Annotated in this window: 57 protein-coding genes and 1 pseudogene (2 of these 58 cut by a window edge); 26 read left to right on the top strand and 32 right to left on the bottom strand. The window is 57.6% G+C overall.

Annotated elements, in window-relative coordinates; all coding sequences use genetic code 11:
* Together B9Z50_RS08960 and B9Z50_RS08955 are read right to left on the bottom strand one after the other, a co-directional pair.
* A protein-coding gene (locus B9Z50_RS08960; protein ID WP_108363377.1) for a 2-dehydro-3-deoxygalactonokinase crosses the window boundary here: on the bottom strand, positions 1-862 show its 5' portion. Its footprint begins 38 nt before the window's first position; the window shows 862 of its 900 coding nt (coding positions 1-862); its start codon is at positions 860-862; its stop codon lies off the left edge, out of view.
* Complete coding sequence (locus B9Z50_RS08955) at positions 859-1830, bottom strand: sugar kinase (RefSeq protein ID WP_108363375.1); 972 nt, start codon at positions 1828-1830, stop codon at positions 859-861. Before B9Z50_RS08955 ends, B9Z50_RS08960 begins: the two co-directional genes overlap by 4 nt.
* Positions 1831-1931: 101 nt before the next feature.
* Here B9Z50_RS08955 and B9Z50_RS08950 point away from each other — a divergent pair, with 101 nt between their 5' ends.
* Complete coding sequence (locus tag B9Z50_RS08950; RefSeq protein ID WP_108363373.1) at positions 1932-3227, top strand: amino acid deaminase; 1296 nt, start codon at positions 1932-1934, stop codon at positions 3225-3227.
* Between the two features lie 68 nt (positions 3228-3295).
* Here the strand turns inward: B9Z50_RS08950 and denD are convergent, their stop codons facing one another.
* A complete protein-coding gene (gene denD / locus B9Z50_RS08945; protein ID WP_108363371.1) occupies positions 3296-4300 on the bottom strand; it encodes a D-erythronate dehydrogenase in 1005 nt (334 codons plus the stop codon).
* Between the two features lie 161 nt (positions 4301-4461).
* Positions 4462-6210 carry an IlvD/Edd family dehydratase gene (locus tag B9Z50_RS08940; protein ID WP_108363369.1) on the bottom strand — a complete coding sequence of 583 codons (1749 nt, stop codon included), beginning with the start codon at positions 6208-6210 and terminating at the stop codon, positions 4462-4464.
* 196 nt (positions 6211-6406) lie between these two features.
* On the opposite strand from B9Z50_RS08940, the gene B9Z50_RS08935 reads away from it, so the two are divergent.
* The 5 genes from B9Z50_RS08935 (at position 6407) to B9Z50_RS08915 (ending at position 11396) form a co-directional block, all read left to right on the top strand.
* Positions 6407-7210: a FadR/GntR family transcriptional regulator gene (locus tag B9Z50_RS08935; RefSeq protein WP_108363367.1), complete on the top strand. Its 804-nt coding sequence runs from the start codon at positions 6407-6409 to the stop codon at positions 7208-7210.
* Positions 7207-7776 (top strand): TRAP transporter small permease, encoded by a 570-nt coding sequence (locus tag B9Z50_RS08930; RefSeq protein ID WP_233249814.1) that lies wholly within the window; start codon positions 7207-7209, stop codon positions 7774-7776. The genes B9Z50_RS08935 and B9Z50_RS08930 overlap by 4 nt, the downstream gene beginning before the upstream one ends.
* Positions 7773-9071 (top strand): TRAP transporter large permease subunit, encoded by a 1299-nt coding sequence (locus B9Z50_RS08925; protein WP_108363363.1) that lies wholly within the window; start codon positions 7773-7775, stop codon positions 9069-9071. The genes B9Z50_RS08930 and B9Z50_RS08925 overlap by 4 nt, the downstream gene beginning before the upstream one ends.
* Before the next feature lie 36 nt (positions 9072-9107).
* Entirely contained in the window at positions 9108-10115 is a 1008-nt protein-coding gene (locus B9Z50_RS08920; RefSeq protein WP_108363361.1) for a TRAP transporter substrate-binding protein, read from the top strand.
* An 87-nt stretch (positions 10116-10202) separates the two neighbouring features.
* Positions 10203-11396 (top strand): mandelate racemase/muconate lactonizing enzyme family protein, encoded by a 1194-nt coding sequence (locus tag B9Z50_RS08915; RefSeq protein WP_108363359.1) that lies wholly within the window; start codon positions 10203-10205, stop codon positions 11394-11396.
* A gap of 291 nt (positions 11397-11687) precedes the next feature.
* Here B9Z50_RS08915 and B9Z50_RS08910 read toward each other — a convergent pair whose 3' ends face one another.
* From B9Z50_RS08910 to B9Z50_RS08885, 6 genes are all read right to left on the bottom strand, one after another.
* Complete coding sequence (locus B9Z50_RS08910; RefSeq protein ID WP_108363357.1) at positions 11688-12437, bottom strand: SDR family oxidoreductase; 750 nt, start codon at positions 12435-12437, stop codon at positions 11688-11690.
* 40 nt (positions 12438-12477) lie between these two features.
* Positions 12478-13518 (bottom strand): L-idonate 5-dehydrogenase, encoded by a 1041-nt coding sequence (locus B9Z50_RS08905; protein WP_108363355.1) that lies wholly within the window; start codon positions 13516-13518, stop codon positions 12478-12480.
* Between the two features lie 21 nt (positions 13519-13539).
* Positions 13540-14307 carry a glucose 1-dehydrogenase gene (locus tag B9Z50_RS08900; protein ID WP_108363353.1) on the bottom strand — a complete coding sequence of 256 codons (768 nt, stop codon included), beginning with the start codon at positions 14305-14307 and terminating at the stop codon, positions 13540-13542.
* 78 nt (positions 14308-14385) lie between these two features.
* Positions 14386-14724 (bottom strand): hypothetical protein, encoded by a 339-nt coding sequence (locus B9Z50_RS08895; RefSeq protein ID WP_108363351.1) that lies wholly within the window; start codon positions 14722-14724, stop codon positions 14386-14388.
* A gap of 19 nt (positions 14725-14743) precedes the next feature.
* The gene (locus B9Z50_RS08890) at positions 14744-15268 is read right to left on the bottom strand and encodes a gluconokinase (RefSeq protein ID WP_108363349.1); all 525 of its coding nucleotides are present in this window, start codon (positions 15266-15268) and stop codon (positions 14744-14746) included.
* A gap of 16 nt (positions 15269-15284) precedes the next feature.
* Positions 15285-16244, bottom strand: a complete 960-nt coding sequence (locus tag B9Z50_RS08885) for a 2-hydroxyacid dehydrogenase (protein WP_199221698.1) — start codon at positions 16242-16244, stop codon at positions 15285-15287.
* 186 nt (positions 16245-16430) lie between these two features.
* Between B9Z50_RS08885 and B9Z50_RS08880 the strand changes: the two genes are divergently transcribed.
* Together B9Z50_RS08880 and B9Z50_RS08875 are read left to right on the top strand one after the other, a co-directional pair.
* Positions 16431-17471 (top strand): LacI family DNA-binding transcriptional regulator, encoded by a 1041-nt coding sequence (locus B9Z50_RS08880; RefSeq protein WP_108363345.1) that lies wholly within the window; start codon positions 16431-16433, stop codon positions 17469-17471.
* A gap of 136 nt (positions 17472-17607) precedes the next feature.
* Positions 17608-17991: a hypothetical protein gene (locus B9Z50_RS08875; protein WP_108363343.1), complete on the top strand. Its 384-nt coding sequence runs from the start codon at positions 17608-17610 to the stop codon at positions 17989-17991.
* A gap of 40 nt (positions 17992-18031) precedes the next feature.
* On the opposite strand, the gene pdxH is transcribed toward B9Z50_RS08875, so the two are convergent.
* Positions 18032-18664 carry a pyridoxamine 5'-phosphate oxidase gene (pdxH, locus tag B9Z50_RS08870; protein WP_108363341.1) on the bottom strand — a complete coding sequence of 211 codons (633 nt, stop codon included), beginning with the start codon at positions 18662-18664 and terminating at the stop codon, positions 18032-18034.
* 125 nt (positions 18665-18789) lie between these two features.
* Complete coding sequence (locus tag B9Z50_RS08865) at positions 18790-19404, bottom strand: gamma-glutamylcyclotransferase (RefSeq protein ID WP_108363339.1); 615 nt, start codon at positions 19402-19404, stop codon at positions 18790-18792.
* A gap of 52 nt (positions 19405-19456) precedes the next feature.
* Between B9Z50_RS08865 and B9Z50_RS08860 the strand changes: the two genes are divergently transcribed.
* A complete protein-coding gene (locus B9Z50_RS08860; RefSeq protein WP_108363337.1) occupies positions 19457-19693 on the top strand; it encodes a hypothetical protein in 237 nt (78 codons plus the stop codon).
* 1 nt (position 19694) lies between these two features.
* On the opposite strand, the gene B9Z50_RS18070 is transcribed toward B9Z50_RS08860, so the two are convergent.
* Positions 19695-19826, bottom strand: coding sequence for a hypothetical protein (locus B9Z50_RS18070; RefSeq protein WP_255418363.1), 132 nt, complete (start codon positions 19824-19826; stop codon positions 19695-19697).
* Between the two features lie 36 nt (positions 19827-19862).
* Here B9Z50_RS18070 and edd point away from each other — a divergent pair, with 36 nt between their 5' ends.
* Both edd and eda read left to right on the top strand, forming a co-directional pair.
* Positions 19863-21704 (top strand): phosphogluconate dehydratase, encoded by a 1842-nt coding sequence (gene edd / locus B9Z50_RS08855; RefSeq protein WP_108363335.1) that lies wholly within the window; start codon positions 19863-19865, stop codon positions 21702-21704.
* Entirely contained in the window at positions 21695-22330 is a 636-nt protein-coding gene (gene eda, locus B9Z50_RS08850; protein WP_108363333.1) for a bifunctional 4-hydroxy-2-oxoglutarate aldolase/2-dehydro-3-deoxy-phosphogluconate aldolase, read from the top strand. The genes edd and eda overlap by 10 nt, the downstream gene beginning before the upstream one ends.
* Positions 22331-22973: 643 nt before the next feature.
* On the opposite strand, the gene B9Z50_RS08845 is transcribed toward eda, so the two are convergent.
* Positions 22974-23261, bottom strand: a complete 288-nt coding sequence (locus B9Z50_RS08845) for a GIY-YIG nuclease family protein (RefSeq protein WP_108363331.1) — start codon at positions 23259-23261, stop codon at positions 22974-22976.
* A 188-nt stretch (positions 23262-23449) separates the two neighbouring features.
* Between B9Z50_RS08845 and B9Z50_RS08840 the strand changes: the two genes are divergently transcribed.
* Complete coding sequence (locus B9Z50_RS08840; protein WP_108363329.1) at positions 23450-23671, top strand: hypothetical protein; 222 nt, start codon at positions 23450-23452, stop codon at positions 23669-23671.
* Between the two features lie 60 nt (positions 23672-23731).
* On the opposite strand, the gene B9Z50_RS08835 is transcribed toward B9Z50_RS08840, so the two are convergent.
* The 15 genes from B9Z50_RS08835 to B9Z50_RS08760 form a co-directional block, all read right to left on the bottom strand.
* Complete coding sequence (locus B9Z50_RS08835) at positions 23732-24166, bottom strand: hypothetical protein (protein WP_146183186.1); 435 nt, start codon at positions 24164-24166, stop codon at positions 23732-23734.
* Positions 24167-24187: 21 nt separating this feature from the next.
* Positions 24188-25210 carry a hypothetical protein gene (locus tag B9Z50_RS08830; protein WP_108363325.1) on the bottom strand — a complete coding sequence of 341 codons (1023 nt, stop codon included), beginning with the start codon at positions 25208-25210 and terminating at the stop codon, positions 24188-24190.
* A gap of 163 nt (positions 25211-25373) precedes the next feature.
* On the bottom strand, positions 25374-25823 hold the full coding sequence (locus B9Z50_RS08825; RefSeq protein WP_108363323.1) for a flagellar export protein FliJ: 450 nt from the start codon (positions 25821-25823) through the stop codon (positions 25374-25376).
* A gap of 19 nt (positions 25824-25842) precedes the next feature.
* The gene (locus B9Z50_RS08820) at positions 25843-27162 is read right to left on the bottom strand and encodes a FliI/YscN family ATPase (RefSeq protein WP_108363321.1); all 1320 of its coding nucleotides are present in this window, start codon (positions 27160-27162) and stop codon (positions 25843-25845) included.
* Positions 27159-28097 carry a FliH/SctL family protein gene (locus tag B9Z50_RS08815; RefSeq protein WP_158270652.1) on the bottom strand — a complete coding sequence of 313 codons (939 nt, stop codon included), beginning with the start codon at positions 28095-28097 and terminating at the stop codon, positions 27159-27161. The genes B9Z50_RS08820 and B9Z50_RS08815 overlap by 4 nt, the downstream gene beginning before the upstream one ends.
* Positions 28090-29220: a flagellar motor switch protein FliG gene (fliG, locus tag B9Z50_RS08810; RefSeq protein WP_108363317.1), complete on the bottom strand. Its 1131-nt coding sequence runs from the start codon at positions 29218-29220 to the stop codon at positions 28090-28092. Before fliG ends, B9Z50_RS08815 begins: the two co-directional genes overlap by 8 nt.
* Positions 29221-29241: 21 nt before the next feature.
* Positions 29242-31101, bottom strand: coding sequence for a flagellar basal-body MS-ring/collar protein FliF (gene fliF, locus B9Z50_RS08805; RefSeq protein ID WP_108363315.1), 1860 nt, complete (start codon positions 31099-31101; stop codon positions 29242-29244).
* Between the two features lie 21 nt (positions 31102-31122).
* Positions 31123-31470 (bottom strand): flagellar hook-basal body complex protein FliE, encoded by a 348-nt coding sequence (fliE, locus tag B9Z50_RS08800; protein WP_108363313.1) that lies wholly within the window; start codon positions 31468-31470, stop codon positions 31123-31125.
* Between the two features lie 11 nt (positions 31471-31481).
* Positions 31482-32954 (bottom strand): sigma-54-dependent Fis family transcriptional regulator, encoded by a 1473-nt coding sequence (locus B9Z50_RS08795; RefSeq protein WP_108363311.1) that lies wholly within the window; start codon positions 32952-32954, stop codon positions 31482-31484.
* Positions 32955-33569: 615 nt separating this feature from the next.
* Positions 33570-34376 (bottom strand): tetratricopeptide repeat protein, encoded by an 807-nt coding sequence (locus tag B9Z50_RS08785; protein ID WP_108363307.1) that lies wholly within the window; start codon positions 34374-34376, stop codon positions 33570-33572.
* Between the two features lie 226 nt (positions 34377-34602).
* Entirely contained in the window at positions 34603-34836 is a 234-nt protein-coding gene (locus tag B9Z50_RS08775; protein ID WP_108363305.1) for a hypothetical protein, read from the bottom strand.
* A 103-nt stretch (positions 34837-34939) separates the two neighbouring features.
* The gene (locus B9Z50_RS17570) at positions 34940-35113 is read right to left on the bottom strand and encodes a hypothetical protein (RefSeq protein WP_158270651.1); all 174 of its coding nucleotides are present in this window, start codon (positions 35111-35113) and stop codon (positions 34940-34942) included.
* Positions 35114-35326: 213 nt separating this feature from the next.
* A complete protein-coding gene (locus tag B9Z50_RS08770) occupies positions 35327-36274 on the bottom strand; it encodes a flagellin (RefSeq protein WP_108363303.1) in 948 nt (315 codons plus the stop codon).
* Positions 36275-36331: 57 nt separating this feature from the next.
* Positions 36332-36808, bottom strand: a complete 477-nt coding sequence (locus tag B9Z50_RS08765) for a hypothetical protein (RefSeq protein WP_108363301.1) — start codon at positions 36806-36808, stop codon at positions 36332-36334.
* Positions 36809-36909: 101 nt separating this feature from the next.
* Positions 36910-37236, bottom strand: coding sequence for a hypothetical protein (locus B9Z50_RS08760; RefSeq protein ID WP_108363299.1), 327 nt, complete (start codon positions 37234-37236; stop codon positions 36910-36912).
* A 426-nt stretch (positions 37237-37662) separates the two neighbouring features.
* On the opposite strand from B9Z50_RS08760, the gene B9Z50_RS08755 reads away from it, so the two are divergent.
* Together B9Z50_RS08755 and B9Z50_RS08750 are read left to right on the top strand one after the other, a co-directional pair.
* A complete protein-coding gene (locus tag B9Z50_RS08755; protein ID WP_108363297.1) occupies positions 37663-37998 on the top strand; it encodes a helix-turn-helix domain-containing protein in 336 nt (111 codons plus the stop codon).
* Positions 37998-39302, top strand: coding sequence for a type II toxin-antitoxin system HipA family toxin (locus B9Z50_RS08750; RefSeq protein ID WP_108363295.1), 1305 nt, complete (start codon positions 37998-38000; stop codon positions 39300-39302). Before B9Z50_RS08755 ends, B9Z50_RS08750 begins: the two co-directional genes overlap by 1 nt.
* A 238-nt stretch (positions 39303-39540) precedes the next feature.
* Here B9Z50_RS08750 and B9Z50_RS08745 read toward each other — a convergent pair whose 3' ends face one another.
* The gene (locus tag B9Z50_RS08745; RefSeq protein WP_108363293.1) at positions 39541-39999 is read right to left on the bottom strand and encodes a hypothetical protein; all 459 of its coding nucleotides are present in this window, start codon (positions 39997-39999) and stop codon (positions 39541-39543) included.
* A gap of 88 nt (positions 40000-40087) precedes the next feature.
* Positions 40088-40915 (bottom strand): flagellin, encoded by an 828-nt coding sequence (locus B9Z50_RS08740; protein WP_108363291.1) that lies wholly within the window; start codon positions 40913-40915, stop codon positions 40088-40090.
* A gap of 194 nt (positions 40916-41109) precedes the next feature.
* Here B9Z50_RS08740 and pseB point away from each other — a divergent pair, with 194 nt between their 5' ends.
* From pseB to B9Z50_RS17950, 12 genes and pseudogenes are all read left to right on the top strand, one after another.
* Complete coding sequence (pseB, locus tag B9Z50_RS08735; protein ID WP_108363289.1) at positions 41110-42108, top strand: UDP-N-acetylglucosamine 4,6-dehydratase (inverting); 999 nt, start codon at positions 41110-41112, stop codon at positions 42106-42108.
* Between the two features lie 3 nt (positions 42109-42111).
* The gene (gene pseC / locus B9Z50_RS08730; protein ID WP_108363287.1) at positions 42112-43272 is read left to right on the top strand and encodes a UDP-4-amino-4,6-dideoxy-N-acetyl-beta-L-altrosamine transaminase; all 1161 of its coding nucleotides are present in this window, start codon (positions 42112-42114) and stop codon (positions 43270-43272) included.
* Positions 43269-43769: a cytidylyltransferase domain-containing protein gene (locus tag B9Z50_RS08725; protein WP_108363285.1), complete on the top strand. Its 501-nt coding sequence runs from the start codon at positions 43269-43271 to the stop codon at positions 43767-43769. Before pseC ends, B9Z50_RS08725 begins: the two co-directional genes overlap by 4 nt.
* Positions 43770-43813: 44 nt before the next feature.
* The gene (locus B9Z50_RS08720; RefSeq protein WP_108363283.1) at positions 43814-44680 is read left to right on the top strand and encodes an aldo/keto reductase; all 867 of its coding nucleotides are present in this window, start codon (positions 43814-43816) and stop codon (positions 44678-44680) included.
* Positions 44677-46704, top strand: a complete 2028-nt coding sequence (locus B9Z50_RS08715) for an aminotransferase class III-fold pyridoxal phosphate-dependent enzyme (protein WP_108363281.1) — start codon at positions 44677-44679, stop codon at positions 46702-46704. The genes B9Z50_RS08720 and B9Z50_RS08715 overlap by 4 nt, the downstream gene beginning before the upstream one ends.
* A 4-nt stretch (positions 46705-46708) precedes the next feature.
* The gene (locus tag B9Z50_RS08710) at positions 46709-47377 is read left to right on the top strand and encodes a class I SAM-dependent methyltransferase (RefSeq protein WP_108363279.1); all 669 of its coding nucleotides are present in this window, start codon (positions 46709-46711) and stop codon (positions 47375-47377) included.
* Positions 47378-47380: 3 nt separating this feature from the next.
* The gene (pseG, locus tag B9Z50_RS08705) at positions 47381-48472 is read left to right on the top strand and encodes a UDP-2,4-diacetamido-2,4,6-trideoxy-beta-L-altropyranose hydrolase (protein WP_108363277.1); all 1092 of its coding nucleotides are present in this window, start codon (positions 47381-47383) and stop codon (positions 48470-48472) included.
* On the top strand, positions 48465-49004 hold the full coding sequence (pseH, locus tag B9Z50_RS08700; protein ID WP_233249813.1) for a UDP-4-amino-4,6-dideoxy-N-acetyl-beta-L-altrosamine N-acetyltransferase: 540 nt from the start codon (positions 48465-48467) through the stop codon (positions 49002-49004). Before pseG ends, pseH begins: the two co-directional genes overlap by 8 nt.
* Positions 48991-50076: a pseudaminic acid synthase gene (pseI, locus tag B9Z50_RS08695; RefSeq protein ID WP_108363275.1), complete on the top strand. Its 1086-nt coding sequence runs from the start codon at positions 48991-48993 to the stop codon at positions 50074-50076. The genes pseH and pseI overlap by 14 nt, the downstream gene beginning before the upstream one ends.
* On the top strand, positions 50066-51847 hold the full coding sequence (locus B9Z50_RS08690) for a motility associated factor glycosyltransferase family protein (protein WP_108363273.1): 1782 nt from the start codon (positions 50066-50068) through the stop codon (positions 51845-51847). The genes pseI and B9Z50_RS08690 overlap by 11 nt, the downstream gene beginning before the upstream one ends.
* Positions 51848-51980: 133 nt before the next feature.
* A complete protein-coding gene (locus B9Z50_RS08685; RefSeq protein ID WP_199221697.1) occupies positions 51981-53726 on the top strand; it encodes a GSCFA domain-containing protein in 1746 nt (581 codons plus the stop codon).
* A gap of 345 nt (positions 53727-54071) precedes the next feature.
* A pseudogene (locus B9Z50_RS17950) lies at positions 54072-55544 on the top strand (IS5 family transposase).
* A gap of 114 nt (positions 55545-55658) precedes the next feature.
* Here the strand turns inward: B9Z50_RS17950 and B9Z50_RS08675 are convergent.
* A protein-coding gene (locus B9Z50_RS08675; RefSeq protein ID WP_108363269.1) for a flagellin crosses the window boundary here: on the bottom strand, positions 55659-55914 show its end. It continues 581 nt past the right edge of the window; the window shows 256 of its 837 coding nt (coding positions 582-837); its start codon lies beyond the right edge, outside the window — the gene reads right to left on this strand; the stop codon is at positions 55659-55661.

The following is a 55914-nucleotide window of genomic DNA, read 5'->3' as shown; positions in this document are numbered from 1 at the left end:
TGGCTTCGGCGCCATGGCTTTGACAGGCGATGCCCAGGTGCTGCAGGGCCAGGCTGTAGCGCTGGGTGAGGGTGTTGCTGCCGACCAGGATCACGGCGCCTGAATCGGTGTTGATGGTCTGGGTGCGCAACTCTTCGCCGATCAGCAGGCCCGACAAGTAACTGGGCAATTGGGTTGCGCTCAGGCGTTCAAACAAGCCCAGGGTGCGCACCGCAAACAAGTGGTGCAACACGCTGCCCGCTTGCTGGCTTTGGTTCACGCCTTGGAGGAACGCTGCTTCATCGAAGGCCCCGCTCAAGTCGAGGGTCTTGCCCAAAATCGACTGCTGGCTCATCAGGGCAAACACCTCACCGGTCATGAAGGTTTGAAAATCTGTGACACGGCCACCCTGCACCTGCACCCATTTGCTGTGGGTGCCGGGCAGCACCAGTGTGGCGTTGTCGCGGCCCGCCATCTGCAGGGCTCCAAAAATTTGCACCTCTTCGCCGCGCATCACATCGGGTGTGTTCAAGGCATCTGTACCCAGACAGCTCAGGCCCGGCACCAAGGCGATGCGCCCAGGCTGCAGCCACAGCAGGTGCTGGCCCAACTCGGTAAAGCCGGCAGGGCAGGGGCAGTAGGGCGCTTCTTGCCAGCCTTGGCGGCTGCCGGCCATGCCCGAGATCAGGCACAGGGCCCCCGACGCTTGCATCCAGTCGCCAAAAAGTTCGTGGAACACGGCTTCAAACTGGCCGGGCGGCACGGTCAGGATGCCGCGTGGAAATTCTCGGGATTCGAGCACCTGACCGCTGGCGCCGAGCCGTGCACCCCGCAGTGAAGAGGTGCCCCAGTCGATGGTGATCAAAGGTCTTGTGCTGCTCATGCTGCTGCGCCTTTCGCTGAAGCGTTCAACACCTTCAGCACGGCCTCGCGTGTGGGCAAAGGACCGACCGCGCCGAAGCCTTGCACCGACAGGCAGGCGGCTGCGTTGGCGTAAGAGGTGGCGGCCCACAAGTCGTCGCCCGCCGACAAACGCGCCAGCAGGTTGCCCGCAAAACAGTCACCCGCGCCCGTGGCGTCGACGGCCGTGACCGGATGGCCCGGCAGGCGTTGCTGGTTTTTGCCGTCGCTGGCCAGCGCCCCATCAGCCCCCAATTTGAGCACCACTTGCGCGGCACCTTGGGCATGGCTCCAGGCGATGATGTCGGCCGCTTGGGCGAGGCCGGTGAGCGCGGTCATGTCTTCCAGGCTGGGCAAGAACAGATCACACAGACTCACGGCGTGGCGAATGCAGGCCTGCGCCCGGGCCAGGGGCCACAGCGACAAACGCAAGTTGGAGTCGAGTGCCACCCGCGTGCCGACGTTGCGTGCATGCGCCATGGCTGCAAACGCCGTGTCGCAGGCCGAAGCGGAAATGGCCAAAGAGATGCCCGACAGGTGCAGCCACTGGCTGTGGGCGATTGAATCGGCCCAATGCGTCAGGTCGTGCGGCTGCATTCGGCTGGCGGCCGATCCGGCTCGGGCATAGCTGAAATGGTGGCCGTGTGCGTCGTGACTCACAAAGTACATGCCGGTGGGCGCTTGCGCGTCACGCAGCACGGTGGTGGTGCCCACGTTTTCGCGCTGCCACAGGTCCATCAGGCGATCCCCCCAGCGGTCGGAGCCCAGACGCGTCAGGTAGGCCACTCGCGCCCCAGCGCGGGCCGCGGCAATGGCGGCGTTGCTGGTGTCGCCGCCAAAGCCTTGTTGGTAGAGCGGCGCGTCGTAGGCCTCTTCATGGGGCCGCTGGTTGAACTCGACCATGGCTTCGCCAAGCGCCACGATGTCGAGGTTTGTATGGAGGTCATTCATGTCAAAAATGGGCGGCGCGGCACAAGAGAGTTGGGGGGCGGAGGTGGGAGAATCATCGCCAAAGATGAAACGCCATCGGCGACAGATTGGAGACAGCCCCCATGTTGAAAGAAAGCATCTTCAGTGATTTTGTACTGAACGCGAGCGCCAAGGGCTACCCCTTGGCGGCCGAGCCTTGCGCCGTGTCCGCTTTGGGGCAGCGCGGCTGGCATCTGCTCGATGACGCACTGGCTTACCCCGTGGCCGTGCTGCGCCGCCCAGCCCTTGCGCACAACCTGGCCTGGATGCAGGCCTTTGTGCAGCGCAAAGGGGTGGCCCTGGCCCCGCATGGCAAGACCACCATGTCGCCCGAGTTGTTTCGCATGCAACTGCAAGCCGGGGCTTGGGGCCTGACCTTTGCCAACGTGCACCAGCTGCGTGTGGGCCTGGCCGCGGGTGCGCAACGCGCCATCATCGCGAACCAGTTGGTGTCGGATGCCGACTTGGACGGGTTGGACCATTTGTTGAACCAGTACCCGCAAGCACGGGTGTGGTTTTTGGTCGATTCGCTGGCGCAGCTGCGAACCTTGGCCGACTGGGGCGCACGGCGCGGTCAGCCGCGTTGCTGGGATGTGCTTTTGGAGTTGGGCATCGCGGGTTACCGCACCGGCTGCCGCACGCACGAACAGGCCTTGGTTTTGGCTCAAGCCATGGCCGAGTCGGGCGTGGTGCGCCTGGGCGGCGTGGAGTGCTACGAAGGTGGGCTGGGCCAATGCGACAGTGACCACGACATCGAGGCCGTGAGCGCCCTGGTGCGCAGCGTGCAGGCACTTGTGCATCAAATCGATGATCAGCACCTGTGGGGCGGTGAGGAGGTTTTGCTTTCGGCAGGCGGCTCGGCGGTGTTCGATTTGGTGATCCCCATGCTCAAAACCCAGGTCAAGAGCCGGCCGGTGCAAGGCGTGTTGCGCTCGGGCTGTTATGTCACGCACGACCACTGGAACTACGCCCGTTATCTGAAGCTGGTGGAGTCGCGTGAGGGCTTGAGCGCATCGCTGCAGCCTGCGCTGGAGGTGTGGGCCCAGGTGCAGTCGGTGCCCGAGCCGGGGCTGGCGATTTTGAGTGCGGGCCGGCGTGATCTGTCGTTTGACCAGTGCATGCCCATGCCCGTGCGCTGGGCAGCGCGTGGGCAAAGTGGTGAGGGGGCCATGCAGGCCACGCCCGAGTCGTGGAAAGTCAAAGCGCTGAGTGACCAGCATGCGCACATGGTGTTTGACGCCCAAGGTGTCTGGCCTAAAGTGGGTGACCGCGTGGCCCTGGGGATTTCTCACCCCTGCACCACTTTCGACAAATGGCGCTGGATGGCGATCATCGAAGACGATGGGCGCATCAGCGGGGCGATCAGCACACATTTTTAAATCTTCAATCCTGGATCCAACGAAAAAAGGCCGCCACGCCGTATCCGCGTGGCGGCCTTCTTTAAAGCTCACTTCAAGCCGTTCAAAGCCTCGGCCGGATAACCCGGCCGTGTTTTGCAGTCCTCGATGTACTGCTCAATGATGGCTTCATAGCTGGCATCGGCTCGCAAACCCAAAGCATGCGCACGCTCGAAGGTGCAGCCCTTGGCCCAGTTGTCCACGATGGCGGCGATGCGTTCGTCTTTTTCAAAAGTCACGCGGGCACGCACGGCAGGGCCAGCCACTTTTTCCAACGCGGCCAGCATCTCGCTGACCTTGACGTTCAGGCCCGGCAGGTTCAGCGCCATACGGCCGCCAAACGCTTCGCGGCTGGCCTCGAACACGGTGATCAAACCGTGCACGGTGTTGCCCGGCGAAGAGATGGGGTGCGACACATGGGCATCCACCGGGCAGGTGGTGGCTGTGCCCGCCAAAGGCTCGCGGATGATGCCGCTGAAGAAAGAGGACGCTGCGCCATTGGGCTTGCCGGGGCGCACGGCCACCGTCATCAAGCGGGCAGCGCGGCCGTCGATGTAGCCCTTGCGAGTGTAGTCGGCCACCATGTACTCGATCATCAGTTTGTGTGTGCCATAAGACGTTTGTGGCGTGGGCAAGGTGGTGTCGGCCACCAGCGCAGGCATGGGGTTGGCCGCGTCGGGGCCGAATACGGCGACCGAGCTGGCAAAGACCAAGCGTGAGGCTTTGCCGGACGCGCGGATGCTGTCGAGCAGCAAGCGGCTGCTGTCCACGTTGGATCGCAAGCCCAGGTCAAAGTCCAGCTCGCACTCGCCCGAGACGGCCGAAGCCAAATGGAACACGCCATCAAAGCCGCTCTTGAACAAGTCGCCTTGCTCCAGCATGGGGCCAGCGTGACCCTTGACGCGTGGGTCGGCCAGCAGGTCAGCTGGGGCGGGGAACAGGTCGGCAATGACCAGTTCGTTGACGGTCTGGCCATTGAGTTGGCCACGTTTCAAAATTTCGCGGGCCAGCCGAGCGCCCAAAAAGCCGGCACCGCCGGTGATCAAAATACGCATGCTGAGTTCCTTGGTTTATTCAGATCAAAGTGTTTTGTCCAGGAGCCCACCAAGTGGGCGATCTGGATTTTTGTAGGAGCCCACCCCGTGGGCGATTGTGCGTGGACCACGAAGGCCGGCATCGCCCACAGGGTGGGCTCCTGCGAAAGAAATGCGGTCTATCAATGGTTGTCTTTGGGCACGGCCGAGCCGCGTTGGCCGACCAAAAAGTCCATGTCTGCACCTTCGTCTGCTTGCAGCACATGGTCGATGTAGAGTTTCCAGTAGCCTGAGTTCATGGCAGGTGCGGGCTTTTCCCACAGGGCCAAGCGGCGGGCCAATTCTTCGTCGCTGATGAGCAGTTGCAGTTTGCGCTCGGGCACATTGAGTTCAATCATGTCGCCGTTTTGCACCACGGCCAAGGGGCCGCCTGCTGCCGCTTCCGGGGCGGTGTGCAACACCACAGTGCCGTAGGCCGTGCCGCTCATGCGGGCGTCCGAGATGCGCACCATGTCGGTGATGCCCTTGCGCAGCACTTTGGGGGGCAGCGGCATGTTGCCCACTTCGGCCATGCCGGGGTAGCCCTTGGGGCCGCAGTTCTTGAGCACCAAGATGCAGTTCTCGTCCACATCCAAGCTCTCGTCATCGATGCGCTTGTGGAAGTCGTGGCTGTCTTCAAACACCACCGCACGGCCCGTGTGTACCATCAGTGCAGGCGTGGCGGCGCTGGGCTTGATGACCGCGCCACGCGGAGCCAGGTTGCCGCGCAAGATGGCGATGCCGGCTTTCTCTTTGAAGGGCGCATCGAAAGTCTTGATGACGCGGGGGTCGTAGTTGACGGCGCTGGCGATGTTCTCGCTCACGGTCTTGCCGCTCACGGTGACGATGTCTTTGTGCAGCAGGTGCTCAATTTCTTTCATCACCACCGGCAAGCCGCCGGCATAGCAGAAGTCTTCCATCAGGTGCTCACCAGACGGTTGCAGATTCAAGAGGCAAGGCAGCTCGCTGCCCAGGCGCTCGAAATCGTCTACCGTGAGCTTCAGGCCCAGACGACCTGCAATCGCGATCAGGTGGATCACTGCGTTGGTCGAGCCGCCGATGGCCGCCAGGGTGCGGATGGCATTCTCAAAGGCTTCGCGGGTCAGCACCTTGCTGATGGTTTGGTCGGTGTGGACCATCTCGACAATTCGCCGTCCGGCGTCGCGCGCCAGCACATTGCGGCGGCCGTCCACAGCCGGATAAGCCGCGTTACCGGGCAGGCCAATGCCCAGTGCCTCGACCATGCTGGCCATGGTGCTGGCGGTGCCCATGGTCATGCAGTGGCCATGGCTGCGGTGCATGCAGCTCTCCGCTTCAAAAAAGTCGGTCAATTTGAGCGTGCCAGCACGCACTTGCTCGCTCATGCTCCACACGCCGGTGCCTGAGCCCAGCTCTTGTCCGCGCCATTTGCCGTTCAGCATGGGGCCGCCCGACACGCCAATGGTGGGCAGGCCGACGCTGGACGCGCCCATCAGCAAGCTGGGGGTGGTTTTGTCGCAACCCATCAGCAGCACCACGCCGTCGATCGGGTTGCCACGGATGGACTCTTCCACGTCCATGGATGCCAGATTGCGGTACAGCATGGCAGTGGGGCGAAGCAGGGTTTCACCCAGTGACATCACCGGAAACTCCAGCGGAAAGCCGCCCGCCTCGTACACGCCGATCTTGACCTGCTCGGCCAGGGTGCGAAAGTGGGAGTTGCAGGGGGTGAGTTCGCTGAAAGTGTTGCAAATACCAATGACGGGGCGGCCGTCAAACTGGTCGTGCGGCACGCCCTTGCCCTTGACCCAGCTGCGGTAGGCAAAGCCATCGCGGTCTTGGCGGCCAAACCATTGCTGGCTGCGCAGGTCTTCGGGTTTTTTGCGAGGTGGGCTGCCGTTGTTGTCGCTCATGTTGCGTGTCCAATTAAAGGGTTGAGGGTGAGTTTTGAAAATCCTATCGTATGACGATAGAAAAACAAGCCAACTTTGTAAACCCAGCGACATTCGGGCAAACCCTAGACGCCAAGACGACTGAGCCTAGGGTTTACCAGAATCCGCCTCAGGTATTCAATCATCATATGATAGGTCGATCGAAAGCTGTATTTTCATGACGAACAATTTCCACAAAAATTCTCTTGATTTATTGGGCCAGGCCATTTTGTCTGGTCGGTATGGGGTGGGCGCAAGCCTGCCGCCTGAGCCTGTTTTGTGCGAAGAGCTGGGTGTGAGCCGCACGGTGGTGCGCGAAGCCATCAAGTCTTTGGTAGCCAAGGGGCTGCTGTCCACTGGCCCCAAGGTAGGCACCCGCGTTATGCCCGATGCGCACTGGAACTGGTTTGACCCCGATGTGGTGGCCTGGCAAGCCCGCTGCGGCCTGACACCCGAATTTTTGAAAGACTTGCAAGAGCTGCGCCGTGTGGTGGAGCCTGCCGCTGTGCGCTTGGCCGCCGAGCGGTCCACGCCCGAAGACATTGCCCATATAGAAGCTGCTTATGCCGGCATGAAACAGGCGGTGGAGGAGGGCGGCGACTATGTCACACATGATTTGCGTTTTCATGAAGGTTTGCTGCAGGCCTCGCACAACCGCATGTTGGTGCAAATGAGCAAAGCTCTCAATGCCTTGCTGCGTACCAGTTTTGAGATTTCCACCCGCAACCAGGACAGCAGCAAGACGTCCTTGCCTTTGCACCGTGCTGTGCTCAATGCGGTCATTGCCCGTAACCCGGGCAAGGCCGAGCGGGCGGTCATGGTCTTGATCGAGGGGGCTCGGCAAGACATCGAGCAAGTGCTCGCTTCTCGCCGCAAATTGCCGGTGGTCTCGGGCGTGGCCACGCCCCTCAAAACAAAAAAGCGGCCAGTCCAACAAGCCACCAAGAGAGTCACCAAGAAGGCCACTAAGGAAGTGGCTTGAGCCGTAAATCACCCATGCAAACCGCCATCAACGCTTTTTTCAAACTGCTGGAGTTCCTGGTCGTGGCCTGCCTGGTGGCCATGGTCATCATGGTCTTTGGCAACGTGGTGCTGCGCTACGGCTTCAACTCGGGTATTTCCATCTCGGACGAGATGTCGCGCTACTGCTTCATCTGGCTGACCTACATCGGTGCCATGGTGGCCATGCGCGAAAAAGGCCACTTGGGCGTGGACACCCTGGTGCGCCGCTTGTCACTGGGCGGCAAGAAGTTGTGCTTTTTCTTGAGTGAAATTTTGATGCTGGGCTGCAATGTGCTGTTCTTTTGGGGCACCTGGAAAATGCACGACTTGCAGGTGACCAACATCTCGGTGGTGGTGGGCATCTCCATGATCTGGATTTACGGCATTGGCTATGTCACGGCCGCCGTCATGGGCATCATGAACCTGCACAAACTGGTCCTTTTGCTCACCGGTCGGCTTTCCGAGTCGGACCTGGTGATGGTGGTCGAGTCGGAGGACAAAGTGGCGCTGGCCGAGATCGAACCTGAAGTGCGAGGCCGCGCATGACCATCGCCGTCTTTGTTTTCAGCTTGCTTGCGGCCATGGCTTTGGGCATGCCCATCGCCTATGCCTTGCTGGTGTGCGGCCTCAGCCTGATGGCTTACATGGCCAGCAACGGCATGATCCACGCCTTTGACAGCCAGATCTTGGCGCAGCGTTTTGTCGATGGCGCGGACAACTTTCCCTTGCTCGCGGTGCCGTTTTTCTTGTTGGCGGGTGAGTTCATGAATGCGGGTGGCCTCAGCCGCCGCATCGTCAACCTGGCCATGGCCTGGGTTGGGCATTTCAGGGGCGGTCTGGGTTATGTGGCGGTGATGGCGGCCGTCATCATGGCCTCACTGTCCGGGTCGGCTGTGGCAGACACCGCTGCGCTGGCGGCCTTGTTGATTCCGATGATGAAGCGGGCCGGTTACAACGTGGGCCGCTCGGCCGGTTTGATCGCCTCGGGCGGCATCATCGCGCCGGTTATTCCCCCATCGATTGGTTTCATCATCTTTGGCGTCGCGGCCAACGTGTCCATCACCAAGTTGTTTTTGGCCGGCATTGTGCCGGGCATTTTGATGGGGGCGGCCGTGGGCTTGACATGGTGGTGGCTGGCCAAGCGCGAGAACGTGCAGCCCGCGCCGCGCATGCCGATGTCTGAAAAACTCAAAGCCACACGCGAAGGCGTTCTGGCGCTGGGCCTGCCGGTCTTCATCATTGGCGGCATGAAGTTTGGTGTGTTCACGCCCACCGAGGCTGCCGTGGTGGCAGCGGTCTACAGCTTTGTCGTGGGCGCATTCATTTACCGTGAGTTGCAGTGGTCCAAGTTGTACAGCCTGACCTTGGCAGCGGGCAAGACCACCTCGGTCATCATGTTTTTGGTGGCAGCCGCCATGGTCAGCGCCTGGCTCATCACCGTAGCCAACATCCCTGCCGAAGTGGCCCGCCTGATGGAGCCGCTCATGGGCAACAAGACCTTGCTGATGCTGGTGTTGATGCTGCTGGTCATTGTGGTGGGCACGGCACTCGACTTCACACCCACCGTGTTGATCCTGACGCCGGTGTTGATGCCCTTGGTCATCAAGGCTGGCATTGATCCGGTTTACTTTGGTGTCATGTTCATCATCAATAACGCCATCGGATTGATCACGCCACCCGTGGGCACCGTGCTCAACGTGGTTTGTGGTGTGGCCAAGATCAACATGGACACAGCCTTCAAAGGTGTCATGCCTTTCTTGCTGGCGCAGTTGGGCGTGCTGGGCCTGTTGATCGTTTTCCCTTCCATCGTCATCGTGCCGATGAAGTGGATGCTGAGTTGATTTCGTAACCCTGTGTTTTTTATAAAGGAGACATGCATGTTGAAACGCAGAAATTTGGTGACCCTGATCGCGGGCACATTCCTGGTGGCATCGAGCGCCATGGCGCAGTTTGCCGACCGCAACATCAAGTTCACCAACGGTGTGAACGAAGACCACCCGGTGGGCGTGGGCGTCAAGAAGATGCAAGAAGTGCTGGCGGCCAAAACCGGCGGCAAGATGAAGATCACCGCTTTCTGGGGCGGCGCTGCGGGCGGTGACTTGCCAGCCACGCAAGCTCTGCGTGCTGGCACGCAAGAGATGGTGTGCACCTCCAGCTCGCCGCTGGTGGGCATTGTGAAAGAGTTGGGCGTGTTCGACCTGCCTTTCCTGTTTGCCAATGAGAAAGAGGCCGATGCCGTGCTCGACGGCGCAGCGGGCAAGTACTTCAATGCCAAGCTTGAAGCTGCTGGTCTGGTGAACCTGGCCTATTGGGAAAATGGTTTTCGCAACCTCACCAACAGCAAGCGCCCTGTGACCAAGCTGGAAGACTTCAGTGGCGTCAAAGTGCGCGTGATGCAAAACAACATCTTCCTGGACACCTTCAAGACCTTGGGCACCAACGCCGTGCCCATGGCTTTTGGCGAGGTGTTCACCGCCTTGGAAACCAAAACCATTGACGGTCAGGAAAACCCCTTTGTGACCATTGAAACCTCCAAGTTCAATGAAGTGCAAAAGTACCTGAGCGTGACACGCCACGCCTACACACCGTTCCTGATTTTGTACAGCAAGAAACTGTGGGACCAGCTCAACCCGCAAGAGCAGGCCGTGCTGCGTGAAGCGGCCATGGAAGGCCAGAAAGTCCAACGCGCCGCCAACCGCACTTTGAACGAGAAATCCCTGTCCAGCCTGAAGACCAAGGGCATGCAGGTCAACGAAGTGAGCGCGGCCGAGCAAAACCGCATCCGCGCCAAAGTCGCTTCGGTGTATGACAAGCACAAGGACTCGATCGGTGCGGACGCCATCAAGGTGGTGCAAGACGAGTTGAAGAAATCTCGCGGCGGTTGATTCACCGCACTCAGCCTTTTTGCTGAACCCACAAGCTCCACAGCCCACCGCTGTGGGGCTTTTTTAACGACTGAAATCGGTGCGGCCATGAAAATCACGCAACTTGAAACCATCCGCCTAGGCGAATTTCCCAACATCATCTGGGTGCGCCTGCACACCGACGAGGGCCTGGTGGGCTTGGGCGAAACCTTCATGGGCGCGCAAGCGGTCGAAGCGTATTTTCATGAGTGGGTCGCTCCTAAATTGGTGGGCCAAGACCCGCTGGCCATCGAATCGCGCCAACGTGACATCACCGGCTATTTGGGCTGGCGTGGGTCCGGTGTGGAAACGCGTGGCAACTCGGCGGTGGACATTGCGCTGTGGGACATTTTTGGCAAAGCCGCGGGCATGCCGGTCTACACCGCGCTGGGCGGTAAAAGCCGTGATGAGATTCGCGTGTACAACACCTGCGCGGGGTATCAGTACATCCGCAGCAATGTGAACCAGACCAGCAGCAACTGGGGCCTGGGCAACAACGCAGGGCCCTACGAAGACTTGCAAGGCTTTTTGCACCGTGCGGACGAGGTGGCCGAGTCGCTGTTGAGTGAAGGCATCACCGGCATGAAAATTTGGCCCTTTGATGTGGCGGCAGAAAAGTCGCACGGCCAGTACATCAGCCCGCAAGATCTGAACACGGCGCTGGAACCTTTCCGCAAAATCCGAAATGCGGTGGGCGACAAGATGGACATCATGGTGGAGTTCCACAGCCTGTGGCGTTTGCCGATGGCGCAAAAGATTTCACGCGCCCTGCAGGAGTTCGACACCTTCTGGCACGAAGACGCGATCCGCATGGACAGCCTCGACTTGCTCAAACAGTACGCGGTGGACTGCAAGGCCCTGATTTGCGCGAGCGAGACGCTCAGCTACAAGTGGGGCTTCAAGGATTATTTGCAAACCGGCGTGGCAGGTGTGGCCATGCTCGATTTGAGCTGGTGCGGTGGCTTGACCGAAGCGCGCAAGATCGCTGCCATGGCCGACGCCTGGCAGTTGCCTGTGGCACCGCACGACTGCACCGGTCCTGTGGTGTGGGCCGCATCGACTCACTTGTCTTTGCACGCGCCCAATGCCTTGATTCAAGAGAGTGTGCGGGCCTTTTACAGCGGCTGGTACAAAGAGTTGGTGACCGAGTTACCGCAAGTGAAGAACGGCATGATCAGCCTGAACGACAAGCCAGGTTTGGGGCTGGAGCTGCTGCCCGATCTGCACCAGCGGGCTGATGCGGTGGTGCGGGTGAGCCGATAAATTTGAGGCTGCAGTGTTTTGAGGGCAGCGATCGCGGTCAGAGACCGCTCCCACAAAAGCGCGCAATGTGGCTCAGACGGATCACTCCTCTTGTAGGAGCGGTCTCCGACCGCGATGCATTGGGGCGTGCTGTTCGCGGTCAGAGACCGCTCCCACAAAAGCGTGCAATGTGGCTCAGACGGATGGCTCCTCTTGTAGGAGCGGTCTCCGACCGCGAGCATTGGGGGCGTGATGGTCGCGGTCAGAGACCGCTCCCACTCACACAAGGTCTGCAGGCTTGATGGGTTGGGATCAGCCACGCCCCACAAACGGCATGTTGGTGGCCATGACGGTGGTGAACAAGATGTTGGCCGACAAAGGCAAGCGGGCCATGGTCAGGAAGGTCTCGACCACAGCGCTCATGTCCATGCGGGGCTCGGCCTTGATGCTCAGATCGGCCTGGTGCACGCCCGAGGCCATTTTGATGGTCATGTCCGAGGCCACGTTGCCGATGTCGATCTGACCGACCGCGATGCTGTAAGGGCGGCCGTCCAAAGACGCGGCGCGGGTCAGGCCCGAGATGGCGTGTTTGGTGGCGGTGTAGGCAATCGAGCCGGGGCGCGGTACATGGGCCGAGATGGAGCCGTTGTTGATGATGCGCCCGCCCTGCGGACTTTGCTCTTGCATCAGCTTGAAGGCGTACGACAAGGTGTAGAACGCGCCGTTGAGGTTGATGTCCACTGCACGGCGCCATTCGTCGCCCGACAGGTCGCCCGGCAAGGTGTAGGGCAGGGAGATGCCCGCATTGTTGAACACCAAGTCGAGACGGCCAAAGCGCGCGCGGATTTGCTCAAACAGCGCTTTGACTTCGGGTTCTTTGGACAGGTCGGTTGGGATGGCGTGCGCGTGGCCAGCGTTGGCACCTGCTTCAGCCACGGCTGCTGCCAGCGCATCGGCGCGGCGGCCGACCAGAACGACTTGCCAGCCTTCCTTGAGAAGGGCCAGGGCGCAAGCTTTGCCAATGCCGGAGCTGGCGCCTGTGACGAGAGCGATTTTGGACATGTTGTGAAATTCCTAAAGGGGTCTTGAAAAGCGGTGATTTTCAGGCGTTTTGAAAAGAAATCTGTACTTTGAGCGACTGGGTTTTGTCGGCGGCCAGATCAAAGGCTTCGATGGCGCGGTCCACCGGCAAGATGCCGGTGATCACCGGTTTGCCGTTGACCAGGCCTTCATTCAAAAAGCGCACGGCCGTGGCGAATTCGGCGTGGAAGCGGAAGGTACCGCGCAGGTCCACTTCTTTGGCCACGATTTGTGTCATGGGCAGGCTGATGTCACCCCCCATGCCCACGGTGATCAGCACGCCACGCGGCACGATGGTGTCCAGACCCACGCGCAAAGCGGCTTCGCTGCCCGAGGCTTCAAACACCACATCAAACTGCCCCTTGTCCACCTTGTAGGCGTCCAGCGCTTGGGGTTGGGTCTTGAGGTTGATGGTCTCGTCTGCACCCATCTCCTTGGCGCACTTCAGGGGCAAATCGGCGATGTCGGCGGCCACGATGCGGGCGGCACCTGCACGGCGCAAAGCGCCAATCAAGAGCGAGCCAATCGGGCCGCAACCGGTCACCAGCATCTGTTTGCCCAAAACGCTGCCCGCCCGCTGGATGGCGTGCAGGCCCACGGACAAAGGCTCGGCCAGCGCAGCTTCAGACAGGCTCAGGTGGTCGGCAATCGGGTGGGCCTGGTAGCCCTCAATGATCAGCTGCTCGCTGAAGCCCCCCTGGATGTGCGGGAAGGGCATGGCGCTGCCGTAAAAACGCATGTTCAAACAGTGGTTGTGCTGGCCCGCCTGACAAAAGCGGCAGTGACCGCAGGGGCGCGAAGGCGAGATGGCGATGCGCTGGCCTTGGGGTATGCCGCTCACACCTGCACCCACACCATCCACCACACCCGAAATCTCGTGGCCCAGCGCAATCGGCTGCTTGATGCGCACGGTGCCAAAGCCGCCATGCTGGTAGTAATGCAGGTCCGAGCCGCAAATACCGCCGTAGGCCACATTCACGCGCAGTTGGTGTTCGCCCAAGGCGGGCAGTTCGGTCTCTTCGATGCGCAGGTCTTGGGCCGAGTGGCAGACAACGGATTTCATGGGAGGTTCCTCGCAAAAACTTCAAAGGGTGGCAGTCACGCCGCCGTCAACGTAAAGGATATGGCCATTCACAAAGCGCGAAGCGTCTGAGGCCAGAAAGACGGCCGCGCCGCCCAGGTCTTGCACATCGCCCCAGCGGCGGCTCGGTGTTCGGCCCACCAGCCAGCTGCTGAAGGCCGGGTCGTCCACCAGTTTTTGGTTCAATTCGGTCTTGAAGTAGCCCGGACCAATGCCATTGACGTTGATGCCGAACTGCCCCCAGTCGATGGCCATGCCTTTGGTGAGCATTTTGACCGCGCCTTTGGTGGCGGTGTAGGGCGCGATGCCGGGGCGACCCAGCTCGCTTTGCACCGAGCAGATGTTGATGATCTTGCCGCGACCGCGCGGAATCATCTTTTTGGCCACCGCCTGGCCCACGAAGTACACGCTGTCCAGGTTGGTTTTCATGATCGTGTGCCAGTCGGCATCTTGGTATTCATGCAGCGGACCACGAATCTGCATGCCCGCGTTGTTGACCAGGATGTCGATGGGCCCTTGGGCTTCGATCTGGTCGACAGCCGCACGCACACTGTCGGCATCGGTCACATCAAACACCGCCGTGCTGACCGACAAGTCGTGAGCCCTCAAACTCTGCGCAGCGGCTTCGACTTTGCTGGCCGTGCGGCCGTTCAGGACGACGTGTGCGCCGGCTTGCGCCAGCGCCTCGGCCAGTGCCAAGCCAATGCCAGCAGACGAGCCGGTGATCAGGGCGCGGAGGCCATTGAGTTGGAAAGTGTCAAGAATGGTCATGTTGGAACCCGTACTGCCATGGATGGATGCGTCACAAGGTGAAAGACTTCATCACCAGGTCTAGGCCGTGATCGTTGCTCAATCGGTGGGCAGCGCGTATTCGTCTGCGCTGAACACGGTGTGGAACACGGTGCCATCGAACATGGCAATCATGTCTTTGGACACTTCTTTGCTTTTCATGCGCACCTCGGAGGCCAGGGCGATCTCGATCGCCTCGCGGCTGGGGTAACGCACGGCCAGCACCATGCCAAAGTGGGGGTCGGCCACATCGCTTTCGACCTGGCGCAAGACGCGCACTTCTTGTGCGCCCGGAAAGCGGGTCCACAGTGGCACCAGGTTGTCGCGGATGTAGCGGTTGAAAGCGTCCTCCATGCCTGGTTTGACTTGACCTTGGAAAAATGCGCAGCGGATGAACATGTGGGGGCTTTCTTAACAATCAGAGGGCAGGGTGCAGGCGGCTGTGCAAGGCATTGAGCGCTTGCGCGACCATGTCTTGAACGGGGTCGGTGATGGACAGGTGAATCACGTCGGTTTCATCGGCCTGGGGTTTTTCGAGGGTGCGGAACTGGCTGTCGAGCAAGCCCGGCTGCATGTAGTGATCCACGCGTTGGCGCATGCGTTGTTCGATCAAATCGAAGTCGCCATCGAGAAAGACAAAACACACATCGCCCGCTTGTTCGCGGATGCGCTCGCGGTAGACTCGTTTGAGCGCCGAGCAGGCCACCACGCGACCTGGCCCTTGCGCTTGTGCGAGGTAATGGCCAATGCGGTCCAGCCAGGGCCAGCGGTCGGCGTCTTGCAGGGCAATGCCGGCGCGCATCTTGGCCACGCTCTCAGGCAGGTGCAGGTCATCGCCATCCACCATGTCCAGGCCCAGGCGTTCGCCCAAGGCGCAGGCCATGGTCGATTTTCCGCAACCAGACACTCCCATGACGATCAGGCGCAAAGGCGAGGTGTTCATGACGTTGGACCGCAGATCACTTCACCATCGCTTTGCACTCTGGCACGGGCGTGCGCAAGGGCTGACCAGAAATACCGGCTTGCATGTTGGCAAAAGCCAAATCGGCCATGGCTTGGCGCGTTTCGGTGGTGGCACTGGCCATGTGCGGCGTCAGCACCACGTTTCGAAGGCTCCACAGCGCCTCGGGTACATGGGGCTCGTTGGCAAACACATCGAGGCCCGCGCCCGCGATGGTGCCGTTTTGCAGGGCGGCGATCAGCGCCTCTTCATCGACCACGCTGCCGCGTGCGACGTTGATCAAGAAACCGCGTGGGCCCAAGGCCTTGAGCACCTCGGCGTTGATCAGGTGCTTGGTGCCTGCGCCGCCGGGCGTGATGGCCACCAAAAAGTCCACATTCGACGCGAGCGCGGTCGCTGATGGGTAAAACTGGAAACCCGAATCGGGTTTTTCGCTGCGTGCGGTGTAGGCGATGGACATGCCGAATGCGCGCGCCCGTTGCGCGATGGCCTTGCCAATGCGGCCCAGACCCACGATGCCCAGGCGTGCGCCCGAGACCTTGCGGCCCAAGGCCATGGGGCCGCTGGTCCATTGGCCTGCACGCACAAACTGGTCTGCTTGCGGGATGGCTCGGCCCACGGACAACACCAGGCCCAGGGCCAGATCGGCCACATCGTCGGTCAGCACATCGGGGGTGTGGGTGACGGGAATGCCGTGCTCGATGGCGGCGGGCACATCCACGCCGTCATAGCCCACACCAAACACAGCCACCACTTTGGCGTTCGGCAGCTGCGCGAGCAGACTGCGCGGCACGCTGGCCTCGCCCGTACCGGCGACACCCACGATGTGGGGGGCCAAGGCGGCAAAGGCGGCCGGGTCGGTCACATGGGTGCGGTCGTGCACGGTGTACAGCGACTCCAGGGCTTTTTGGTAGAAGGGGTGCAGTTTGGCCACGGCCAGCACATCGGGTTTGGACAATTCACAACTCCTGATGGTCAATTTTGGACAGCGCTGTCCAAAAGGGTTAAAAAAAAGCAACCCCAGTCGAACGCCTTGGATTTGGCGGGATTGGGATCATCCGCTATGGGCCAGATTTATCTTCAAAACCAGCGGGATAGCGCTATCCTATAGACCCCCTGACCCAGCACTTCTACGGATAAACCCTTGCCCAGTCCGCTTGCTCAGCCCCGAAAACACCGCGCTTCCGGCCGCGTCACCCTGAGCGATGTGGCTCGCGCTGCCGGTGTCAGCCCCAGCACCGTCTCGCGGGCGTTGCGTGGCGAACGGGCGGTGGACCCGGCTCTGATCGAGCGCGTCACAGCCGTGTCGGACATGCTCGGCTACGTGCCGGACCCGGCGGCCCGGGCGCTGGCCTCGCAGCGCAGTGACCATGTGGGCATCTTGATCCCGCTGCTGTCCAATGCCTTGTTTGTGGACCTGCTCGACGCCGCGCAAACCAGTTTCCGAGCGGCCGGTTACCAGACCCTGATGGGCGTGACGCACTACAGCCCCAGCGAAGAAGAGCAACTGCTGCGTGAGCAATTGCTGCACCGCCCGGCGGGTTTGCTGGTCACCGGGCTGGACCACAACCCGGCTACTCGCCAGTTGATGGCCCGCAGCCAGGTGCCCTGCGTGCACCTGATGGATTTACCGGCCAGCGATGGTGAGGCCTTGTATAGCGTGGGCTTTCGGCAAACCGATGCCAGCGTTGCCATGACGCGCCACCTTCTCGCCAAGGGGCGCCGCCGCATCGCATTTGCCGCGGCGCAGCTCGATCCGCGTGTGATGCAGCGTCTGTATGGCTGGCGTCACGCCTTGCAAGAAGCGGGTGTGTTCGACCCCGCACTCGAATTCCTCAACCCCGCACCCTCATCTCTGGCATTGGGCGGCTTGATGTTCGAGCAAATCATGCAGCAGCGCCCGGCCGTGGACGCCATCTTCTTTTGCAACGACGACTTGGCCCAAGGCGCTTTGTTGGCGGCCCTGCGCATGGGCATTTCGGTGCCGCAGCAAGTGGCAGTGGCCGGGTTCAACGACCTGACCGGCAGCGACCAAATGTTGCCCACCCTGACCACCGTTCGAACACCGCGTGCGCGCATCGGCCAGGCCGCCGCCGAGATGCTGCTGAGCTTGATGCGTGGCCAAGAGCCTGAGGCACCCCAGCTGGATTTGGGCTTCGAGATCGTGCAGCGGCAAAGCAGTTGAAGCACTGGCCGCGTTGTCAGCGTGGGCTAACTGGCACAGTGATCAGGCAGATGAGGGGCTCGCTCAAGCTCAAGCGGTCGATGTTCTGGGCTCGGCGACAATCGGGGCTTGTTGTTTTTGAAATAAGGCCTCGGCCATGCAAGCCCTGAAAAAAGTCATTCTCTTCACCGACACCGATGGGCGCGCTCGTTTCCGCGACGAGGAAGTGCCGCTGACCGAAGGCACACCGCAAAGCCGCTTGTCGGCCCTGATGTCAGCCAACGCCTGCCAGTTGCGCCAAAGTCCGGTGGGCTTTCGCAGCAGCTTTCACTGCACGGGCCATCCGCAGTGGCTGTTTGTGCTGGGTGGGCAAATGGAGATCTTTTTGCAAGACGGCAGCTCGCGAACCTTTGGCCCCGGCGAGTTCTTTTATTCGGCCGACACGCTGCCCGATGGGACCACGTTTGACCCTGCAGTGCATGGTCACTGGAGTCGCCAGGTCGGACCCGACCCTTTGGTGACCCTGTTTGTGCGTGACTGATGATTGGCGCATCGTCGCGGCAGTCTAAAGAAGCCGGACCTCAAGGCGCCAAACGTTCGCGCAGCCAGCTGTTGCCCTCTTGCGTGTAACGCAATCGGTCGTGCAAACGGCTTTTGCGCCCTTGCCAGAACTGCCAGTTGTCGGGCACCAGGCGGTAGCCGCCCCAGTGCGGCGGGCGTGGGGGTTGCAGCATGAATTGCGCTGCGTATTTGGCAGCGTTGGTCACCAGCACTGTGCGCCCGTCGATCACCTGGCTTTGCGGTGAAGCCCAAGCCCCGATACGCGAGTCCAGTGGACGGCTGTGGAAGTAGGCGTCGCTTTCTTCGTCGGAGACCTTTTCCACCCGGCCTTCGATGCGCACCACACGCTCGAGTTCAACCCAGTGAAACTGCAAAGCTGCAAACGGATTGCCTGCCAGCTCTTGCCCCTTGCGGCTGTCGTAGTTGGTGTACCAGACGATGCCGCGTTCGTCATACCCCTTGATCAGCACCACCCGCGTGCTGGGTCGCAGGTTGCTGGCCACGGTGGCCAGTGTCATGGCATTGGGCTCGGGTACTTCGGCGGCGATGGCCTCCTGCAACCATTGGGCAAATTGCTTCAAGGGGTCGGCGTGGGAGGCATTTTCATTGAGCTCGGCTTTTTCGTAGCTCTTGCGCAGGTCGGCGATGTTCATGGCGGCAAGTATAGGGATTTGGCCTTTTGGTGTTTTGCGCCAGCGCAATACCGAGGTCCTTGAGCCCATGGACGCTCAGCGTCCTGTTTGGCACGGCTGAGTCATCTCCCTATCACGCTCAACGTTCAGTCGGCGTGGCGCAGCAGTGCGGCCAGCGCCCGGTCTTCGATGCCATGGGCTTGCAGGCTCTCGTAGGTTTGGCGGGCATAGTCCAGCGTGGTGCCAAATCGCCCGTAGGCCTGCTGAAAAATTTGCCGGTAGGTCGCTGGGGGCAACTGGCCAGTGAAGCTGGGGCTGCTGCGCGGCAGGGTAAAGGCCAGCGCTTGAACACGGCCTTGCGGCGTGTTGCAAGGCAACCAGCTGGGGGTGTAAACGTCCATGGGCATCTCCCTCTCCCACAGCCGCACCAGGACCTCGTCGGCCTGGTTGCGGGCCACCCGGTAGGCCACACCCTGACAGCTGCCGCCGGGCAACAAGGCAAAGACCAGGCCCGGGCACTCGGGGCTGCCGCGGTTGAGCCGGCTCCACATTTTCAGGGCCCGGTGCCAACCCCAGACGCGGCTGATGTGCTGCTCCTGGGCCTCGAATTCAGGCCGCCACAAAAGTGAGGCATAACCAAACACCCACAAGTCCCGGCCCGCCGTTTGTGCGCGAAACTGGTCGAGCAAAGTGCTCTGAAATGCCGTAGCACGGCCAGCTGCGGTCGGCGCGTTGGGTGCATCGGCAGGTGTGTCAGTCATATGCAATTGGGCCCCATTACGATCTGCCCACTATTTTCGGAGAAAAAAACCCATGTCGACCCCTCAAGATGACAATCAACCCGTAGTTTGGACCGTTTTGGTGGCCGTGATCGTGCTGGCCGTGGGCTTGGCCGTCGGTTTTGGCATAGCCAAGAGCAAAAAAGCTGCACCGGCAGCGGCCCCTGTGGCGACGGCACCCGCTGTTGAAGCCTCCGCCCCTGCGGCAGATGCTTCCGCACCTGCAGCTGACGCTTCGGCTCCTGCGGCAGATGCCTCTGCCCCCAAGTGATTCAGCCCAGACCGTGCTGAAAACCCGCTTCGGCGGGTTTTTTTTCGCCTGTTGTGGGGCAGCCTGCCGCTTGTACCCAATCTGTAACCGCGCCAGCACCCCGAAATGCAGGATCGCGGTTACCATCGGTCATGTAATTTAGTTACCACGCCGATTGCGGCGTCAAAACATGACACTCCATCCGACTTTGGCCGCTGTGACCGCCCGCATCACCGAGCGCAGCCGCCCGACCCGACAGGCCTATTTGCAGCAGGTCGATGCCGCCGCCAACCAAGACCCTGGTGCCCAGCGCTTGGGCTGCGCCAACGTGGCCCACGCTTTTGCCGCCATGCCCGAAGGCGACAAAGCACGCGCCACGGCACTCGACAAAATCAAAGTCGTGGCCCCGCGTGCACCCAACATCGGCATCGTCAACGCCTACAACGACCTGCTGTCGGCCCATGCCCCGCTGCAGCACTACCCTGACCTCATCAAAGACGAAGCCCGCAAACTGGGTGCGACGGCCCAGGTGGCCGGGGGCGTGCCCGCCATGTGCGACGGCGTCACGCAAGGCACACCGGGCATGGAGCTGAGCCTGTTCAGCCGCGACGTGATCGCCATGGCCACCGCCGTCTCGCTCAGCCACGACGTGTTTGATGCCGCCTTGATGCTGGGCGTGTGCGACAAGATCGTGCCCGGTTTGCTGATCGGCGCATTGCAGTTTGGCCATTTGCCCACCGTGTTTGTGCCGGCTGGCCCGATGACCAGTGGCCTGTCCAACAACGAAAAATCCAAGGTGCGCGAACAAGCCGCACTGGGCCAGGTCGGCCGCCCTGAACTGTTGGAGGCCGAGTCCAAGGCTTACCACGGCGAAGGCACCTGCACCTTTTATGGCACGGCCAACAGCAATCAAATGCTGCTCGAAGCCATGGGCCTGCATGTACCCGGCACGGCCTTCATCAACCCGGGCGAGGGCGTGCGTCAAGAACTGACCCGCGAAGCGGCCCGCACCGTGCTGGATCTGGTCAAGGCCAAAAACTTCACGCCGATTGGCCGCCTGGTCAACGAGCGCTGCATCGTCAATGCCATGGTCGCCCTGCTGGCCACGGGCGGCTCCACCAACCATTTGATCCACTGGGTGGCAGTGGCGCGTGCGGCGGGCATCGTGATCGACTGGGATGACTTCTCGGCCTTGTCGGATGTGGTGCCGCTGCTCACCCGCGTGTACCCCAACGGCAGCGCCGATGTGAACCAGTTCCAGGCCGCTGGCGGCCCGGGTTATGTGATCCGAGAACTGCTCGATGCGGGCCTGATGCACGCCGATGTGCTGACGGTGCGCCCCGGTGGCCTGCGTGAATTCACCCGCATCCCATCGGCCCAAAACGGCCAGCTGGTTTGGCATGACGCGGGTGTCAGCCAAGACGACACCGTGGTGCGCCCCGCGACCAGCCCCTTCAGCGCCACTGGCGGCCTCAAGCTCTTGCAAGGCAATCTGGGCCGCAGCGTGATCAAAATTTCAGCCGTGCCCGAAGAACTGCACACCATCGAAGCGCCAGCCCGGGTGTTCAGTTCGCAAGACGAATTGCATGCCGCGTTCAAGGCGGGTGAGCTCGACCGTGATGTCGTGTGTGTGGTGCGCTGGCAAGGCCCGCAAGCCAACGGCATGCCCGAGCTGCACAAACTCACCCCGCCATTGGCGATTTTGCAGGGCCGGGGCTTCAAGGTGGCGCTGGTCACCGATGGCCGCATGAGCGGTGCCTCGGGCAAAGTGCCCGCCGCCATCCATGTCTCGCCAGAAGCTGCTGCCGGTGGTTCGCTGGCCAAGGTGCAAGACGGTGACTTGATTCGCCTCGATGGCGTAGCAGGCACCTTGCAAGTGTTGGTGAGCGAGGCCGAATGGGCTGCTCGCCCGCTGGCCCAAATGCCTGCCGAGCTGCGCGCCGCCAACGGCGTTGGCATGGGCCGTGAACTGTTTGCCAACCTGCGCCGCAACGCGCTCAAAGCCGAAGAAGGAGCCTGCACATGGCTGTGAATCTGACTGCCCTGCAAGTGATGCAGGACGCCCCCGTGATCCCCGTGATCGTCTTGAACGAAGTGGCCCATGCGGTGCCCATGGCCCGCGCCTTGCTCGCCGGTGGTATCCGCATGCTCGAGATCACCTTGCGCACGCCTCAGGCCCTGGCTTGCATGGAAGCGATTGCCAACGAAGTCGAAGGCGCGGTGGTGGGAGCGGGCACGGTGCGCAGCCCGCATGACGCCGCTGCTGCCGTCAAAGCGGGCGCCCGTTTTGCGGTCAGCCCCGGCTACACCCCGGCGGTGGGCCAAGCCTGCAAAGACTTGGGTTTGCCCTTGTTGCCCGGTGTGGCCACCGGCAGCGAAATCATGATGGCCCAAGAAGACGGCTACACCGAACTCAAGTTCTTCCCGGCCATGCAGGCGGGCGGCCCCGCCATGCTCAAGGCTTGGAGCGGCCCGTTCTTTGACGTGAAGTTCTGCCCCACCGGCGGCGTGACCCAGCAGAACGCGAACGACCTGCTGAGCTTGTCCAATGTGGCCTGTGTGGGCGGCTCATGGTTGGTGCCCGCGGATGCACTGGCCCAAGGCGATTGGGCGCGCATTGAAGCACTGGCAAGAGAGGCCAGCCAGTTGCCGCGATAAAAATCTGGATCGCTTCGTACCTCGCGATGACAGCAACAGGGGGTGGATCGCTTCGTACCTCGCGATGACAGTAGAAAGCAGCGATGACGGTTTTTTCCCGTCATTGCGAGCGAAGCGCGGCAATCCATGAGTCGCTTTGTACCTCGTGGTGACAGTCGAATCGACTGGATTGCTTCATGCCATGCGATGGCAGCAACAGGGGGTGGATCGCTTCGTACCTCGCGATGACGTTAAAAGTGGCGATGACGGTAAAAAGCGGCGATGACTTTTTTTCCCGTCATTGCGAGCGAAGCGCGGCAATCCATGATGCGCTTTGTACCTCGTGGTGACAGTCGCATCGACTGGATTGCTTCATGCCTTGCGATGACAGCAACAGGGGGTGGATCGCTTCGTACCTCGCGATGCCGGTAGAAAGCGGCAATGGCGGTAGAAAGCTGCGATGCCAGTAGAACGCGGCGATGACGGTTTTTTCTCGTCATTGCGAGCGAAGCGCGGCAATCCATGATGCGCTGTGTACCTCGCGGTGACAGTCAAATCGACTGAATCGCTTCGCACCTGGCCATAACAGGCGCAAGGGGTGAGTGGCTTGGTACCGAACCCAAAATCGGAGTCCCAAAAAGCCCCCGGGGCGTCAATTCATGTCCTAAAAAATACCTTCGTACAGGTCTAGCCATTGTGGATTTTTCGCTTCAATCAGTTCAATTTTCTTGAGCCGCGAACCTGCTTTGAGTTGTTTTTCACGGCCAATGGCAGAGACCATGTCACCGTGCATTTCGAACCACACCAGTTGATGCACACGGTACCTGCTGGTGAAGCCTCCGAGGCTGCCATTTTTGTGTTGCCACACGCGGGCGATCAGGTCGCTGGTCACGCCAACATAAAGTGTCCCATGTCGCGAACTGGCCATGATGTAAACACATGCCTGCTTCATATCCTCTCCCTTTTTGGCAAAGTTTGGCAGATTCAAAAAGGGGTGTGAACAGGGTATTTGTGGATGGTTTTGCGCTTGAGTTGGCCGCTCATTTTTAAAAGTGATGTGAAGTACGTGATGGGCGATTTATGCGAATCACCCTGGTGAGTGATGGATCGCTTCGTTCCTCGCGATGACGGGAGAGGGGTATGGATCGCTTCGTGCCTCGCGATGACATGAAAAGGGAGTGGATCGCTTCGCGCCTCGCGATGACGGGGGAGGGCGCGGTGTCGTTTTTTCCCGTCATTGCGAGCGAAGCGCGGCAATCCATGGATCGCTTCGTGCCTCGCGATGACATGAAAAGGGAGTGGATCGCTTCGTACCTCGGGATGACAGCAACACGAGGTGGATCGCTTTGTACCTTGCAATAACAGGATCAGGATTTTCCTGATCTCTGCTTGTGGCGTCTCCAGGTGGGGGATGAGGGGGACTTATTTGTTTTTGAACTGCTCTTTCATCGCGTCCAGCGTGCGCTGAGTGCGGTCGCCTGTGTCGCAATTGACCTGGATGGTCACACGCGGGGCGGCATCGGACCTGCCTGATTCGAATTGAAAGCCTGGGTATTTGTCATTGACCTTGACCAGAATTTTGGCCTTGTTGGTCGTGTTCAGATAGGCCACGCCTTTGACAAAAATGGCTCTTGCGCCATCGGGTTCCGAGACCGCCATGAACGCGTCGTCAATGACCTCACATCGGTTGTCCAGCAGCACCTGCACACGCATGGGTTTGGGTGCGGCGTTTTCTATCATCAGATAAATGCCCAAGCCGCCGAGCACCACCACGGTGATGGCGATCAGTGTGGACCAAAAGGCGGGCGGGATGGCATCCGTTTTGGGGGCAGGGCGCTGGGGTTTTTTGGTGGGCATGGTCAAAGCATCCAATGAATGTTAGGGCGTGCACAGGCTGGTGGTCTTTTTGTCGGCCACAGTTCGCACGCAAAAGTAGTGAATCTCGGGCGACTGGAATTCCTTGATCGACCGCACGATGGATGGGTTGGGCATTTCGGGGGCCATCACACGTTCTTGTGACAAGGCCCACAAACCTTTGTCGCTGCTCACGCCGCCGTTCCAGTTGCCCAGCTCGCTCAGGTAAATGTATTCGCCCACGGTGGGCAGCCTGGCCTGCATGCATTCGCAGGCGTATTGGGCCTTGCGCGGCGAGTTGGTGGTGCCCAACACGTTGCCGGGCGCACCCAGCAGCTCCAGGGTTTTGCCCAAGTGCATGACTTGGCTGGGGAATCGGGTCTTTTGAAACTGGCTGAACACCTGGTAGGCAATTTGGCCCATCACCGACTCGGGCATGCCCCGCGCTTGGTAGTTGAAGGTTTGTCCGGGTTGGGTTTCGATGTGCAGCGTCACCAGCACATCGCCTTTGCAGCCCGGGCTGAACGAATACGTGCCCCAAGCCACGCCTGTGAGGCCGTTGAGTTGGTTGGCTTCCAGGCTGCCTTGTCGATGCTGGGCGCGCAGCACCCGCACCAACTCGTTGAGAGCCGTGGGGTTGAAAAAACCCACTTGCCGCACCCGAGGCTGGTGTTGTTCATAAACCTGGTCCAGCGCGGCCTTGAAGCTGCCTTCCAGCAGCACGTCCATGCCAAAGCCGCCCGTGGCCCGCTGTCGTCCTTGGTCGATCAGGCTGTCCAGAGTCTGCAGCAGCTCTGGCGCTTGTTTGGGGTCTGCCCCAGAACGGATCAAATCGGCCAGCAAGCGGGCCATGTCGCCAGACTGCTGGGCGCGCGTGCGGCCATAGGCGTCCTGGTATTGGCACAGGTCTTGGCCACGCACAAAGGGGATGGTGGGCCACAAAGCCACTTGGGCCGCCGGGGCGAGCCCACACAGCAGCAAAGCAGACAGGCTCAAGCACAGCGTACGCCAGAGTTTGAATTTCAAGAAAATTTTGGGGGTGTTCAACGCATTTTTCCGCAATGATCCTGCACCCTGAAGGCTGATTTTTGTGAAGGCTAGCCCCAAGGCTTGCCTGTTTTTTGATGCGCCATCATAGCCACAAGTGTTGTGGCCGGGCCTTGACGCAGCGCACAGTCTTGTCGCATTGCCTGCAATCATTGGGCTGCAATCAGGTCCCCATGCCCAAGATGAACTGGCGCACACCCAACTCGTCCATTTGCCTTTGTTCGTAGCGCTTGGCGTCTTGCGCCACGGCTTTGGCATCTTGCTCGGCCAGCGACTGCATCTTGTGCAGCTCAATTTCGGCTTTGAGCCTTTTTTGTCGCATTTGGGCCAAGGTGGTTTGGGCTTTGCCCAGGTCCACCACCACGCGCTGCTGCAGATTCAGCAATTGGGCCATGAATTGGCGGTGGTTCATGCTCGCTTGCATGCCCATCACCGGCGCTTGGCTGGCGTGTTCTTGCAAGCGGTATTCGTCGTACAGCTTGCACAGGCGCTGGTGGCTGGCTTCGAGCTGGTCGACCCGGGCCAAGGCCTGAACGATGTCGTTTTGCGCTTCATTGACCGCGTCTTGGGCTTTGCGCACCAGCACGGGCCAGCAGTTTCGGGCTTGTCGCATGGTTTTCTCCTTCGGGGTCTTAGGCGCTCATCAAGGCTTGGACTTCGCGTCGGGTGCTCGCGGCGTCCTGGCTGGTGTGCATGTCTTGTTGTAAAAAATGTTCCATCGATACGCGCAGGCGAATCGCTTGATCCAAGTCGGGGTTGCTGCCCGCTTCGTAAGCACCCACCTGGATCAAATCCTGGTTTTGCTGGTACAGCGACCACAGACGCCGAAAGCGGTTGGCCAGTTTCTGGTCTTCGGGCGAGAGCAGGTTTTGCATCACCCGCGAGACCGAGCCATTGAGGTCAATGGCGGGGTAGTGCGCTGCGTCGGCCAGCTTGCGCGAGAGCATCACCTGCCCATCGAGCGAGGCGCGTGCAATGTCCACGATCGGGTCGTTGGCGTCGTCGCCCTCGGCCAGCACGGTGTAGATGGCGGTGATCGAGCCCACGCCGTGGCGGCCCACGCCTGCGCGCTCAATCAGGTTGGGCAGCAGCGCAAACACCGAGGGGGGGTAGCCTTTGGCGGTGGGTGGCTCGCCCACGGCCAGACCGATCTCGCGCTGCGCATGGGCTACCCGTGTGAGGCTGTCCACCAGCATCAACACGTTCTTGCCCTGGTCGCGAAAGTACTCCGCAATCACATGTGTCAGATGCGTGGCTTTGAGGCGCAGCACGGGCGATTCGTTGGCAGGCGCTGCCACCAGCACCGACTTGGCCAGACCCTCAGGCCCGAGAGACTCTTCGATGAAAGCCTGCACCTCGCGCCCGCGCTCGCCGATCAGGCCAATCACCACCACGTCGGCTTCGGTGAAACGCGTCATCATGCCCAGCAGCACGCTTTTGCCCACGCCAGAGCCGGCCACCAGCCCCAGGCGCTGGCCCCGGCCAATGGTCAGCATGCCGTTGATGGCTTTGACACCCACGTCCAGCACTTCCTTGATGGGGCCGCGCTCCATGGGGTTGATGGGCCGGCCCTGCAGGCTCAGCACGTCGCGGCACTCGGGTGGCGGTTTGCCGTCCAGCGGCTGGCCACGTCCGTCGATGATGCGGCCCAGCAGATCGGGGCCCAAACACACCTGCGAGGTGTGGCTGAGCACGCGCACCTGCGCGCCCGGGCCGATGCCCTGTGGCTCGGTGAAGGGCAGCAAAAACAGCGTCTCGTCGTTGAAGCCCACCACCTCGGCCTCGACCCGGTGACCCATCTGGCCGACGATCTCGCAACACGCGCCCAGCGGGGCCATCAGGCCGCGCGTTTCCAGCCGCATGCCCACCAGCCGCACCAAGGTGCCGCTGCGCTGGGGCTCGGGGGCATGCAGGCCGCCGATCAGCTGGTTGACTTCTTGTTCAAAGTTCATGCGGACATGTCCTCGTCGGGCGCGTTGGCGTCCGTGGCTTTGACATCGGTGTCTTGCACGTCAATCACCTGCCGGTCCCAGTCGCGCTTGGGTGTGCTCTCGGGCATGGCGTCGACTTTGTCTTGTACCAGGCTGGAGCTTTGCATCCAGGCCTCGGGCTGGGGCAGCAGGCGACGCGCCAGCGGCTCCAGGCGGTGTTCGATCAGGTCTTGCACCACGCTGTCTTGCACACGCACACGCACGCTGCCTGGACGCAGCAGGGGGTCGGCCTCCAGCTCCAGGTGGGCCGTGACGGCCTCGCCCATGGCCTGCAGGCGCTTCATGTCTTGGGGGTTCAGGCTGACCTTGATGGGTTGCGCCGGGTGGTCCAGTTGCTGAATGCACGACTGGATCAAACCGCTGATGGCTTGCCCTGATATTTGCAGCTCGGCGCGCACCAGCTGCTCGGCCAGGTGCAAGGACAAGCGTTTGAGCGGCTCAAAAAAGCGCTGCGGGTCTTGGCTGATGCTGCGCAGCTCAATGCCCAAGTGACGGATCAGCTCGCGCTCTTTGGCGCGTTCGGCGTCCAGCTCGGCGCTCAGTTGCTCACGCATCTGGGCTTGGCCGTCGGCCAGACCTTGCTGGTAGGCCGCCACGCGCAAAGCGGTCAGGGCGGATTCGGAGACCAGCGTGTCTTCAGCTGGCGCCGGCTGCGGTGTGTCGCTGATGGGCTCGTCGGATGGCGCAGCCTCCTCGTCGGTCAGCTTGGCGCTGGGCAAAGGCTCGGGCAAGGTCAGGGCGTCGGTCGGCTCGGTGCGATCGGCCACGCGCCAGGGGCCAAATGAGCGCACCTTGGCTTCGTCCCACTGGGTGCGCAAAAAACTGGGGGCCTGGCTTTTGCCATTGAGCAAAGGGTTGGCGCTCCAGCCACCAGTGTTGGCTTGGGCTTCAGACAAAGTCGTCTCCTCGGCCCGCCAGCACCAGCTCGCCCGCATCCGACAACTTGCGTGCCAGACGCATGATGGTCTTTTGCGCGTCTTCCACATCGGTGATGCGCAGGGGGCCTTTGCCCTCCATCTCGTCGATGAACATGACCCGCGCACGCGCCGACATGTTGCCGAAGAACTTTTCCTTGACGAACTCGGGTGCGCCCTTCAAGGCCGTCATCAGCATGTCCGGCTCCACGTTGCGCATCAGCACCTGGATGCCGCGGTTGTCCACACCCACCAAGTTTTCGAAGGTGAACATGTTGTCCTGGATCTTCATCATCAACTCGGGGTCGAGCTGCGACAGGCCGCCCATGATGGAGGACTCCAGATCGACCTTGACAAAGTTCATGATCTTGGCCGCCGCCTTGACGCCACCAAAGCTCGACGACTTGGCCGAGGAGTTGCTGGCGAACTGTTTCTTCATGATCGATTCGAGCTCTTCCATGGCCGACGGTTGCACCGTCTCCAGGCTCGCAATGCGCTGCAAAATTTCGGGGCGCGACTCGGGTGAGAGGAAGTTCAGCACATCGGCCGCCACGTCGTATTCGAGCACCGACAAAATGATGGCGGTGACCTGCGGGTGTTCGTTGCGGATCATGTCGGCAATCGAGCGGGCATCCATCCACTTGAGGATTTCCAAGCCCTTGCTGCCTTGGCCCGGCATGATGCGGCTGAGCACCGACGACGCCTTGTCGTCGCCCAAAGCGCGTTTCATGACCTTTTCGACATAGTCGCCCGTGCCCAGGCCCAGGCTGGTTTGCTTTTTGAGCGTGGCCACAAATTCGTCGAGCACGATGTTCACCGCCTCTTGCGACAAGTCGGCCACCGACACCATGGCGCCGCCCAGCGACTGCACCTCTTTCGGGTTCAGGAACCGGATGATTTCGGCCGCTTGCTGCTCACCGAGCAACAGCATCAGCACTGCCGCACGCTGCGCTCCTGTCAGGGCGTCCAGCTCTTCTTGCAGCTCTTCTGTGATCACAATCGGCGCGTCACCCGTGGCGGATGCCACCACCTTGGTGTCCTTGCCGTCCTTACCTTTGGCATCCTTGCCTTTGGCGTCTTTGTCGGTGTCTTTTTTCGTGGCCATTTTTGTTGTTCCTTGCGTCGGTCAAGAGACCTTGATCATGCCCTTGAGCACGTTGGCCACGCGGCCTGAGTCTTCGGCCACCAGCATGCGGATGAGGGCCACTTTGTCGTCGTAGGTGTTGGCTGTGTCCAGCATGTCGATGCTGATGCTCGACTTCTTGGGTTTGAGCTTGGCCTTGATTTCTTCCAAGCTCTCGCCCTCGCCAATCTGGATCATGCGCATGTCTTCGGCGCTGAGCTCGCCGTCCGCCATGGCGGCTTTGGCTTTTTCTTCCTCGGCCTGGGCCTTGGCAGCGGTGATGCTGCGCATGATGGGGCGCACCACAATCATCATGAACACGATGAAGCTGATGGCAATCAGGGCGCTGGAGAGGGCCGATTGCACGGTGTTTTCGAGGTACCAAGGCATGGTCTCCAAAGGAGCGGGCGCTTCAAAGCGTGCCGGCACCACGGTCACGTTGTCGCCTCGGGCTGGGTCAAAGCCCACCACGCCACGCACCACTTGTTGCATCTGCTCGAGCTCTTGTGGTGTGTAGGGCACGCTCTTGGGCGCATTAGGGTCCACGGCCGCGCCTTCGGCGGGCGCTGGCGCTGGGCGCTCGTTCACGATCACGGCCACACTGACCTTCATCACGCCACCACTGGCATTGCGCACATGGCGCACCGTGCGGTCGAGCTCGAAGTTGCGTGTTGAGCGGCTGCTCAGTGTGCTGTTTGACTCGGATTGGCCCTTGTTGGGGTCTACTGTTGTGGCGTTGGACGTGGTTGGCGTGGGCGGTGGCGTATTGGCCAAGGACCCGGGGATGCCTTCGGCTGATCGGATGGCAGCGCGGTCTTCGGCCAGCACCTCGGAGCGGGTGCGGGGGCCTTTGTCGCGGTTGTCAAAGTCTTCGGTGGTGCTCTCGGATTGGGTGAAGTCCAGTGACAGGTTCACCTGCGAGCGCACATTGGCCTCGCCCACCATGGGCGAGAGGATCTGCATGATCCGGGTGCGGTAAACCTCTTCCATTTGCTGCTTGTGCTGCTCTTGGGCCGAGGTCAGGCCCAGTTTTTGTTCGGTGGCCGACTCGGTCATCAGTTTGCCCACGTTGTCCACCACCGTGACGTGGTCAGGCGTGAGGTAGGGCACGCTGGAGGACACCAAGTGCACGATGGCCTGCACCTGCGAGGCCGACACGGCGCGGCCAGGGTAGGGGGCCAGCACCACAGAGGCTTTGGGTGGGGTGCGGTCACGCACGAACACACTTTGCTTGGGGGTGGCCAGGTGCACACGGGCACTTTGCACGCTGCCAATTTGCATGATGGAACGCGCCAACTCCTGCTCCATGGCGGCGTTCACTTTGACCTGCTCCATGAATTGGCTGGTGGTCATGGACGACTGGTCTTTCAAACCGTCCAAACCTGTAGCTCCGGCTTTGGGCAAGCCTTGCGAAGCCAGAAAAATGCGCGCCTCATGGAAGCGGTCGCTGGGCACCGTGAGTTGGCCCGTGGCCGGGTCGATCTTGGGTTTGAAGTCGGCGGTTTTGAGTGATTCGTAAGCCGCTTGCTGGTCGGCCTCTTGCAGGCCAGGCATGACCGGGCGGTGGGGCGTGACCGACATCCAGGCATAGGTCAATGCAAACAGCACCAGCACCACCAGCATCACGATCAGAGGCAATACACGGCGCACCGAAGGTTGGTTGAGCACTCTGGTGAAGGTGTCCGAAATGCCAATGGTTTGCCAGGGGCTCAAACCGGTGCCGGGAGCGGCAGTGCCGTCACCACCAGGCGCGGTGGTCAGGGCCATGCTGCCATTGGGTGCAGGCGCAGGTGCCGAGACGGCCCCCGAATTGCCAGGGACGGTCATCATGCCGTTGTTCATTGTTGCGGTCGCTGTGGCCATGGTGTGTTCTCTTTATGTCGTTCAGACCGGCATGTTCAAAATGTCTTCGTACGCCTTGAGCACCTTGTTGCGGACCTGCAAGGTCGCTTCAAAGGCCAAAGAGGATTTCTGCATCCCCAGCACCACATCGGTCAGGGCAACGTTCTCTCCCCGGTCAAAAGCCGCACGCATCTCGGAAGACTGCACCTGCACCTGGTTGACCTGGCTGAGGGCGCCGGAGACGAATTCGCCAAAGTTGGTCTTGCCAACTTCTGGGGTGAGGCCTTTGAGTTGCTCTGCGCCTGGCAGGCCCGAGGCTTGAGCCTGGTGGCTGCGCAGAGTTTGCAGCATCGACTGGATGTTGGCGGGGGAAATGGCTTTGTCAATCATCGAAGTCTCCTTCAGCAAGCCGCCGCCATGGCCAAGCCGTGCTCACGCAACTGGGCCATCTTGTAGCGCAGCGTGCGCGGGCTGATGCCCAGGCGTTTGGCCGCTTCGGTTTTGCTGGGGGTGCTGGCCAGTGTGGCCATGATCACCTGGTGTTCGTTCAGGCGCACGGCGCTTTGCAAATCGGCTGGTGCAACGCTGGGGGGCACTTGGTAAGGTGCTTGTGTCTGCTGATCGGAGTGGGTAGGCACCCAGCGGGTTTCATCCGCAGCGGGCATGCCGGGCTGGTCAGCGGCCACGGCGTCAGCAGCTTGAGGCTGCACAGCTGCAGCGGGCGCTGCTTGGGTCAACCAGTCGTCAAACATCAGGTGCGCGGGCGTGACATGGTGGTCGGTGCACAGCACCATGGCGCGGCGCATCACGTTTTCCAGCTCGCGCACATTGCCGGGCCAGGGGTATTGCAGCAGCATGGCCTGTGCTTGCGGGTGCAAGCGCCAGACCTGGTGGTCGTGCTGGCTCAGGCATTGCATGGCCAAGGGAATGATGTCGCCCGGGCGCTCGCACAAAGGCAGCAAACGCATGCGGAAGGTGGCAATGCGGTAGTAGAGGTCTTCGCGGAACTCGCGCTCGGCGATGGCCTGCTTCAAGTCCTTGTTGGTGGCAGCCACAATGCGCACGTTCAACTGAATCACGTTTTGGCCACCCAGGCGGGTCAGCTGGCGCTCTTGCAGCACGCGCAGCAGCTTGCTTTGCAGGTGCATGGGCATCTCGCCAATCTCGTCCAAGAACAGGGTGCCGCCTTGGGCTTGTTCAAACAATCCTTTTTGGTCACGGTGTGCGCCCGTGAAGGCGCCCTTGTCGTGGCCAAACAGCATGTCTTCGATCAGGTTTTCCGGCATGGCCGCGCAGTTCAGGGCCACAAAGGGGCCGCGTGCACGGGCCGAGGCCTCGTGCAGTACGCGTGCCATCACCTCTTTGCCCGAGCCAGTGGGGCCCACCAGCAAGGCCGTCACATCGGCTTGTGCCACTTTTTGGGCCAGGGCCAGCAGGTGCTGGCTGGCGGGGTCCACAAAGACCACGTTGCGTGTGGGTTGGGTGTTGGTGCGGGCAGCGTGGGGGTTGAGCAGGCTGTGCAAACGCATCCAGCTGGCGCTGCGCGTATCGCAAGCGGCCAACACGGCCAAGGCGCCCGCCTGGCTGGCTTCCACGGCCAGCTCCAGTTCTTGGCGCTCGACCCGTGCCACCACGGGAGTGTTCATGCCGGCTTCTTGCAGGAGTTGCTGAACGGCCTTCAAACGGGTCACATCCACGCTCAGGTGCAAAACCACCACGGCCGCATCGGCTGCGTGCGACACCAGGGTATCGAGCGTGTGCACCGGCATCACCGCCCAGCCGCTGGTGTGCAGGGCTTGGCTGTGCTCGGGGCTCAGCGGTTTTTCAGGGTCCAGCCAAAGGGCCAGAGGGGCAGATGCAGGAGTTGGCTTCACGGTGTGGCCTCACATTCAGATGGAACATGTAAAGCAACCCTTGTGCCAGATTTAAAAACTAATTTAAGTGGTTTTTATTTTAAAAAATGAATACTTTAATTTTGACTAATCAGGGTTCCGACGCTTTGGGACCTTGACGAAAGATTGACACTTGCCCTGAAGATGGATTGCTTCGTACCTCGCAATGACGGGGAAGGGGTCAGTTGACGAGAATTGGCGTGCTGACCCCTCTGCGTCATTGCGAGCGAAGCGCGGCAATCCATGGATCGCTTCGTACCTCGCGATGACGGGAAAGGGGTGGGATGACGGGGAAAGGTTACGTGACCAGAATTGGCGTGGTGACCCCTTTGCGTCATTGCGAGCGAAGCGTGGCAATCCATGGATCGCTTCGTGCCTCGCGATGACGGGGGAGGTGTGGGATGACGGGGAAAGGTTACGTGACCAGAATTGGCGTGGTGACCCCTTTGCGTCATTGCGAGCGAAGCGTGGCAATCCATGGATCGCTTCGTGCCTCGCGATGACGGGGGAGGTGTGGGATGATGACGGGGACGGGGTGTGGTGACCCCTCTGCGTCATTGCGAGCGAAGCGCGGCAATCCATTACTCCCTGGCCCAGTCAGCGTGCCGGGCAATCTTTGTAGCGCGACTGGATGCAGCGCTTGCCCGCTTCCTTGGCTTGCTCGATTTGCTTGCGGCTGATCTTGTAAGAGGCGTAGTCGCGCACCAGCGAGGCGTCGACCACCCCGTTGGTGTAGGCCACCTCGGCCCAGACATAGGCCTTGTCGGCCTCGATGCGCCCTGCGTCACCCGACAAATACACCATGCCCGCCATCAGCTGGGCGGCGGGGTAGCCCATCAGGGCCGATTTGACGAACCAGTCCAGTGCCTGCGTGGCGTCGGCCGCTACCCCCGTGCCCTCGTGGTAAGCCAGGCCGAGCATGTACTGGCCCTCGGCCAGATTCTGTTTGGCCGCCAGACGGAACCAGTTCACGCCTTCGCGCGGGTTGCGTTCCACGCCGTAGCCATAAAAGTAAAGCGTGCCAATGTTGAACTGCGCCTGCGGCAGGTTTTGCGCGGCGGCCTTGCGGTACCAGGCCATGGCCTCGGGGTAGCTTTGGGGCACACCCAAGCCGTGTTCGTGCAAATACCCCACATTGCTCTGGGCCAGGGCATTGCCCTTGTCGGCATCGCCGCGCCAGGCGCGCATGGCAATCGCGTAATGCCCACGCTGCAAGGCGGCCACGCCCGACTGCACATTGTCGTTCGGCTGCCCCGGCACGCCGCTGGTCAGCGCCGAGGGCATTGCCGAAGCGGGGGGCGTTGCGGGTGGTGTGGGGCGGGTCTGGGCAACAGCGTGGCTCAGCAGGGCCAGCCAGAGCAAGCCAGTCGACAAGGCAAAGGGCCAAAGGCTGCGGTGGTTCATGGTTTGGAAGATACGCTGACAGAGGCCTTGGCCTCAAAGGATCGGCAAAACTGGCCATCCACCCGCAAGACTTCGAGCGAGGGCAGAGTTTTGGTTTGGAAACCCATTGCCCGGCAGACGTAAGGGCTGGACGGGATATGGCTCACGCCAAAAAAACGGCAGCCCCAGCAATTGGGTCCACGTTGCGGTGGGGCGGTGGTTGTAGGGGCAGAGGTCATGGCAGGCATCAGCGGTCTCGGTCTTTGTAGTGTTGCCAAGCCTTGAAGGCGAACAGCGCCAAGAAGGCCCACAAAAACAAGTCACCCACCAAGGTCGTGTAATCGAAGCCGGGCGGCAAACGCCAACCGGGCTGCGCCCACATCAGGACCAGCAATGCAGCGGCCAGGATCAAAAATTGCCGAATGCGTCGGCAGACTTTGCAATCCTTGTTTTTGGCTTTGTTCAGTGGGCTGGGGCGCATGGGGTTTGCAGCTTTTGGTGAATTTCTTGATTGTGCCAGTCTGCCATGGGCAACGCTGGCCAAGTGCTTGGATATGGGTTGGAGGGGCAAGCCGTTTACGAGTTCAGTCGCGCAGCAAATCCAGCACCGTGGCCAGGTCCAGGTTGGCTTGGGCCGCGACAGCCAGATGCGGCGCTGCGGCCAATCCCTGGGCCGACAACTGGCTGTTGGCTTTGGCGCACATGGCCACCAAAAAGTGGCGTGTGGCTTCGGGCGAGTGGTGGGCAGTGGGTGTCATGGCTTCTCCGGTCAATGGCTTGGGCAAGTGGTGCGGTTTTGCAAGCCTGGCGAGTGTTGGCGGGGTGTGGCCCTGTCAACAAAACGTCGGCTCGGAACAAAACAAGCGCTGTGCCTCAAGGGTGTGCAAAAGCTGTGCCAGAAAGCCTGTAAAAGGGCGAAAAAAAACCTGCAAAACCAGGGTTTGGCAGGCTTTGGCAGGGGCAGGGCCTGTTTAGCCCTGCAGCAGCTTGAGCACCGATTGAGGCGACTGGTTTGCTTGCGCCAGCATGGCTGTGGCTGCTTGCGAGATGATCTGTGTACGGGATAGCTCCGCGCTGGCTTTTGCGTAATCAGTGTCCATGATGCGGCTTCGCGATTCGGAGGTGTTTTGCGACACATTGGTTAAGTTGTCACCTGCATAAGTCAATCTGTTCATGACAGCACCGTAGGTGGCTCGTTCGTCTGTGATTTTCCCCAATGCGGCATCCAGTCGCGCCATTGCGGTGTTCGCATTGCTTGCTGAGGTGATGTCGGTGTCGTTGAGCTGTGCGTCGCCACTGAAAATTTGTGTGTCGGCTGGAACTGCTGCAGTGTCGGGAATGCCTGCGGCAGTCATTGGGACTGAGAAGTCCTTGAACTGAGCGCTGATGATTTGATTGGCATTGGCACCGACCTGAAAATTGATGTTGCGCAGCTCTGCACCATCCGCAGCCGGTTCCGCTACCGTACCACCCGTTCCGATGGCCGCAGCCCCAGTGGTCGTGTTGTTCATGATGCTCATTCCGTTCCATTGCGTGTTTTGCGCAATGCGGTTGATCTCTTGCATCAGTTGGCCGTATTCCAGATTCAGCGATACCCTGTCAGAGGCGGTGTTGGTGTCGTTGGCCGCCTGAACGGACAGTTCACGCATGCGCTGCATCATGTTGGTGACCTCAATCAAGGCGCCTTCTGCAGTTTGCAACAGCGAAATGCCGTCGTTGGCATTGCGGACCGCTTGATCCAAACCCCGAATTTGGGCGGTCATCCGGGATGAAATGGCCAGTCCCGCGGCATCGTCTGCCGCGCTGTTGATGCGCTTACCAGTAGACAACTGTTGCATGGCCGAGGCCAGAGACTCGTTGTTTTTGTTGAGTGCATTTTGTGAAACCAGCGACTTGATGTTGGTGTTGATGACGGACATGGCTGTGAATCTTTAAGAAGAGTGTTCAGTTAAATGGGGTGTGGCAGGTAGCTGGTCTCAGTGCGTCTGGACAGATGCGGTCACAGGTACTTGCTCAGAGACCAACTCTTGAAGAGCCAAAAACTCGTCACTCAAAGTCATATCGCTGGGGTGTGCCAACATGGCTTGTTGGGCCACTTGCAAAGCCTTGCCTGGCTCGCATTGGCAGCGCAGCACCCGAATCAGGTGACGCCAAGTGAATGGGGTGGCGGCAGCGCCTTGGGAATCGACCAGTTTGCGCAGCAACTCTTCGGCGCCTGTCCAGTCTTGCTGGATCTCGGCCAGCAAGGCGCTGATGGCCAAAATGTCTTCGCTCTCGGGGTACAGGCTTTGGCCCGCAGCGGCCAATGCATTGGCCAGATCAATCCGGTTGGCGGCCACCAAATCGGCCATGGTCTGGCGAATTTCGGCCGCAGTGAATTGCGACACATCGCGCACGCTCAGCATCTGACCAGATACGGCTTGCGACAGCATGGCTTGGTAAAGGGATGTCATGTTCAGGTCTCCTGAAAAGGGGTGTCAAAATTTCGGTGCTACATGGCCAAAACCGAAGATGAATCCCTTTAAGCAAACCGCGTGCCAGCTTTTCTTTAGCCTCAATCGATATTTATTTGCATAAAAATTCGTGAAAATTCAAAAAATAAGTACTTCCGAATTGCAAACGGTGAAAAATTGATTTTGGAGCGGCTGAAATCTATCCAACAGTGGCCAAGCGGCAATGCGTTGCCGACAGGCGGCAAGGCTTCGTGTTTCGCGATGACCGGTGGATGGATCGCTTCGTGCCTCGTGATAACGGGAAAAAGGGCGCAATTACTTTTCTTCGTCATTGCGAGCGAAGCGCGGTAATTCATTACCCCGTCATTGCGAGCGAAGCGCGGCAATCCATGGATCACTTCGTGCCTCGCGATGACGGGGAATGGCATGGATCACTTCGTGTCTCGCGATGACGGGGAATGGCATGGATCACTTCGTGCCTCGCGATGACGGGGAACGGCATGGATCACTTCGTGCCTCGCGATGACGGGGAATGACATGGATCGCTTCGTGACTCTCGATGACTGGAAAAGGGCGCGATGACGAGATAACCGTCACTGCGAGGAGCGCAGCGACGCGGCAGTCCATGCCCCCACAAACGTCAAGCCACCTTGAGCGCAGGGTGCACACCCACCTGCTGCAAAGCATTGAACTCTTGCTGCAGCTGCGCCTCTTTGGGGTGGGTGGCCAGGCCCTGAGTGGCCACGGTCCTGGCGCACTTGCGTGACCAAAAAAGATAATTTTTGTGGGTTTCAAAGTTAAACCTGCATATATGATTTCTTAAATAATTTAAAGCACTATAAAATTTGCTTTAAATGAAATCTTTATCTCCGCCACCATTGCCCGTTGTACGCAGTCTGACCCGGCTCGGTCAGGCTATTTCGCTTGCGCGCCGGCGCAGGCACCTGACCCAGCAAGATTTTGCGCAGCGGATTGGCACCTCGGCTCACACCGTGCGGCGAATGGAGGCAGGACACCCGGGTACGGCCCTGGTTCATCTGGCCAGGGCATTGCAAGTGTTCGGGGAATTGGAGCAGCTCAATCAATTGCTCGACACGCCTCAGGACACCATCGGCCTGACCTTGATGGATGAAAAATTGCCCCAACGCGTGCGTAAGTCTCGCAAATCACCTGAATCTGGAGCCTTCTGATGGCCACCAACCCTTCTGTCAAACCCGTCAACAGACAAGCCTCGACACGAACTCAGATGGATGTCTTCCTGGGCAAGGCAGAAAAGCCATTGGGACGGCTCATCTTCGTCAAAGACGGCCAACGAGAGTTTTCTCAATTCGCCTACAGCGAAGATTGGTTAGCAGATGCCCAGTTCTTCGATGTATCACCCGATCTCACACGTCAAAGCGGCTACCAACTGCGCAAGCCACCGACTAAAAACGATACCTGTTTTTTCTTGGCCTTGGCCGATACCGAGCCGGACGCCTGGGGACGGCGAGTGATCGCACGCGCACATGCCAAGGCGCGCGCCAAAGATGTGTCACTGGGTCCATTGACCGAGGCGGACTACCTTGCTTGCGTGGATGATTTCAGTCGGGTGGGTGCATTGCGGCTGCGAGACGAGCGCGGCGACTACCAGCGCAGTGTCGCCGATGGCGCTCGATCTACGCCGGTGTTCCTGGAGCTGGGAAAAATCCTACTCGCATCCCGAGCGTTAGAGTCCAACCAAGAAACCGCTGAGGACTTGGCCTACCTTCAAGGCAAAGGAACATCCCTTGGGGGGATGCGCCCCAAATGCACCATCCTGGATTCGGATGGCGCTTTGTCACTGGGCAAGTTTCCCAGTTTGAACGATGAGCGCTCAGTCACGCGTGGCGAGGTGCTGGCACTGCGCTTGGCCCAACTTGCATCCATTGAAACCGCGCATGCACGGGTTGTGATGGTTCAGGGCAAGCCGGTTGCGATGATTCGCCGGTTTGACCGCACGCCCGAACACCATCGTATCCCGTACATCTCAGGCGCCACGCTGTTGCAAGCCAACCGTGACGATGAGCATTCGTACACGGAAATCATCGATGTGATGCGCATGAAGTGTGAGAACTTCGTACAAGACGCTAGGCAATTGTGGCGGCGTCTGGTGTTCAACCACCTGATCACGAATGTGGATGATCACCTGCAGAACATCGGGTTCTTGTACTGCGGAAACAATCAGTGGCGACTGGCGCCGGCATTTGATCTGAACCCATTCCCCGACAAGGATCGTGAATCCAAAACCTGGCTCAGTGAGGACAGCGGTCCGATTACCTCGATCCAGCAGCTCCTGGATCAAGCCGCCCGTTTTGAGTTGTCGCAGCCACAGGCGCAATCCATCGTTGAAGAAGTGGCTGCAGCGGTCGAACGATGGAAAGATGTGGCAACCTCGGCAGAGGTTGGTTTACAGACACAGGAGCTCAATGACTTCAGGCCTGCGTTTGAGAGCCACAACACATCAGCAGCGTCCTAGACAGGGGATGGATCGCTTCGTGCCTCGCGATGACGGGTTAAACGTCATTGCGAGCGAAGCCCGGCAATTCACTACCCCGTCATTGCGAGCGAAGCGCGGCAATCCATGGATCGCTTCGTGCATCGCAAGGACTCGAAAAGGGCGCGATGACGAGACAACCGTCACTGCGAGGAGCGCTGCCCAACTTGCCGTCACTGCGAGGAGCGCAGCGACGTGGCAGTCCATGCCCCCACAAACGTCAAGCCACCTTGAGCGCAGGGCGCACGCCCACTTGCTGCAAGGCACTGAACTCTTGCTGCAGCTGTGCATCTTTGGGGTGGGTGGCCAGGCCTTGGGCAGCCACGGTCATGGCGCGGGCATCATCGCCCATGCAGCGCAGCACGCGAACCCACTGGCCCCAAGTCACTGCCTGAGCGGCGTGGCCTTGCAGGGTGATTAACTTTTCCAAGGCGCCGCTGGCGGCGGGCCAGTCCTGGCGCACCTGGGTGACCAAAGCGCGGATGACGAGAATGTCTTCGCTCTGCGGAAAGCGTTGCATCGCCTCGTGAGACAACAAATCGGCCTCAGCCAGCCTGTTTTGGCCGACCAAGTCGGCAATCGATTGCCGGATTTTGGCGGGGCTGAGTTCTTGGGTGGCGCTGGCGAGCAGAGCCGAGTAAGACGTTTTGGCCAGAAAGGCGGGGGCGGCGTGCAGCATAGATGCTCCTAGGGTAGACGGCGGCATAGGTTTGCCGATTCACTCATTGAGCCTTTGCTAAAGCAAAACGCATGCCTGTACCGATCCCTCAGCTTAGTAGAGCTAAAACGTAATAAGGTTGTTGATTGGCTTGCGACAACATGGCAGAACCGGCTTGGTTCATGATCATGGCGCGTGCAAGCTCTGCTGTGGCCTGGGCATAGTCAGTGTCCTTGATCCGGCTATTGGACTCAGTCAAATGCATGGAAACGTTGGTTGCATTGTCACCCGCATGAACCAAACGGTTCATGGCTGCACCCCAAGTAGCTCGGGCTTCGCTGATTTGGTTGATGGCACCATCGATAGAGCTCAATGCCGTATTTGCATTTGCGGCTGTGTTTATGGTGCGAGCGGTAGTGAGCGGTTGATTTGCCAAATCAAAATCGGCATAAGTCACGTTTACCGTGTCATTTGCAGCAGCGCCAACATGGTAGCCAACGGTTCCTGCATTCCCAACCGTGCCATCAAGAAGCTTCATGCCGTTCCAGGTTGTATTGGCCACTGTGTTGGTGATTTGTGTTTCAAGTTGTGCAAATTCGGCATTGAGAGCCGTTCGCTCATCATCACTGTTGGTGTCGTTTATAGACTGCACCGCCAACTCCTTCATCCGAAAAAGTATTTCCTGAATACCTCCTGCTGCACTGTCGGCAGTTTGCATCATCGAAATGCCATCGTTGGTATTGCGTACTGCCACGTTCAGGCTGCGGGCTTGAGTGCTGAGTTGGTTGCTGATCGCTAGGCCTGCAGCATCGTCAGCCGCTGAATTGATGCGCGAGCCCGTAGAGAGCTGAGCCATTGTTTGGCTAAGCACTCGGTTGTTTTGAACCAAAGCGTTCTGTGCCTTGGTGGCCTGCATATTGGAGTTGACGACAGACATGTTTGGATTCCTCGTTTTTACAAACGTACAGTCTTTAATCGGTATGAGGAGAAAAAACTTTAGGAACTTTTAAAAATTTGATGACAAATACCGAGGGATGTGAGAGAAGCTTGTTACTTTCTTTTGGCATGGTTTGTGCTTTAAGTGCTTAGCGTGTCAAATTTTTGGCCACAAATCAACGGAAAAGAGATTGAATCATGAAAAATGCAACAATTTTAGTTACTGGTGGCACTGGATCCTTCGGTAATACCTTTGTGCCCATGACACTTGCAAAGTACAACCCCAAAAAGATCATAGTTTTTTCACGCGACGAGATGAAGCAATGGGACATGGCGAAAAAATTTGAGGGCGATGACCGTGTTCGATTTTTCATTGGCGACGTTCGCGACAAAGATCGTTTGCATCGTGCCCTGGATGGCGTGGACTATGTGGTGCACGCTGCTGCGACCAAAATTGTGCCCACAGCCGAATACAACCCTTTTGAGTGTGTCAAAACCAACGTGATGGGGGCCATGAACCTCATTGATGAATGTATTGACAAAGGCGTCAAAAGGGTGGTTGCGCTGTCCACGGACAAAGCCAGCTGCCCCATTAACCTTTATGGGGCCACCAAATTGGCTTCTGACAAATTATTTGTTGCTGGCAACTCTTACTCCGGCGGAAAGTCGACACGTTTTTCGGTGGTGCGTTACGGCAACGTCATGGGCTCGCGTGGCTCGGTCATACCATTTTTCATGTCGATCAAAGACAAAGGTGTCTTGCCTATTACAGACGAACGTATGACACGGTTCATGATTTCACTGGAAGAAGGTGTCAAACTGGTTTGGCACGCTTTTGAAGACATGGAAGGTGGCGAAATCTACGTCAAAAAAATCCCATCCATGAAAATGACTGACTTGGCACGCGTGGTCGCACCGGAGGCTCGGCATGAAGTGGTTGGCATTCGCCCTGGTGAAAAATTGCACGAGCAGATGATCAGCGCAGAAGATGCCCACTACACCTACGAATATCCGGAGCATTTCAAAATTCTCCCGACCATCAATGGCTGGTCCAATTGCCCCAAACGCATCAAAACCGGTAAAAAAGTGCCAGATGGGTTTGTCTACGCCAGTGACAACAACCCAGAATGGATGACAGACAACCAGTTGAAGTCATGGATAACTGAAAACAAAGAAAAAATCGGGAGCATCTGAGCCATGATTCCTTACGGCCGTCAGGACATCACCCAAGCGGACATCGATGCAGTCATCGCCGTATTGAAATCCGTCAACCTGACGCAAGGCCCAACCATTGAAGAGTTTGAGCGCAGCGTGATGGCGCATACCGGTGCTTTGCATGCGGTAGCAGTCAATAGCGCCACATCTGCACTTCATATAGCTTGCCTAGCACTTGACCTAGGCCCAGGCGACTGGCTCTGGACCACGCCCAACACCTTTGTGGCATCGGCCAACTGCGCCCTTTATTGCGGCGCAAAAGTCGAATTTGTGGACACCGACCCCCACACTTATAACCTCTGCCCCGCAAAGCTCGAAGCCAAACTTATAGCCGCAGAAAAAGCCGGCAAGCTCCCCAAAATCGTGGTGCCCGTCCATCTGACCGGCCAGGCCTGCGACATGGCCGCCATCCACGCCCTGGGTGGAAAATATGGCTTCAAAATCATCGAAGACGCCTCGCACGCCATTGGCGGCCAATACAAAGGGGAGCCCATCGGCAACGGCCGCTACAGCGACATCACCGTTTTCAGCTTCCACCCCGTCAAGATCATCACCACAGCAGAAGGCGGCATGGCACTGACCAACAGCGCCGAGCTTGCCACCCGCCTGGGCCTGCTGCGCAGCCACGGCATCACCCGCGACCCCACCCTAATGACCGAGCCGATTCACGGCCCTTGGTATTACCAACAGGTGGCCCTGGGCTTCAACTACCGCATGACTGACATGCAAGCGGCACTCGGTGTGAGCCAAATGACCCGACTGAACGATTACGTCAAACGCCGCCACGACATCGCCAAGCGTTACAACGAACTGCTGGCGGCCCTGCCTCTCACGCTACCTTGGCAACACCCCGATAGCTACAGCGCTTATCACCTCTATGTGGTCCGCCTGCGGCTCGACAAAATCAGGGTTACCCACCGCCAAGTGTTTGAAGCCTTGCGGGCCAAAGACATTATGGTCAACCTGCACTACATCCCTGTTCACACCCAGCCCTTTTACCAGAAAATGGGCTTCAAACAGGGTGACTATCCAGATGCCGAGCAGTACTACCGCGAGGCCATCAGCATCCCCATGCACGTCAATTTGACCGATAAGGACCTGCAGATAGTGGCTAATTGCCTGCGCGAGGCCATTGGGCTATGAGAGTGGCGTTTATCCCTGCGCGTGGCGGTTGCAAGCAAATAACATGCAAAAACCTCAAACCCTTCGGCAGTATCCCCATTATTGGGTGGCCAACTCGTGCAACCATCGATAGCAAATGTTTAGACCCCAACATCGTGAGCCAAGCTTGCCGCATCTACCCAATGCCCCCTTTTGTTCGGGCTAAAAATAAAAAATTTAGAAATGTATTTTTTAGTGAATCATTTTTTAAATACGCATTTTTAGCAACTATCAATGCGTACTCCATTCATCGTGTCATCCGAATCACAGCCACCAATAGAGTCAAAGTTTTTCAGCAAGAGAATTTTGAAAAGCGTACGGGAGATTTGAAGTCAGCTTTTTTTGATGCTGCGCAGTTCTACTGGGGCCATGCCGCAGCATGGTTATGGGGGCAGCACTTGCTGTCAGATGCTGCAGTGTCAGTCCTTTTGCCTTGCCATTTTGTCAACGATCTCGAAATACCTAAAGAGTGGCTATGAGCCGAATTTTTCTTTGAGTACTTCAAATTCATGTCCCACAAAAAATGAAACTAGGCCTTGGTACAGTTCAATTCGGAGTCCCTTATGGCGTTGCTAATGCATTGGGCCAAGTTAACCCGACACAAGCCCAAGCTATCACACACCGGGCACATGCAGCTGGCATTGACACGCTCGATACAGCCATAGCCTATGGCAGCAGCGAATCAGTACTCGGTCACATTGGTGTTGGCTCGTGGAAGGTCGTCACCAAACTGCCCGCAGTGCCAGTGGATTGCGGCGACATCAGCAGCTGGCTAAACACACAGGTGGGAGCTTCGCTTACACGCCTGAAGCTTGACCGTGTCCATGCCCTGCTGTTACACCGTCCATGTCAATTGCTGCAAGAAATTGGCCCCAAACTAAATGATGCGTTACTGGTCCTCAAGGCCAATGGCATCGTTGACAAAATTGGGGTGTCGGTTTACGACACCACTGAGTTGGCGGCCCTGTTTGGGAAATACAGATTCGATTTGGTTCAAGCGCCACTGAACATCGTGGACCGCAGTTTGGTTGATTCAGGCTGGGCGCAGCGCCTGAAAAATGAAGGCATTGAGGTGCATACTCGTTCTGCCTTTCTGCAAGGTTTATTGCTCTTGCCTCAATCAAAGCGACCAACCGTATTCAATCGGTGGGTAGACATTTGGACCGAATGGGACCGTTGGCTTGAATCAACTGGCCTAACACCGTTGCAAGCCTGTCTTCGTTGGACCAATACACTCGACGCCATTGACAAGGTGATCGTTGGCGTTGACTGCATCTCACAACTGGATCAAATCCTTGCAGCCCATGAAGGTTCTTTGCCAAACCTGCCCCAATTTAGGCCATTGCAGGACGACAGATTAACTAACCCAGCTACCTGGAGCCAACTATGAAAGTCGTTGCGATTGTGCAGGCCCGAATGGGCTCCACACGGCTGCCCAACAAAGTGATGAAGCCGGTGTGCGGCGTGCCCATGATAGAGCTGTTGCTTGCACGCCTGGCCAAATCCAAAGAAATTGACCAGATCGTACTGGCCACATCAACCGATGGTCGCAATACGCCACTTGTTGCTCATGTGCAGAGCCTTGGATACACATGCATTCGCGGTAGCGAAACGGATGTACTTGAACGGTATCTGGTAGCCGCCAGACAAGTCCAGGCCGATGTTGTTGTGCGCATCACAGGAGACTGCCCGCTCATTGATGCCGGATTGGTGGATCAAACGATCCAACGGTTCAAGTGCAGCGATGTTGATTACCTGAGTAACAGTTCACCAGCAACATTTCCAGATGGACTGGACACCGAAGTTTTCAGTATGCAAGCCCTAGAGCAAGCTGGCCGGGCATCGCAAGACGCGTTTGATCACGAGCATGTCACACCCTACCTGCGTCGCCCTGGACTGTTCAAGACGGGTGCATTAACGCACGACCAAGACCTATCCGGGCTGCGATGGACCGTAGACGAACTATCAGACTTTGAAGTCGTCAGCAAAGTCTTTCATCACTTTGCACCCAACATACATTTTTCCTGGATAGACGTACTGGCTTTGCAACAGCAAAACAAGGAAATCTTTGCCGCCAATCACAACATCGTTCGAAACGAAGGAGCCGCCATGGGCACTGGTCAAAAACTTTGGAAGCGCGCCAAGGCCGTGATCCCGGGAGGCAACATGTTGCTGTCCAAGAGGTCAGAGATGTTTTTGCCTGACCAATGGCCCGCTTATTTCAGCAAAGCCAAAGGCTGCCAAGTCTGGGACATGGACGGCAATCGCTACACAGACATGTGCATCATGGGCATTGGCACCAACACGCTGGGCTATGGCCATGATGAAGTCGATGCAGCTGTGCGCCAGACTGTCGATACAGGCAACATGTCCACCTTCAACTGCCCCGAAGAGGTGTATTTGGCCGAGAAACTGGTCGAATTACACCCCTGGTCGGACATGGTCCGCCTAGCCCGTTCGGGCGGTGAGGCCAATGCCATCGCCATCCGCATTGCACGCGCCGCATCAGGCCGTGACAAGGTTGCCGTATGCGGCTACCACGGTTGGCACGACTGGTACCTTTCGGCAAATTTGGGTGACGACGAAAACCTTGCAGGCCACTTATTGCCTGGCCTAGACCCGAAGGGCGTGCCGCAAAACCTGCGCGGCACGGTCTTCCCCTTCAACTACAACAACTACCAACAACTCGAAGATCTGGTCAATGCACACGATATTGGCGTGATCAAGATGGAGGTTGTGCGCAATATGGGCCCGGAAGAAAACTTCCTACAAAAGGTGCGCCAACTGGCCACCCAGCGTGGCATCGTCCTGATTTTTGATGAGTGCACATCAGGTTTCCGCGAGACATTTGGTGGTCTGCACAAGAAGTACGGTGTTGAGCCTGACATGGCCATGTTTGGCAAAGCGCTTGGTAACGGGTATGGCATCACAGCCACCATTGGTCGCCGCGAAATCATGGAGGCTGCCCAATCCACTTTCATCAGCAGCACCTTCTGGACCGAGCGCATTGGGCCGACAGCAGCCCTCAAGACCCTTGAAGTCATGGGGCGCGTCAAGTCATGGGAGATCATCACCCAAACAGGCCTTGGCATCCGTGCAGGTTGGCAACAACTTGCCGACAAGCATGACCTGAAAATTGACCACTGGGGCCTACCTGCTTTGACGGGATTCACCTTCAAGAGTGAAAACGCATTGGCATACAAAACCCTGATTACCCAGGAAATGTTGGCCAAAGGTTACTTGGCAAGCAATAGCGTCTATGTCTGCACAGAGCACACACAGGCGGTCATCGCAGGCTATTTCGATGCACTAGACCCACTGTTCGCGACCATCAAAGAATGCGAAGAGGGTCGAGACGTGATGAGTTTGCTCAAAGGTCCAATTTGCCATGGTGGCTTTAAACGATTGAACTAAGACAATGAAACAAAACTTTATTTTTTTGAGCAGCGAAGGCGATGCTTGGTACGAGCGAAACCAAACGCACCTCACGCAAATCAATATCGCCGAAGAGCCCGATATCAGTTACATACTCGCATCACTGCTACCCGTCAAAGATCAAATAGACAATATTTTGGAAATCGGGTGCAGTAGTGGCCTTAAGTTAAAAAAACTATGCGACGAACTGGATGCAAAAGGTGTTGGGATTGAGCCCTCTGAAAAGGCGGTCATGGACGGTAATGCAATGAAGCACGATTCAGTTACCCTCGTACAGGGGACAGGTGACTCACTGCCTTTTGCTGATGCTTCATTTGATCTCGTTAACTTTGCATTTTGTCTGTATTTGTTTGACCGCAACACACTATTAAAGTCTTTGGCTGAGGCTGACAGAGTGCTGAAGCCCGGTGGCTACATGGTCATTACAGATTTCGATCCAGGTACGCAACGCAAACGGGCATATTCGCACTTCCCTGGTTTATTCTCATACAAACAAAACTATGGCAGCCTATATACATCAGCAGGTCTTTACTACTTGACAGGGAAAAAGTGCTTTTCACATCGTTCTACAGTATTTGATACCGATGCTGATGAGCGTGTATCAACGCAGATACTATATAAAGAAAAAGATGCATTTATCAATGAAAGTTGATTTATGAAAATCGCCTTCCGCACTGACGCTTCGCTGCAAATAGGCACTGGCCACGTCATGCGCTGCTTGACGCTGGCCGATGTTCTGCGCGAGAGCGGTGCGCAAAGCACTTTCGTTTGCCGCCCGAATCCAGGCCATTTGCTGGACTTGATCCAACAACGCGGGCACACAGCCAAAACGCTGGAACCTGCTGACGATGCATTCAGCGCCCTCGCAGACCCAAGCCATGCCAAATGGCTTGGCACCGACTGGGCCAGAGATGCCGCGCAAACGCATCATGTCCTGGGCGACCAAGTGGTGAACTGGCTGGTGGTGGACCATTACGCGCTCGACCGCCGTTGGGAACAAACCATGCGCCCGTATGCACGGCGAATTATGGCCATTGACGACTTGGCCGACCGCTCGCACGACTGCGACTTGATGCTGGACCAAAACCTGGGCCGCCAAGCCAAAGACTACGCTGGGCTGCTCAACCGCCACTCACTAACACTGATAGGCCCGGAATACGCACTGCTGAGGCCCGAATTTGCCCAATGGCGCGAACACAGCCTGCAACGCCGGACGCAGCCGCAGCTCAAAAACTTGCTCATCACCATGGGCGGCGTGGACCAGACCAACGCCACGGGCCAAGTGCTGGACGCACTGAGCCACTGCGAACTGCCCGCCGATCTGCACATCACCGTGGTCATGGGGCCAACTGCCCCTTGGCTGGCGCAGGTGCAAACACAAGCAGCGACCATGCCATGCCCAACACAAGTGCAGGCGGGTGTGAGCAACATGGCGCAACTGATGGCTGAAAGCGATTTGTGCATCGGGGCGGCTGGTGGCAGTGCATGGGAAAGATGTGCATTGGGCTTGCCCACACTCGTTTTGATCTTGGCGGCCAATCAACGCATCGGTGCCATGGCATTGCAGTCGCATGCCGCTGCTTGGGTTGCGGCTGACGCGCATCAACTCATTGGCCAAATGACCATTCTCTTCAACAAAGAAACGCAAAAAACAGCGCTCCAAAAAATGAGCCAAGCGGCGGCTAACCTTGTGACGGGAAGCGGTGCATCGCAAGTGGTTGAAAAACTTTTAAAGCCCCATGTCTGATGCTTGCACCGTTCGCGCATTGACCGAAGACGACTTGCCCATGGTCTTGGTTTGGCGCAACCATCCTGCCGTGCGCAGCTACATGCTAACCCAGCATGAAATCAGTCTGCATGAACACCGCAACTGGTTTGCGCGTGTCAAAGAAGACAAGACACGGCAACAGCTGATCGTGTTGGAAGGCTCAGCTCCTCTTGGCTTTGTTCAATTCAATCCAGTCTGCCAAGGCGGCATTGCAGACTGGGGCTTTTACGCACGGCCTGATGCCCCCAGAGGCAGTGGCACAAAACTAGGCCACACTGCTTTGGCACATGCCTTCACAGACCTGGGGTTATACAAAGTGTGCGGTCAGGCTATTGAGAGCAATGTAGCGTCGATCGCGTTCCACCAAAAACTGGGCTTTAGAGAAGAAGGTCACCTGCGAGAAAAAAAACGAATCGCAAACCAGTATCACACCCTTTTTTGCTTCGGCCTGCTGGCCAAAGACTGGCAAGAAAGTCAAATCAAACAGGAGCAACCCAATGCCTCAAATTGACATCGCAGGCCGACCCATTGGCCCCGATCATTCACCCTATGTGATTGCCGAACTCTCGGCCAACCACAACGGCAAACTCGAAACCGCGCTGCGTATCATTGAAGAAGCCAAGAAAGCAGGCGCAGACGCGGTCAAGCTGCAAACCTACAAGCCCGACACGATCACCCTCAACTGCGACAGCGAAGACTTCAAAATTCGTGGGGGTCTGTGGGACGGTCGCACGCTGTATGAGTTGTATGAAGAAGCGCACATGCCCTGGGACTGGCACAAACCCCTGTTTGACCGTGCCCGCCAACTGGGCATCACCATATTCAGTTCGCCCTTTGACAACACCGCCATCGACTTGCTGGAGGACCTGAATGCTCCGGCTTACAAGATCGCGTCGTTTGAAGCGGTAGACCTCCCGCTGATCAAATACGCGGCCAGCACTGGAAAGCCGATGATCATCTCGACCGGCATGGCCGATGCCGAGGAGATACAGGAAGCCATTGACGCCGCCCGTGAAGGCGGCTGCAAGCAACTGGCTGTGTTGCACTGCGTGAGCGGTTACCCTGCCCCGGCAGAAGACTACAACCTGCGCACCATCCCAGACATGATTGAGCGTTTTGGGCTGGTCACAGGATTGTCAGACCACACCTTGGACAACACCACCGCCATCACCAGCGTGGCTATGGGGGCCAGCATCATTGAAAAACACTTCACCTTAGATCGCAGCGGCGGCGGGCCAGACGACAGCTTCTCTCTGGAGTCGGCTGAATTGGCTGCATTGTGCCTAGGTGCAAAGAGAGCTTGGCAGTGCTTGGGCAAAGTTGACTATGGCAGAAAGTCCAGCGAACAGGGAAACGCCCAATTTCGCAGATCTTTGTACTTCAACCGCTCCCTCAACGCGGAAGATGTAATCCAGCCTGGTGACATTAGCAGTGTGAGACCTGGTTTCGGTTTGCCACCCAAATGGCTCCCTGAGTTAATGGGTAAACGTTTGGCGCATGCCGCTAAACAGCACACGCCTGTGGGTTGGCATCATTTTGATGAAAAGTTATTAAACGAATTTGGAGTCTCTTATGAGTCCTGACCTGAATCTCCATCCGGTAGTCATCGATGCAGATCACATAGATGACCTGAATTCGGTTTATCAAGTACCTGACCAGCCTGCCCCTCAATCTATGGACTTGAATGATTTGGCAGTTGAAGTGGATTGGACGAGAAAGCGCATGCTTTGGATGATCTATGGTTCTTGTCACCTTGATAATATAAAAGACGTCTTTGCTCGCGTGACCAAGTGCTCACATGTGGTGGTTTTGGAGGCTGAGTCGCCCTATGCTTACCACTTAACTATTTCAGAGCGAGATGAATTGCGAAAGCTTCTAATAGCAGAGAGGTTGACAATCATTGCAGGAGGACCCGTTGCTCAGCGTGCCGTGAAATTGCTTGAACTGGTTGATGTTAATTCCATGGATGGTTGGAAACCAATTCTTTCTCAGGCACAAATGAACTTGCGGCCTACTGAAACTCGTCAATTTTTCGAAAAAGTGGCCGCAGGGATCAACATGAAAATCATGGGCAAAGCGACCGACCTGAGTGTGACACTGCCCTACTTGCGCAATGCCCTGATCAATGCCCCATTGGCCTCTGGAGGTGACTACCTTCAACAGTGGCAGGGCATGCGCAAGGACAGGCCTGCCCTGATTGTGGCTGCTGGGCCATCACTCAATAAACAATTGCCAGTATTGGCACAGAATCAGGATTTATTCACAATTATCGCTGTCGACAAAGTTTGGCCCATTCTTAAAGCACATGGTATCGTTCCAGACGCGATTTTGGCACTCGACCCTGAGTCAGTGCCATCATGGCCTAGAAATGAAATAGCCGAAGGCACCGCTTTTTGTGTGGACATCGGCTGTGGTAGCAAGCTGTTGTGGTCTAACGATCAGAACCACCTTATGACTTGTGCAAATATGGCCGTTTACCAAATTCTTAAGGAGTTGGGTATCAAGGTGTCCTTGTTGAGCACAGGTGGGTCGGTAGCCACATCAGCTTTTGCAATGGCAGAGCGTTTGGAGGCCAATCCAATTGTGTTTATAGGGCAGGATTTGGCACTGACTGGGGGCAAAGATCACGCAGACGGTTACTTAGACCCATACAACGCGGGTCTTTTGACCGCGCGAATTGATGCGGGTTTTGACGTTGAGGGTTATTACGGAGGCCGGCTGCGCACTGAGCGCCAACTGCTGACCTATAAGACTTGGTTTGAAAATCGAATCAAGGCCATACCACATAAGCTGATCATCAATGCAACTGAAGGTGGCGCCCGAATCGAAGGGGCTGTTCAGTTGCCATTTGCAACCGTTTGTCAAGAGATACGTTCTGCTGAAATTTACAAGACATCTTTGGTGCCGCCTTTTAAAAGGTGCATTGAGCCTGATCACATTCAACGTCTGAGTGAAGGGTTGGTAAGGCTTAGAGATGGAATTGATGCTATGAAGGCCGCGGCAGAAAGTGCACACAAACTATGCTTAAAAATGGGCAAAAATCCTAATGCAAAACAGTTGAAAAAACTCGATGCATTAAACAAGATTCTTAAAAATCAACAGCCAAGCACTAAATCATTTATCGATATATTGAGTATGTCGAACTTTGATAAAATCCGTTATAAAACTCATATTGGTGAAGGTATGAATGGAATGGCAGATGCAGTGCGGCAATATGATGATATTTATATAAATATCATTTCTTCAGCCAGATTTGCTGAGGAAATGATCGACCATGTTGATGGCTTTTACAAAAAAGTAAATGAGCATGGCATAATTAATCCTGATATTCTAAAATATGCCTATTTTACTTAATTTGATATGAATAGTCTGCTCTTAATTTACCTTGTTCATCCGATTGTCGGCGATTGTCTTAAAGAGAAAATTTAATTTCAGCTAAAGATAATTAATTTTATTTGCTTGCATGTCACTCAACAGAGGAGTCTCTTTGAAAAATCCATATCAAGGCTATGCCGCTGAAAATTTCTGGAAAACAGGCGTAGCTGACGTTGCGAGTGGTTCAACTTTTGATCAACTGTGGCAAAGCAAATTTCCGATATCCAAGTCCAGCAAAATCATCACTGTGGGTTCGTGCTTCGCGCAACATATCAGCCAGTGGTTAATAAAAAACGGATATCGCTGGATTGAGGCAGAGCTTTCTCCATCCAGTCTTTCTGAACATGAGGCTAAGGATTTGGGGTACGGTGTATTTTCGTTTCGCACGGGAAATATTTACACACCTGCCTTGCTAAGGCAATGGCTTGCGCTGGCTCTAGGGGAGATCCCTCCCATTGACGAGGTTTTTGTAGAAGACGGACGCTTCTTTGACCCTTTGAGGCCTCATTTGCCTTCTCAAGGCTACGAAAGTCCCGAGTCACTTTTTGCAGACCGTGCAGTCACTTTGTCCTCCATTAGACAGGCATTGGGTCAAGCAGATATTTTTATTTTTACCCTCGGGCTTACGGAGGCTTGGCGTCACGTGAGCGGTTATGTTTATCCGGCATGCCCAGGAACAATCCGGGGTAAGTTCAAGCCTGATGAGCATCATTTCATTAATTATGAACATCAATCTGTTTATGACGATCTTGAGTGGATTGTTGCCAAACTCAAATCCATCAATCCTGATCTGCGTTTCCTGCTGACGGTTTCTCCTGTTCCGCTTACTGCGACAGCCACACAATCGCATGTGCTGACGGCCACCACTTATTCCAAGTCTGTTCTTCGTAGTGCAGCTGGTTACTTGGCAGCCATGGATTCCGATGTCGACTACTTTCCTTCTTATGAACTTATCAGTTCTAGCGCCACTAGGCGTTGCTTTTTTGAGGATAACCTCAGAAACGTACGTTCTGAAGGTGTCGAATTCGTTATGAAGCATTTTGCAGCGGGTCTGCGTCAGTCGAATGGAGTCGCTGGCTCGGAACATACCATGTCTGCTTTTGGAGACCCCAAGGACGTGATGTGCGAAGAAATCCTGTTGGAAACATGGAATCAAGCGCAAAGCCCGGCAAGGTTTGAATCAACTTTGTGCCTGTTGGGTGACAGTCACATGGGCAAACTGTCACAAGCCTTTGAAATGATCGAAGTGTCCCATTGCGGCGGAATGATCATGAATGGAAGCGCGTGGACCTCAAATCTGTTTCACATTGACAATGATGAACTTTTTGTACCTTTGGAGGACCCCGGGTCGAGGGAGCGTTGGCTGCAGACTTTGCCGTTCTTTTCTTTGCCCGCTGAGGGGCGATGGGTGGTGACGAATATCGGTATGCAAACCCATAGAACTGTACACGATTTAATTGATTATCTTTCTAGGCTTCCCGTTCAAAATATAAGCGACCAGATATTTTTAAAATATTTTTATGAGCTAAACTCTCAGAAGATCGAGTTGATAAAAAACATCAGATCACGAGGCTATCGTGTGCTGGTAATCAGCGATCCACCAACTCGCGAAATTCATCCTCCCATAGCTGAGATGATTGATTTCTGGATTTATTACGATAGGCAATCGCTGAAAATTTTTCAAGATTTAGGATGTGATACTTTCAATGCTGGACTTTATTTCTCAAATGAAAATTTCCAATATAATTATTATTCGAGTAAGGTTTATGATGATGGAGTAAGAGACTGGTATCACGGTAGCGACCTTTATTATTCCGATTTGGCTAAAATTATTTCAGATGTCTTCTTGAAATCATAGCCAAACCGTTAATTAATCTTGTCTGGCATTGGTGGCTGATCCAAGACGAGGTTGATCTGATTAAAAATTAAGACCTATTTTTTGAAATAAATTATCTATTGATTAAATGGCGTTAAAATATTTTAGTATAAACCATTATAGCTTTGTCTATTGCTTGAATTTTATTGTCGATATATTTTTCATCAAGAATTCAATATTTGGTCGATGTCAATACTAAATTGTCGCCCCTGCAAAACCCCTGAAACCCGCATGAATGCTGGTGACGTGGGGTGAATTCGGATGGTCAGAACTCTCAAATAGATATTCAATGGAAGCTGTTTTCTGGGAGTTTTTGAAAGCAGCGCCATGACCGATGACTTTTTCCGCAACCGCCTGGACCAGATGATCGATTTGCGCCATCCGCTGGCGGTGCTGGCCAATCGCATGCCTTGGCAGGAGATCGAAGCTTCCCTTGCGCAGCGCTGGGCACGCAAGGTCAAGGCCGGCAAGAAGATCGAAGACCTGGACTTGTTTGGCCAGCTCTCGGCCGTTGCTGGGGGCGGCGTCTCCAATGCCGGGCGTCCTCGTCTGCCCACCCGTTTGATGGTGGCCTTGTTGTACCTCAAGCATGCATTCAACGAGAGCGACGAGGATGTGATCCAGCGCTGGGGCGAGACACCGACTTAGCAGTACTTTTCTGGCAACGAATATTTTGAGCACCAGTGGCCGTGCGACCCCACACAACTGGGGCGTTTTCGCAAAGCCCTAGGCGAAGAAGGCGTGGAAGAGTTGCTGGCCCGCACCATGGAAGTGGCCGTCACGCTCAAGCTAATCGCCAAGAAAGAATTGACCCGCGTGATCGTGGACTCCACGGTGCAAGAGAAAGCCGTCGCTCACCCCACCGACAGCAAGCTGCTGGAGACAGCCAGGTCCAAGGTGGTGGAGGCCGCCAAGGCTGAGGGCATTGAGCTCAAGCAAACCTACGCCAAAGAAGGCCAACTGCTGGGCTACAAGGCTGGGCGCTACGCCCATGCCCGCCAGTTCAAGCGCATGCGCAAAGTCATCAAACGCCAACGCACTATCGTTGGCAGGCTGCAGCGCGAGGTGGCTCGCAAGATGACCACGCTCAGCCAAGCCATACAAGAAACCTTAGGTCAGACCTTGGGCAAGGCCAAACGCTTGGTCATGCAGACCGGCAGCCGCAAAGCAGTGGACAACCGTGCCAAGCTCTACAGCTGGCATGCGCTGGAGGTGGAGTGCATCAGCAAGGGGAAGAGCCGTAACCCTTACGAGTTTGGTGTGAAGGTCGGTCTGGCTATGACGCTCAAGGGCAATTTGATCGTGGGAGCCAGGAGCTTTCCCGGTAACCCGTATGACGGACACACCATGCACGAGCAGATCGAGCAAAGCGCCATCCTGATGCAAGGCTTGGGCGTCAAGCCTTAGGTGGTTTACGCCGACCTGTGCTACCGGTGTGTGGACAAGGACAACCCGCTCATCGAGATCAAACACCGAGGCAAAGATAAGCGGCTGACCTATGAGGAGCGCAGACTGCTCAAACGACGCCAAGCGATTGAGCCGATCATCGGTCACCTCAAAGCGGATCACCGCATGGACCGCTGCCACCTCAAAGGGTCAGAAGGCGATGCACTTCACGCAGTGCTGTGCGCGGCGGGCTACAACATCCGCTGGCTGTTGCGGATGATCGTCAAAAAAGGCTTGGGCCTTTTGTTGTGCCTGGTGCAGGTGAGCGGTTTGACGGACTTGTTTGGAAAATTGGCAGAAATCTTCGGTCTCAACCGACTACAAAACTCAGATCAGCGCTGGGCGCTGGTGTGAAATGAATTTTGCAGGGCCGACTAAATTGTCAGGCTGGAGAGGTTTAAAATATATATTAACTCAAAAAGCCTAGTGGACATAGTCCACCAGGCTTTTACATTTGAAAAGACTCAATTATCGCAGCAGTGACAGCACTGATTGAGGCTGTTGGTTCGCCTGCGCTAACATTGCAGTGGCTGCTTGTTGAATGATTTGGGTACGGGCCAGTTCTGTGGTAGCCTGTGCGTAGTCTGTATCTAGAATGCGACTGCGAGAGGCCGAAGTATTTGCTGAAACGTTTTGCAAATTATCCGCTGCGTAGTTCAGTCGGTTGATGGATGCACCGAGTGTGCTTCGGTAAGAGTCAATCGCAGAAATGGCTGTATCCAAG

Source organism: Limnohabitans sp. Bal53 (genome assembly GCF_003063355.1).
Lineage (GTDB): Bacteria > Pseudomonadota > Gammaproteobacteria > Burkholderiales > Burkholderiaceae_C > Limnohabitans_A.
Note: the sequence above shows the minus strand (reverse complement) of the source record. Positions and strands in the feature narration are given on the sequence as shown.

Coding starts and splice junctions, on each gene's coding strand:
- B9Z50_RS08895 (WP_108363351.1), bottom strand. CDS start 14,724: ATGTTCATCCGCTGCGCATTTTTCCAAGGTCAAGTCAAACCAGGCATG.
- B9Z50_RS08725 (WP_108363285.1), top strand. CDS start 43,269: ATGAGAGTGGCGTTTATCCCTGCGCGTGGCGGTTGCAAGCAAATAACA.
- B9Z50_RS08820 (WP_108363321.1), bottom strand. CDS start 27,162: ATGAACTTTGAACAAGAAGTCAACCAGCTGATCGGCGGCCTGCATGCC.
- B9Z50_RS08760 (WP_108363299.1), bottom strand. CDS start 37,236: ATGCCATTCCCCGTCATCGCGAGGCACGAAGTGATCCATGGATTGCCG.
- B9Z50_RS08915 (WP_108363359.1), top strand. CDS start 10,203: ATGAAAATCACGCAACTTGAAACCATCCGCCTAGGCGAATTTCCCAAC.
- B9Z50_RS08910 (WP_108363357.1), bottom strand. CDS start 12,437: ATGTCCAAAATCGCTCTCGTCACAGGCGCCAGCTCCGGCATTGGCAAA.
- pseI (WP_108363275.1), top strand. CDS start 48,991: ATGCCTCAAATTGACATCGCAGGCCGACCCATTGGCCCCGATCATTCA.
- fliG (WP_108363317.1), bottom strand. CDS start 29,220: ATGGCCACGAAAAAAGACACCGACAAAGACGCCAAAGGCAAGGATGCC.
- B9Z50_RS08905 (WP_108363355.1), bottom strand. CDS start 13,518: ATGAAATCCGTTGTCTGCCACTCGGCCCAAGACCTGCGCATCGAAGAG.
- B9Z50_RS08865 (WP_108363339.1), bottom strand. CDS start 19,404: ATGACTGACACACCTGCCGATGCACCCAACGCGCCGACCGCAGCTGGC.
- B9Z50_RS08935 (WP_108363367.1), top strand. CDS start 6,407: ATGACGAACAATTTCCACAAAAATTCTCTTGATTTATTGGGCCAGGCC.
- B9Z50_RS08770 (WP_108363303.1), bottom strand. CDS start 36,274: ATGTCCGTCATCAACACCAACATCAAGTCGCTGGTTTCACAAAATGCA.
- edd (WP_108363335.1), top strand. CDS start 19,863: ATGACACTCCATCCGACTTTGGCCGCTGTGACCGCCCGCATCACCGAG.
- B9Z50_RS08845 (WP_108363331.1), bottom strand. CDS start 23,261: ATGAAGCAGGCATGTGTTTACATCATGGCCAGTTCGCGACATGGGACA.
- B9Z50_RS08825 (WP_108363323.1), bottom strand. CDS start 25,823: ATGCGACAAGCCCGAAACTGCTGGCCCGTGCTGGTGCGCAAAGCCCAA.
- B9Z50_RS17570 (WP_158270651.1), bottom strand. CDS start 35,113: ATGACACCCACTGCCCACCACTCGCCCGAAGCCACACGCCACTTTTTG.
- B9Z50_RS08875 (WP_108363343.1), top strand. CDS start 17,608: ATGCAAGCCCTGAAAAAAGTCATTCTCTTCACCGACACCGATGGGCGC.
- B9Z50_RS08840 (WP_108363329.1), top strand. CDS start 23,450: ATGGATCGCTTCGTGCCTCGCGATGACATGAAAAGGGAGTGGATCGCT.
- B9Z50_RS08690 (WP_108363273.1), top strand. CDS start 50,066: ATGAGTCCTGACCTGAATCTCCATCCGGTAGTCATCGATGCAGATCAC.
- pseC (WP_108363287.1), top strand. CDS start 42,112: ATGATTCCTTACGGCCGTCAGGACATCACCCAAGCGGACATCGATGCA.
- B9Z50_RS18070 (WP_255418363.1), bottom strand. CDS start 19,826: ATGACCGATGGTAACCGCGATCCTGCATTTCGGGGTGCTGGCGCGGTT.
- B9Z50_RS08860 (WP_108363337.1), top strand. CDS start 19,457: ATGTCGACCCCTCAAGATGACAATCAACCCGTAGTTTGGACCGTTTTG.
- pseH (WP_233249813.1), top strand. CDS start 48,465: ATGTCTGATGCTTGCACCGTTCGCGCATTGACCGAAGACGACTTGCCC.
- B9Z50_RS08715 (WP_108363281.1), top strand. CDS start 44,677: ATGAAAGTCGTTGCGATTGTGCAGGCCCGAATGGGCTCCACACGGCTG.
- B9Z50_RS08720 (WP_108363283.1), top strand. CDS start 43,814: ATGAAACTAGGCCTTGGTACAGTTCAATTCGGAGTCCCTTATGGCGTT.
- B9Z50_RS08755 (WP_108363297.1), top strand. CDS start 37,663: ATGAAATCTTTATCTCCGCCACCATTGCCCGTTGTACGCAGTCTGACC.
- eda (WP_108363333.1), top strand. CDS start 21,695: ATGGCTGTGAATCTGACTGCCCTGCAAGTGATGCAGGACGCCCCCGTG.
- B9Z50_RS08835 (WP_146183186.1), bottom strand. CDS start 24,166: ATGCCCACCAAAAAACCCCAGCGCCCTGCCCCCAAAACGGATGCCATC.
- B9Z50_RS08940 (WP_108363369.1), bottom strand. CDS start 6,210: ATGAGCGACAACAACGGCAGCCCACCTCGCAAAAAACCCGAAGACCTG.
- B9Z50_RS08955 (WP_108363375.1), bottom strand. CDS start 1,830: ATGAATGACCTCCATACAAACCTCGACATCGTGGCGCTTGGCGAAGCC.
- pseG (WP_108363277.1), top strand. CDS start 47,381: ATGAAAATCGCCTTCCGCACTGACGCTTCGCTGCAAATAGGCACTGGC.
- B9Z50_RS08925 (WP_108363363.1), top strand. CDS start 7,773: ATGACCATCGCCGTCTTTGTTTTCAGCTTGCTTGCGGCCATGGCTTTG.
- B9Z50_RS08900 (WP_108363353.1), bottom strand. CDS start 14,307: ATGACCATTCTTGACACTTTCCAACTCAATGGCCTCCGCGCCCTGATC.
- B9Z50_RS08710 (WP_108363279.1), top strand. CDS start 46,709: ATGAAACAAAACTTTATTTTTTTGAGCAGCGAAGGCGATGCTTGGTAC.
- B9Z50_RS08950 (WP_108363373.1), top strand. CDS start 1,932: ATGTTGAAAGAAAGCATCTTCAGTGATTTTGTACTGAACGCGAGCGCC.
- B9Z50_RS08920 (WP_108363361.1), top strand. CDS start 9,108: ATGTTGAAACGCAGAAATTTGGTGACCCTGATCGCGGGCACATTCCTG.
- B9Z50_RS08740 (WP_108363291.1), bottom strand. CDS start 40,915: ATGTCTGTCGTCAACTCCAATATGCAGGCCACCAAGGCACAGAACGCT.
- fliE (WP_108363313.1), bottom strand. CDS start 31,470: ATGATTGACAAAGCCATTTCCCCCGCCAACATCCAGTCGATGCTGCAA.
- B9Z50_RS08785 (WP_108363307.1), bottom strand. CDS start 34,376: ATGAACCACCGCAGCCTTTGGCCCTTTGCCTTGTCGACTGGCTTGCTC.
- B9Z50_RS08750 (WP_108363295.1), top strand. CDS start 37,998: ATGGCCACCAACCCTTCTGTCAAACCCGTCAACAGACAAGCCTCGACA.
- fliF (WP_108363315.1), bottom strand. CDS start 31,101: ATGGCCACAGCGACCGCAACAATGAACAACGGCATGATGACCGTCCCT.
- B9Z50_RS08765 (WP_108363301.1), bottom strand. CDS start 36,808: ATGACATCCCTTTACCAAGCCATGCTGTCGCAAGCCGTATCTGGTCAG.
- pdxH (WP_108363341.1), bottom strand. CDS start 18,664: ATGAACATCGCCGACCTGCGCAAGAGCTACGAAAAAGCCGAGCTCAAT.
- denD (WP_108363371.1), bottom strand. CDS start 4,300: ATGCGTATTTTGATCACCGGCGGTGCCGGCTTTTTGGGCGCTCGGCTG.
- B9Z50_RS08745 (WP_108363293.1), bottom strand. CDS start 39,999: ATGCTGCACGCCGCCCCCGCCTTTCTGGCCAAAACGTCTTACTCGGCT.
- B9Z50_RS08775 (WP_108363305.1), bottom strand. CDS start 34,836: ATGCGCCCCAGCCCACTGAACAAAGCCAAAAACAAGGATTGCAAAGTC.
- B9Z50_RS08890 (WP_108363349.1), bottom strand. CDS start 15,268: ATGAACACCTCGCCTTTGCGCCTGATCGTCATGGGAGTGTCTGGTTGC.